General features: G+C 64.0%; 55 protein-coding genes (1 of these 55 only partly in view). 18 read left to right on the top strand and 37 right to left on the bottom strand.

Annotation, left to right across the window (positions count from 1 at the left end; genetic code table 11):
- The 3 genes in view from L3X40_RS08040 to L3X40_RS08030 are tightly spaced (at most 41 nt apart) and all read left to right on the top strand, a layout consistent with a single transcriptional unit that may run on beyond the window.
- A protein-coding gene (locus tag L3X40_RS08040; protein ID WP_066556645.1) for a DUF1971 domain-containing protein crosses the window boundary here: on the top strand, window positions 1-195 show its 3' portion. The gene continues 90 nt to the left of window position 1, outside the view; only the last 195 of its 285 coding nucleotides appear in the window; its start codon lies off the left edge, out of view; it ends in the stop codon at window positions 193-195.
- 41 nt (window positions 196-236) lie between these two features.
- The gene (gene hmpA, locus L3X40_RS08035) at window positions 237-1448 is read left to right on the top strand and encodes an NO-inducible flavohemoprotein (protein WP_066556647.1); all 1212 of its coding nucleotides are present in this window, start codon (window positions 237-239) and stop codon (window positions 1446-1448) included.
- A gap of 13 nt (window positions 1449-1461) precedes the next feature.
- On the top strand, window positions 1462-1926 hold the full coding sequence (locus tag L3X40_RS08030) for a hypothetical protein (protein ID WP_066556649.1): 465 nt from the start codon (window positions 1462-1464) through the stop codon (window positions 1924-1926).
- Here L3X40_RS08030 and rnk read toward each other — a convergent pair.
- From rnk to L3X40_RS07985, 9 genes are all read right to left on the bottom strand, one after another.
- Complete coding sequence (rnk, locus tag L3X40_RS08025; RefSeq protein ID WP_066556652.1) at window positions 1911-2327, bottom strand: nucleoside diphosphate kinase regulator; 417 nt, start codon at window positions 2325-2327, stop codon at window positions 1911-1913. The genes L3X40_RS08030 and rnk overlap by 16 nt on opposite strands.
- Before the next feature lie 237 nt (window positions 2328-2564).
- A complete protein-coding gene (locus L3X40_RS08020; protein WP_066556659.1) occupies window positions 2565-4193 on the bottom strand; it encodes a Na+/H+ antiporter in 1629 nt (542 codons plus the stop codon).
- Between the two features lie 86 nt (window positions 4194-4279).
- Window positions 4280-4528 carry a hypothetical protein gene (locus L3X40_RS08015; RefSeq protein ID WP_066556661.1) on the bottom strand — a complete coding sequence of 83 codons (249 nt, stop codon included), beginning with the start codon at window positions 4526-4528 and terminating at the stop codon, window positions 4280-4282.
- Between the two features lie 12 nt (window positions 4529-4540).
- Window positions 4541-4708: a hypothetical protein gene (locus tag L3X40_RS08010; protein WP_236036189.1), complete on the bottom strand. Its 168-nt coding sequence runs from the start codon at window positions 4706-4708 to the stop codon at window positions 4541-4543.
- Between the two features lie 65 nt (window positions 4709-4773).
- The gene (locus tag L3X40_RS08005; RefSeq protein WP_145907266.1) at window positions 4774-5172 is read right to left on the bottom strand and encodes a hypothetical protein; all 399 of its coding nucleotides are present in this window, start codon (window positions 5170-5172) and stop codon (window positions 4774-4776) included.
- Between the two features lie 2 nt (window positions 5173-5174).
- Entirely contained in the window at window positions 5175-5855 is a 681-nt protein-coding gene (locus tag L3X40_RS08000) for a carbonic anhydrase (RefSeq protein WP_066556665.1), read from the bottom strand.
- Window positions 5852-6493 (bottom strand): peroxiredoxin, encoded by a 642-nt coding sequence (locus L3X40_RS07995; RefSeq protein ID WP_066556666.1) that lies wholly within the window; start codon window positions 6491-6493, stop codon window positions 5852-5854. The genes L3X40_RS08000 and L3X40_RS07995 overlap by 4 nt, the downstream gene beginning before the upstream one ends.
- 62 nt (window positions 6494-6555) lie before the next feature.
- Complete coding sequence (locus tag L3X40_RS07990; RefSeq protein WP_066556668.1) at window positions 6556-6822, bottom strand: hypothetical protein; 267 nt, start codon at window positions 6820-6822, stop codon at window positions 6556-6558.
- Window positions 6819-7196, bottom strand: coding sequence for a hypothetical protein (locus L3X40_RS07985; protein WP_066556669.1), 378 nt, complete (start codon window positions 7194-7196; stop codon window positions 6819-6821). Before L3X40_RS07985 ends, L3X40_RS07990 begins: the two co-directional genes overlap by 4 nt.
- 152 nt (window positions 7197-7348) lie before the next feature.
- Between L3X40_RS07985 and L3X40_RS07980 the strand changes: the two genes are divergently transcribed.
- Together L3X40_RS07980 and L3X40_RS07975 are read left to right on the top strand one after the other, a co-directional pair.
- Window positions 7349-8197 carry a LysR family transcriptional regulator gene (locus L3X40_RS07980; RefSeq protein ID WP_066556670.1) on the top strand — a complete coding sequence of 283 codons (849 nt, stop codon included), beginning with the start codon at window positions 7349-7351 and terminating at the stop codon, window positions 8195-8197.
- Complete coding sequence (locus L3X40_RS07975; protein WP_066556672.1) at window positions 8194-8697, top strand: DUF6306 domain-containing protein; 504 nt, start codon at window positions 8194-8196, stop codon at window positions 8695-8697. The genes L3X40_RS07980 and L3X40_RS07975 overlap by 4 nt, the downstream gene beginning before the upstream one ends.
- Window positions 8698-9505: 808 nt before the next feature.
- Here L3X40_RS07975 and L3X40_RS07970 read toward each other — a convergent pair.
- Window positions 9506-9745: a hypothetical protein gene (locus L3X40_RS07970; protein WP_066556674.1), complete on the bottom strand. Its 240-nt coding sequence runs from the start codon at window positions 9743-9745 to the stop codon at window positions 9506-9508.
- A gap of 395 nt (window positions 9746-10140) precedes the next feature.
- Between L3X40_RS07970 and L3X40_RS07965 the strand changes: the two genes are divergently transcribed.
- From L3X40_RS07965 to L3X40_RS07940, 6 genes are all read left to right on the top strand, one after another.
- A complete protein-coding gene (locus L3X40_RS07965) occupies window positions 10141-11937 on the top strand; it encodes an assimilatory sulfite reductase (NADPH) flavoprotein subunit (protein ID WP_066561649.1) in 1797 nt (598 codons plus the stop codon).
- A gap of 9 nt (window positions 11938-11946) precedes the next feature.
- Entirely contained in the window at window positions 11947-13656 is a 1710-nt protein-coding gene (locus L3X40_RS07960) for an NADPH-dependent assimilatory sulfite reductase hemoprotein subunit (protein WP_237230024.1), read from the top strand.
- Window positions 13649-14821 carry a cystathionine gamma-synthase gene (metB, locus tag L3X40_RS07955; RefSeq protein WP_066556677.1) on the top strand — a complete coding sequence of 391 codons (1173 nt, stop codon included), beginning with the start codon at window positions 13649-13651 and terminating at the stop codon, window positions 14819-14821. The genes L3X40_RS07960 and metB overlap by 8 nt, the downstream gene beginning before the upstream one ends.
- Before the next feature lie 37 nt (window positions 14822-14858).
- On the top strand, window positions 14859-15104 hold the full coding sequence (locus L3X40_RS07950) for a hypothetical protein (protein ID WP_066556684.1): 246 nt from the start codon (window positions 14859-14861) through the stop codon (window positions 15102-15104).
- A 348-nt stretch (window positions 15105-15452) separates the two neighbouring features.
- Complete coding sequence (locus L3X40_RS07945; protein ID WP_158511735.1) at window positions 15453-15620, top strand: hypothetical protein; 168 nt, start codon at window positions 15453-15455, stop codon at window positions 15618-15620.
- On the top strand, window positions 15610-15933 hold the full coding sequence (locus tag L3X40_RS07940) for a hypothetical protein (RefSeq protein WP_066556685.1): 324 nt from the start codon (window positions 15610-15612) through the stop codon (window positions 15931-15933). The genes L3X40_RS07945 and L3X40_RS07940 overlap by 11 nt, the downstream gene beginning before the upstream one ends.
- A gap of 108 nt (window positions 15934-16041) precedes the next feature.
- Here the strand turns inward: L3X40_RS07940 and L3X40_RS07935 are convergent, their stop codons facing one another.
- From L3X40_RS07935 to L3X40_RS07925, 3 genes are all read right to left on the bottom strand, one after another.
- Window positions 16042-16518 carry a hypothetical protein gene (locus L3X40_RS07935; RefSeq protein WP_066556686.1) on the bottom strand — a complete coding sequence of 159 codons (477 nt, stop codon included), beginning with the start codon at window positions 16516-16518 and terminating at the stop codon, window positions 16042-16044.
- A gap of 86 nt (window positions 16519-16604) precedes the next feature.
- On the bottom strand, window positions 16605-17063 hold the full coding sequence (locus tag L3X40_RS07930; protein ID WP_237365140.1) for a hypothetical protein: 459 nt from the start codon (window positions 17061-17063) through the stop codon (window positions 16605-16607).
- Window positions 17064-17074: 11 nt separating this feature from the next.
- Window positions 17075-19324, bottom strand: a complete 2250-nt coding sequence (locus L3X40_RS07925) for a TonB-dependent receptor family protein (protein ID WP_197672783.1) — start codon at window positions 19322-19324, stop codon at window positions 17075-17077.
- Window positions 19325-19459: 135 nt separating this feature from the next.
- Here L3X40_RS07925 and L3X40_RS07920 point away from each other — a divergent pair, with 135 nt between their 5' ends.
- The gene (locus L3X40_RS07920; protein ID WP_237365139.1) at window positions 19460-20179 is read left to right on the top strand and encodes a Crp/Fnr family transcriptional regulator; all 720 of its coding nucleotides are present in this window, start codon (window positions 19460-19462) and stop codon (window positions 20177-20179) included.
- A gap of 79 nt (window positions 20180-20258) precedes the next feature.
- On the opposite strand, the gene L3X40_RS07915 is transcribed toward L3X40_RS07920, so the two are convergent.
- A complete protein-coding gene (locus tag L3X40_RS07915; protein ID WP_237365138.1) occupies window positions 20259-20726 on the bottom strand; it encodes a hypothetical protein in 468 nt (155 codons plus the stop codon).
- Between the two features lie 335 nt (window positions 20727-21061).
- Between L3X40_RS07915 and L3X40_RS07910 the strand changes: the two genes are divergently transcribed.
- Together L3X40_RS07910 and L3X40_RS07905 are read left to right on the top strand one after the other, a co-directional pair.
- Window positions 21062-22585 carry a catalase gene (locus L3X40_RS07910; RefSeq protein WP_237365137.1) on the top strand — a complete coding sequence of 508 codons (1524 nt, stop codon included), beginning with the start codon at window positions 21062-21064 and terminating at the stop codon, window positions 22583-22585.
- A gap of 388 nt (window positions 22586-22973) precedes the next feature.
- A complete protein-coding gene (locus L3X40_RS07905; RefSeq protein ID WP_237365136.1) occupies window positions 22974-24818 on the top strand; it encodes a putative bifunctional diguanylate cyclase/phosphodiesterase in 1845 nt (614 codons plus the stop codon).
- Window positions 24819-25376: 558 nt separating this feature from the next.
- Here L3X40_RS07905 and L3X40_RS07900 read toward each other — a convergent pair.
- The 5 genes from L3X40_RS07900 to L3X40_RS07880 all read right to left on the bottom strand — a co-directional run bounded on the left by L3X40_RS07900 (window position 25377) and on the right by L3X40_RS07880 (window position 32050).
- A complete protein-coding gene (locus tag L3X40_RS07900; protein ID WP_237365135.1) occupies window positions 25377-26048 on the bottom strand; it encodes an NAD(P)H-dependent oxidoreductase in 672 nt (223 codons plus the stop codon).
- Between the two features lie 180 nt (window positions 26049-26228).
- Window positions 26229-26570, bottom strand: a complete 342-nt coding sequence (locus tag L3X40_RS07895; RefSeq protein WP_066556698.1) for a chaperone modulator CbpM — start codon at window positions 26568-26570, stop codon at window positions 26229-26231.
- On the bottom strand, window positions 26567-27466 hold the full coding sequence (locus L3X40_RS07890; protein WP_066556703.1) for a DnaJ C-terminal domain-containing protein: 900 nt from the start codon (window positions 27464-27466) through the stop codon (window positions 26567-26569). Before L3X40_RS07890 ends, L3X40_RS07895 begins: the two co-directional genes overlap by 4 nt.
- Before the next feature lie 163 nt (window positions 27467-27629).
- Complete coding sequence (clpB, locus tag L3X40_RS07885; RefSeq protein ID WP_066556704.1) at window positions 27630-30209, bottom strand: ATP-dependent chaperone ClpB; 2580 nt, start codon at window positions 30207-30209, stop codon at window positions 27630-27632.
- 554 nt (window positions 30210-30763) lie between these two features.
- On the bottom strand, window positions 30764-32050 hold the full coding sequence (locus tag L3X40_RS07880) for an NAD(P)/FAD-dependent oxidoreductase (RefSeq protein ID WP_237365134.1): 1287 nt from the start codon (window positions 32048-32050) through the stop codon (window positions 30764-30766).
- A 225-nt stretch (window positions 32051-32275) separates the two neighbouring features.
- Here L3X40_RS07880 and L3X40_RS07875 point away from each other — a divergent pair, with 225 nt between their 5' ends.
- Window positions 32276-33367, top strand: a complete 1092-nt coding sequence (locus tag L3X40_RS07875) for a Gfo/Idh/MocA family protein (RefSeq protein WP_066556712.1) — start codon at window positions 32276-32278, stop codon at window positions 33365-33367.
- Between the two features lie 388 nt (window positions 33368-33755).
- On the opposite strand, the gene L3X40_RS07870 is transcribed toward L3X40_RS07875, so the two are convergent.
- Both L3X40_RS07870 and L3X40_RS07865 read right to left on the bottom strand, forming a co-directional pair.
- Window positions 33756-34760 (bottom strand): hypothetical protein, encoded by a 1005-nt coding sequence (locus L3X40_RS07870; protein ID WP_066556713.1) that lies wholly within the window; start codon window positions 34758-34760, stop codon window positions 33756-33758.
- A 48-nt stretch (window positions 34761-34808) separates the two neighbouring features.
- The gene (locus L3X40_RS07865; RefSeq protein ID WP_066556714.1) at window positions 34809-35996 is read right to left on the bottom strand and encodes a Fic family protein; all 1188 of its coding nucleotides are present in this window, start codon (window positions 35994-35996) and stop codon (window positions 34809-34811) included.
- A gap of 107 nt (window positions 35997-36103) precedes the next feature.
- Here L3X40_RS07865 and L3X40_RS07860 point away from each other — a divergent pair, with 107 nt between their 5' ends.
- Window positions 36104-36559 (top strand): hypothetical protein, encoded by a 456-nt coding sequence (locus L3X40_RS07860; RefSeq protein ID WP_237229757.1) that lies wholly within the window; start codon window positions 36104-36106, stop codon window positions 36557-36559.
- On the opposite strand, the gene L3X40_RS07855 is transcribed toward L3X40_RS07860, so the two are convergent.
- The 3 genes from L3X40_RS07855 to L3X40_RS07845 form a co-directional block, all read right to left on the bottom strand.
- The gene (locus tag L3X40_RS07855; RefSeq protein WP_066556716.1) at window positions 36556-40308 is read right to left on the bottom strand and encodes a conjugal transfer protein TraG N-terminal domain-containing protein; all 3753 of its coding nucleotides are present in this window, start codon (window positions 40306-40308) and stop codon (window positions 36556-36558) included. The genes L3X40_RS07860 and L3X40_RS07855 overlap by 4 nt on opposite strands.
- Before the next feature lie 17 nt (window positions 40309-40325).
- Window positions 40326-41738, bottom strand: a complete 1413-nt coding sequence (locus tag L3X40_RS07850) for a conjugal transfer protein TraH (RefSeq protein ID WP_145907501.1) — start codon at window positions 41736-41738, stop codon at window positions 40326-40328.
- Window positions 41739-41934: 196 nt separating this feature from the next.
- Entirely contained in the window at window positions 41935-42477 is a 543-nt protein-coding gene (locus L3X40_RS07845) for a hypothetical protein (RefSeq protein WP_237365143.1), read from the bottom strand.
- Between the two features lie 103 nt (window positions 42478-42580).
- On the opposite strand from L3X40_RS07845, the gene L3X40_RS07840 reads away from it, so the two are divergent.
- A complete protein-coding gene (locus L3X40_RS07840; RefSeq protein ID WP_066556720.1) occupies window positions 42581-42832 on the top strand; it encodes an AbrB/MazE/SpoVT family DNA-binding domain-containing protein in 252 nt (83 codons plus the stop codon).
- Window positions 42829-43227, top strand: coding sequence for a type II toxin-antitoxin system VapC family toxin (locus tag L3X40_RS07835; protein WP_066556724.1), 399 nt, complete (start codon window positions 42829-42831; stop codon window positions 43225-43227). Before L3X40_RS07840 ends, L3X40_RS07835 begins: the two co-directional genes overlap by 4 nt.
- Window positions 43228-43274: 47 nt before the next feature.
- On the opposite strand, the gene L3X40_RS07830 is transcribed toward L3X40_RS07835, so the two are convergent.
- The 13 genes from L3X40_RS07830 to L3X40_RS07770 form a co-directional block, all read right to left on the bottom strand.
- Window positions 43275-44150, bottom strand: a complete 876-nt coding sequence (locus L3X40_RS07830) for a conjugal transfer protein TraF (RefSeq protein WP_082748832.1) — start codon at window positions 44148-44150, stop codon at window positions 43275-43277.
- Between the two features lie 44 nt (window positions 44151-44194).
- On the bottom strand, window positions 44195-44791 hold the full coding sequence (locus L3X40_RS07825) for a S26 family signal peptidase (RefSeq protein ID WP_066556727.1): 597 nt from the start codon (window positions 44789-44791) through the stop codon (window positions 44195-44197).
- On the bottom strand, window positions 44763-45623 hold the full coding sequence (locus tag L3X40_RS07820) for a type-F conjugative transfer system pilin assembly protein TrbC (protein WP_248845108.1): 861 nt from the start codon (window positions 45621-45623) through the stop codon (window positions 44763-44765). The genes L3X40_RS07825 and L3X40_RS07820 overlap by 29 nt, the downstream gene beginning before the upstream one ends.
- 4 nt (window positions 45624-45627) lie before the next feature.
- Complete coding sequence (gene traN, locus L3X40_RS07815; RefSeq protein ID WP_066556731.1) at window positions 45628-46731, bottom strand: conjugal transfer protein TraN; 1104 nt, start codon at window positions 46729-46731, stop codon at window positions 45628-45630.
- Entirely contained in the window at window positions 46731-48653 is a 1923-nt protein-coding gene (locus L3X40_RS07810) for a hypothetical protein (protein ID WP_066556733.1), read from the bottom strand. The genes traN and L3X40_RS07810 overlap by 1 nt, the downstream gene beginning before the upstream one ends.
- A gap of 331 nt (window positions 48654-48984) precedes the next feature.
- Window positions 48985-49980: a TraU family protein gene (locus tag L3X40_RS07805; protein ID WP_145907504.1), complete on the bottom strand. Its 996-nt coding sequence runs from the start codon at window positions 49978-49980 to the stop codon at window positions 48985-48987.
- A 29-nt stretch (window positions 49981-50009) separates the two neighbouring features.
- Window positions 50010-50621: a conjugal transfer protein TraW gene (locus L3X40_RS07800; protein WP_082748834.1), complete on the bottom strand. Its 612-nt coding sequence runs from the start codon at window positions 50619-50621 to the stop codon at window positions 50010-50012.
- Window positions 50622-50683: 62 nt separating this feature from the next.
- Window positions 50684-50947 (bottom strand): hypothetical protein, encoded by a 264-nt coding sequence (locus tag L3X40_RS07795; RefSeq protein WP_145907268.1) that lies wholly within the window; start codon window positions 50945-50947, stop codon window positions 50684-50686.
- On the bottom strand, window positions 50944-51363 hold the full coding sequence (locus tag L3X40_RS07790) for a hypothetical protein (RefSeq protein WP_066556741.1): 420 nt from the start codon (window positions 51361-51363) through the stop codon (window positions 50944-50946). Before L3X40_RS07790 ends, L3X40_RS07795 begins: the two co-directional genes overlap by 4 nt.
- Entirely contained in the window at window positions 51360-51686 is a 327-nt protein-coding gene (locus L3X40_RS07785) for a hypothetical protein (RefSeq protein WP_066556742.1), read from the bottom strand. Before L3X40_RS07785 ends, L3X40_RS07790 begins: the two co-directional genes overlap by 4 nt.
- Window positions 51673-54201 (bottom strand): TraC family protein, encoded by a 2529-nt coding sequence (locus L3X40_RS07780; protein ID WP_066556745.1) that lies wholly within the window; start codon window positions 54199-54201, stop codon window positions 51673-51675. Before L3X40_RS07780 ends, L3X40_RS07785 begins: the two co-directional genes overlap by 14 nt.
- A complete protein-coding gene (locus L3X40_RS07775; RefSeq protein ID WP_066561657.1) occupies window positions 54198-54839 on the bottom strand; it encodes a TraV family lipoprotein in 642 nt (213 codons plus the stop codon). Before L3X40_RS07775 ends, L3X40_RS07780 begins: the two co-directional genes overlap by 4 nt.
- 29 nt (window positions 54840-54868) lie before the next feature.
- Window positions 54869-55593: TraB/VirB10 family protein (locus tag L3X40_RS07770; protein WP_237365133.1), on the bottom strand; the 725-nt coding region annotated here is incomplete at its 5' end.

Below are 55593 nucleotides of genomic sequence, written 5' to 3'. Positions count from 1 at the left end.
ACCAAGGCCGGCGTATGGGGGATCGTCCGCGTGATCGAGGGGCGGGTCCGGCTCAGCTATCTCGATCCTCCTTCCGAAATGCTGCTCGATCCGGAGACCTCGGGCCTGCTGCTTCCTGAGCAACCGCACTTCGTGGAGCCGCTTGGCCCGATGAAGATGCGCGTCGATTTCTACGATCAGCCGCCCGACGGCTGACCTTTCGCTTCACCTTCACTACCGGCCCTAAGGAGACGTTGATGTCACAGACACTCAGCGAGCGCACCATCGCGCTCGTCAAAGCCACCATGCCCGCGCTCGAAGCGCACGGCCTCGACATTGTACGCGAGATGTACCGGCGGATGTTCGAGAACCCGGAGATCCGCGACCTGTTCAACCAGTCGCACCATGGCGATGCCGGTTCGCAACCGCGCGCGCTGGCCGCCGCCATCCTCGCTTATGGCGCCAATATCGACAATCTCGGCGCGCTGGCCCCCGCCGTCGAGCGGATCGCGCAGAAGCATGTCGGCCTGCAGATCCTCCCCGAACATTATCCTCACGTCGGCGAAGCGCTGCTCGGCGCGATCAAGGCGGTGCTGGGCGATGCCGCTACCGACGAGATCCTCGCCGCATGGGGCGAAGCCTACTGGTTCCTGGCGCATATCCTGATCGCTCGCGAGGAGCGCCTCTACAAGGAGCATGAGACCGCGGAAGGCGGCTGGACGGGTTGGCGCACCTTCGTGATCGACGAAGTCCGCCCCGAAAGCAGCGTCATCACCTCGTTCATCCTGCGCCCGACCGACGGGCGCCCGGTCATTCGCCACAAACCCGGCCAGTATCTGACCTTCTGGCTGGAGATCCCCGGTCACCCGCCGGTCAAGCGCAACTACAGCATCTCGCAGGCGGCCAATGGCGAGACCTATCGCATTTCGGTCAAGCGCGAGCCCATGGGCCTCGCCTCCGGCTGGCTGCATGACCAGGCGAAGCCGGGCACGGTGCTCAAGGTGGCGGCGCCCGCGGGCGAGTTCTTCCTGTCCGAGAATCCCGAGCGCCCCGTGGTGCTGATGTCCGGCGGTGTCGGCCTGACGCCGATGGTCGCAATGCTCGAGGCGATCGCGCAACATCATCCCGATCTCCCCGTCCAGTATCTTCACGGCACGCTGGATGGTTCGACGCACGCGCTGGCCGATCATGTCCGCGCCATCGCGGCTGCTCATCCGAGCATCCGCGTCACCGATTTCTATCAATGCCCTCGCCCCGAGGATGTGGCGGGTCGCGATTACGACCATGATGGCTTGATCGACGAGGCCTGGTTGACGGAGCACACGCCGATCGAAGATGCGGATTATTATCTATGTGGTCCGCGCCCGTTCCTGCGCACCTTCGTCGCGACGCTGTCGCTTGCCGGCGTGGCGTCCGATCGCATCCACTACGAGTTCTTCGGTCCGGCCGACGAACTGCTCGCAGCTTGAGGCAGGCGCCGCGATGGACGATTTCATCATTGGTCGTGCGCTGCACGTCGTCGCCGTCCTGATGTGGATCGGTGGCGTTGCGTTCGTGACGACCGTCGTGATGCCGTCCATCCGGCGCCACCATGCACCCGACGAGAGGCTCGCCGCCTTTCATCAACTGGAGGAGCGGTTTGCGCCGAAGGCGCGCCTGTGGGTGCTGCTGGCCGGAGCAAGCGGGCTCTGGATGGTCTACAGGGCCGATATGTGGGGCCGGTTCGCCGATCCCCGTTTCTGGTGGATGGACGCCATGGTCTGCCTCTGGGCCATATTCATGGCGATGCTGTTCCTGATCGAACCGCTCTTTCTCCACGCGCGCATGGAGAAATCACCCGCTCCATCGGCGGACTTCGAGAGGATGGTAGGAATGCACCAACTCCTCCTGATGCTGGCCGTCATAACGGTGCTTGGCGCGGTAGCCGGAAGTCATGGGTTGCTCTGAGCGGACTGGCTCACCTTGACGATGGCGAGCTTGCGTTCATGCCCCTCCCGGTCTGGCCACAGAATCGACTCTCCCTCGCGCAAGCCGATGAGGCCGGCTCCGACTGGCGTCAGGATCGAGATGCGTCCCGCCGAGATGTCGGCGTCCTTTGGGTAGACGAGCTGTACCGAACGCGTCGCTCCGCTCGCGTCGTCGGTGAACTCGACGGTCGAACGCATCGTCACGACGTCGGACGGGATTTGGGTCGCGCTGTGAATCGTGGCGCGTCCGATTTCCTCGAGGAGCAATTCGCTGACCTGCGGTAACCGCTCTTCGGCGCCAAGCGCCAGGTTGGTGAGGGCGTCGGCCTCGGTGTCGATCAAATGGATGGGCGGTCGACATGCCGCCTTGCTGTTCGTCATGGTGCTGGCTTTCCGGATAAGGAGGCGCGCGCAGGCTCATGGCCTGGCGCAGCGGTCTGTCGAGAGTTGCCCCGAGTTCGGGGCGTGCCGCACCGGAACCCGGGGCCAGATGCCCGCGAGAAGCTGCCCCCCATGATGGCGGAATCGGAAATGACGGCGCCTAGTCTGCATGATGCGATGATGTCCCCAGCACAGGCGCAAGTCAAATCATCTGCATAGGGGCTGGGTGCCGGTCAGCTAGCCAGCGTAGCGGGCCTCGGCGAGATCGAGTTCGCGCACGAGCTTGCGCGCGGCTTCGCTGCCAAGTTCGCGCCGACGCACGCGTCTGAAGATCTCTCCCCGTTCGGCTCTGAGCGCAGCCAGCCGCAGCTCGCGCTCGATGGCGTCGTCACGCCGGATCAGGCTCCCCTGTTCCGGCCCGCGGGCGTGGCGGTCGATCCGCTCGCGATAGACATCCATGAGACGCGACGCGACGGTAACATAGGTGTCGGCATCCTTACGGCCGTCCGCAAGGCGATGCTGGGTGCGCTCGATCTCGGCGATCGCCGCTTCCGCAGCGGCTATGCGCGCAGCTTCGACCGCGGCAGTCTGGCTTGGCTCCGGAGGCATCTCAAGGTTGCGCAGCAGCAAGGGCAGCCCGATGCTTGCCGAAGCCAGCGATACGATGATCACGCCCATGGCCAGGAAGATGGCGAGATCACGGGCAGGAAAGGCCGAACCGTCGGCCATGGTCAGAGGGAGGGTGAGCACGCCGGCCAGCGTGATCGCACCACGCACGCCGGCGAAAGACATGGCCCCGATAATCCGCCAGCCCGGAGCGCCACGTTCGTCGCTCTGGCGAAACAGGGTCAGGTGGAGCGACAGCCATACCCACCCGAAGCGCAGACCCGCAAGCCCGGCATTGATCGCGACGACATAGATGGCCAGCCACCAGGGCTCATAGTGGCCGGTCAGCCGGACGGTTTCGGCAGCACCCGACAGGATCGACGGCAACTGCTCGCCCAACAGGACAAAGATGATCCCGTTGGCGGTGAACTGGATCATGTCCCAGAAGGCGGTGCGGCGGATGCGTGTGACGGCGAGTGCCTGTCCCCGGGATTCGACGAAGCCCATGGCAAGCCCCGCCGCGACGGCGGCGAGAATGCCGGAACAATGCAGCCGTTCAGCGATGAGATAGGCGCCAAACGGAATCAGCAGGCTGATCAGGACCTGCGATCCGCTTTCCTCGCCGAAACGGCGAGCAATGATGGCCTTGAGCCAACCGACCAACCAGGTCAGACCGGCCCCGATGATGATCCCGCCAGTCGCGACCCAGAGAAAGCTGAGCGCGGCCTGGCCGAGAGAAAAGGCACCGGTGAGAGCGGCAGCGACCGCAAAGCGGAGGCAGACCAGGCCTGACGCGTCATTAAGGAGTGATTCGCCCTCCAGGATATGCATCATTCGCTTGGGGATGGGAGAGCGTTGAGCGATTGCGGATACCGCGATGGGATCCGTCGGTGATACCACCGCGGCCAGCGCGAACGCGACGGCAAGCGGCATCGCCGGGATCATCCAGTGGATGAACAAACCCATGCCCAGCACCGTGAAGACCACGAGGCCGAGCGCCAGCTCGAGAATGGTCTTGCCGTCCTTGAAAAGGTCTTCGCGCGGAATGCGCCAGCCGTCGAGGAAGAGAAGCGGCGGGAGGAAGAGAAGGAAGAATATCTCGGGATCGAGCGTCACGCGCCAGTTCGCCGCAAGCCCGATGAAAGCGCCCAGCGTGATCTGAACAAGCGGGCGCGGTAGGGGGAAGGGCAGAAGCCGCGCAACAATGCCGCTCACGACGACGGCGAAGAGCAGGGCAAGCACGATCGTGATCGTTTCCAAAACATACTCCGAACAAGAAGCTGGTCCGTGTCTCCTTTCCTATAAACGGCTTGAGGGCCAGTCCCCTCCCTTGAACCTTGACGCTCTCAGATCACGGCGCCGGCGTCCTCATGGCACTGCATCGCTGGTTCGCCGCCGATGGTCGCATCTCCGACGAGGATCGCGAATTTGGCGCCGGCATAGTGAGTGGCGGGCGTATGCCAGGCATTGGCCACAGTCAGGATTTCACCCGCGATTTCCACCTGCTCGCCAGGCGCGGGCGATCGGACGAAATGATAGCAGCCCCGTGGGGCGGCCGTACGACGGTCGGGTCCGGCAAACACATCGATAAGCATGGTTATCTCCCTTCACTGAACAAGAGCGCGTACCGGCGCGGGAAAGCGCCATGGCTCGCCATGACCCAGCGCGGCACCATATTGCTGTTCGGCGATATGCCAGTTCGCGAGTCTGTCCCACCAGACAAAGGCGGTCACGTTCAGGTTCTCGGCAAGCCGGTCTGCCGGATAGCGCGGCAATCTCCAACGCGCTAGAAGGCCGCCGTTCCGAAACCGGATGTTTTGCGGCTGTCGCTTGTCGAGTGCTAGTTGACATCGCGGCTCTCGTGCAGGCGCGCGCGCAGGGCCGCGAGACAGAGTGCGATTTCCTCGACCGGGTGATCTTCCATCCACTCCCCACGGGCGCATGCCACCGCGATGCCGCGCGCGCGGGAGTCGATCCAGTATCCCGGCGGTACGAGCGTCGCCGCCGCCGTGTGCGAACCGGTGTAGCGCAGGGCGCGGACGCGGGAGCCGTCTGGATGCAGCCAGACGCCTACCTCGATCTGCGGCAGTTCCGCCAGGCCGGGGAACACCCCAACGGCGATCAGAGCGTCGAGCGGGCGGCTCGGCGATAAGGCGTTCTCACAGGCAGCGATCGCACCCATCAGCACATCGCACGAAGTCGCCGTGCTCGGAACAGGCGGTCGGACGATGGCTTCCATGATCAGCCGGTCCCATCGATCACAGGCTCGACCGCTAAACCCCCGCCGTGGACTCGCCGGCACAGGCTCTTCAACAGTCCATCGCCGATCCTATAGACCCAGCCGTGCAGGCTCAGCGGGGCCTCACGCGCCCAGGCCGCTCGCACGAGAGGATTGACGGACAGCGCGTCGACTTGCGCCACGACATTGCGCTCGCACAGGGCCTCGGCTGCCGCCCCATCGGTGTTGACCTTGCAGGGATGACGACGGTGAAGCTGACGCACGGGCGCCAGCCAGTGGCCGATGGCGTCGTCGGTCTCGTTCTCCATCGCGGCATGAATGCCGCCGCAGCCATAATGGCCCACGACGATGATATGGTGGACATTCAGGACATCGACCGCGAACTGCAGCGCGGCGGAAAAATTGGGATCGGCGGCGATTGCGAGATTGGCGACGTTGCGATGGACGAACATCTCGCCCGGATCGAGATCGACGATCTCCGTCGCCGGCACGCGGCTGTCCGAGCAGCCGATCCAGAAATAACGGGGCCGCTGCTGACCGACGAGGCGGCGAAAGAAGCCCGGATCGTTGCGCGTCTTGGCATCGGCCCAGGCCCGGTTGCGGTCGAACAGCGTGGACAGCCAGCCGTCGCCTTCAGGAATGGCGGCGGCCTTATCCTGCCCGTTCGTCCGCGTCCGGCTCATTGACCGGTCGATTGCAGATCGACGATCCGCAGATAGGGCTTCAACGTCTTGAAGCCTTGCGGGAACTGCCGGTTGGCTTCCTCGTCCGATAGCTTGGGCGAGATCACGACGGGTTCGCCCGGCTCCCAGTTGACCGGAGTGGCGACGCTGCGCGCGTCGGTCAGCTGGAGGCTGTCGATCGCGCGCAGGATCTCGGCGAAGTTGCGGCCCGTGCTCGGCGGATAGGTGAGGATCAGCCGGACCTTTTTCGCCGGATCGATCACGAATACCGAGCGGACCGTGACGGTCGGATCACTCTTCGGGTGGATCATGCCATAGAGGCTCGAGACCTGGCCGTTGGGATCGGCGATCATGGGGAAATCGAGCGTCGCGCCTTGCGTCTCCTCGATGTCGGACTCCCATTTATGGTGGGCCTCGACCGGATCGACCGACAGCCCGATCGGCTTCACGCTGCGCCTATCCCATTCGGGGCGCAGCCGCGCGACCTCGCCCAGTTCGGTCGTGCAGACCGGCGTGAAGTTCTTGGGGTGGCTGAAAAGGACGCCCCAGCTCGCTCCGAGCCAGTCGTGGAACTGGATGCGGCCGTGGGTGCTGTCCTGTTCGAAATCGGGGGCGATCTGCCCAAGCTGGATAGTCATGGAGGCTCCTTCGTGCATGCGGAGCCAGTGTGAGGCCGCACTAGCCAACAAACAAACGAATGTTATTTCAGGTTGAAAGCAATATCATTGCCTTTACTGAGGTTCACGGGGGGCAGCCATCCAATGGTCAACAGCGCTATGGGCAGGGCGATCAGCAGGACGAACTCGCCATCCGCATCGCTGATTACGCCACTCTTGCCCAGAACCCAGATGAACAGCCGCAGCGATGCGATCGCAATTGCCGCGGCGACCATCCAGTAGAGGCCGACGCGCAGATGCGGCCGGCGATTGCGGCACTCGCCGCCGCTTCCGTTTCGCTGGCCGCTCACGGCTCATCGCCAGGTTCGACCCCGGGATGACGGGTCGCATTGCGCTTCCTGGTTCTTGGCGATTGGGCGGCGTCCGATCTGCCATGGTCCAGCGGCCACAGAGCGGTGAAGTCGGCGGGGGGCGGCACTTCGCGGAAGGCCTTCGGCGCGCTGGTGGATGTCGCCGCCCATTCGAAGCCCATGATGACGAATGTCGCGACAGGCGCCGCGACAATGATGACGATGGGCAAGGCCTGTTCGGAGATGATATCGGCTTTGACGAGGCCATAAAGGCCAAGCCAGGTCACCGCCATCAGGATCGTGGCGAGAATCCCGAAGGCCTTCCCGTCCTCGCGTCGCGGTGGCTCGGGACGAACCGGATCGAACGGTTTCACTGCAGCACCGCGCCCAAGGAGAGCGGGTCGGCTTCGGCGAACACTCCTTCATGCTGGACCATCCTGGTCCTCCTTGTCGGCACATCATCCGCCCGCTATTATCCATCAAGCAAATGAATATAATTGATGATTGAGCGGAAAGATCTTGCGGCATGGATATCGGCGTCGCCCGCACCTTCCTGGAAGTGGTGAAGACGGGCAGCTTCGTCGCTGCTGCCGCGAATCTCAATCTTACCCAGACCGCGGTGAGCGCGCGCATTCGCGTCCTTGAGGACCAGCTCGACCGGCCTGTGTTCATCCGCAACAAGTTGGGTGCGAAGCTGACGCCGGCGGGCGAGCAATTTCTGCGCTTTGCGACCACGCTGGTGCAGGTGTGGGAACGCGCCCGCCGCGCGGTGGCGCTGCCGCCTGGCCGCGAGACGGTGGTGACGATCGGCGCCGAGCTCAGCCTGTGGAGTCCGCTGCTGCGGCACTGGCTGCTCTGGATGCGGCGCGAATGCCCCGAGTTCGCGGTCAGCACGCAGATCGACGCTTCCGAGCGGCTGATGGAGCAGGTCCAGGACGGCTCGCTCGACGTCGCGGTGCTCTATGCCGCGCCGCGCCGTCCCGGCGTGATCGCCGAGCTGCTGTTCGAGGAGAAGCTCGTCCTCGTCCGCACCACGCCGACCGATCGGCCGCTGGCGCCCGAAGACCATGTCCAGATCGACTGGGGCGAGGAGTTCGCCGCGAGCTATCAGGCCGCCTATCCGGACCAGCCGAACGCGGTCGTCGCGATCAGCTACGGACCGCTCGCGCTCGACTATCTCCTGGCGACGGGCGGCAGCGGCTATTTCCGCAAGGGGTTCATCCGATCCTATCTGGAGGAGGGCAGGCTCGCGCTCGTGCCCGACAGTCCCGAATTCTCCTATTCCGCCTATGTCGTCCATTCGACCAAGGCGGACCCCGGCGTGATGGCCCGCATCCGCAGCGGGCTCCGCGCTGCGGCGGCGATCGCGGCATGAGCGACGAGCCCGCGTCCCCGGTCTGCTATGCGGCCCAAGCTGACGACGTCTATATGGGCTATGCCGGGCGCGATGAGCTGCTGGCCGCGCTCAACGAGCTTCTCGAAGCCGAGCGTGCCGGCGCTCGGGTAGCGTTGGCGAGCGCCAAGGCGGCGGCGAGTCCGCCACATGCGGCGCTGATGAGGACAGTGCGCGCCGACGAGGCGCGCTGGTGCGCGATGCTGGCGCGGCAGATCAAACGACTCGGCGGTATGCCCTCCCGCAGGACCGGCGGCTTTCATGGCAAGGCGATGGCGATCGCCGATCTGGCAGAGCGTCTGGCCTTTCTCAACCGCGGCCAGTCCTGGGTCGTGCGCAAGCTCGAAGCGCTGACGCCTCGCGTGCGCGACGAGGGTCTCCACGCGGACCTGCGCGCCATGCTGGACAGCCACAAGGTCAACATCGCGCTGGCCGAAGCCTTCCTCAAGACCATCGCGCCGAGCGGCGACCAAACAAAATAATTGCTCAAGTGGAGTGAGATGATCTTTGTCGCTGTTTGCTTGAGTGTCAGGCGATTCAAGAAGACGTTTCCGGCAATACGCAGGATGACGGTCCGACCAGCGCGCTGATCGGGCGCATGGCGTTTTGCCTGCATCCCGCCCCGCACCAATTCTTTTTCGCGAGTTTCATCTGGTCGCTGAGGGCCAGTGGCTTGCGCCGATCGGTAAGGAAAGGCGCGACCACGCTCGGGTGGACTCTCTCGAGTCCATCACCCTGCCATCAATTCGAGACGCGACCCCGGATCGCGTGAGTTTTTGTCGCGCGAGCATCGCCTGGAGGCCGGGTGTCATGCGGCGCGTGGAGGTTCCGGCGGTTCTGGAGGTCGGGATCGCGGGGATTGTCGCGGCAGCTTGGCAAAGGGCAGCACATTTGCCCGTTCCTCGCCGCTACGATCGGCGATGTCATCGTCCAAATCTTCAGGGGATCGGTTGTGGTCGTGGCCGCTCATGGTTCCGCTCCAGGCGCAGTTCTTGGCGCATTCATCGGTTGAAGAAGGGGATCCCCGGATCCGCACGGCGCGGTCCGGGGCCACTAGCCTTCGAGAAGCCGATCCGCGTGGCGCGCAGAGCGCCTTTGGAAGATGGAGTCGCACATGGTGCGTCAGTCAACGTCGCCGCGCGCGAAAAGTCAACGCAGGCGGTATTTGGAAGCGTAATCGCCTAGACGGCCCGCTTTTCTCCCCGTACCCGCAACAAAAACCTGTCAGCCGCTTCACCATCGGCACATCCATCAGCTGCGGAAAGGTGAGCGGCCACGACGAAACAATGCCTAGCGGATTTCGGCTTCTTCGACGACCGGGCGGCTCTCTCTCGTGCCGCGCATGTGGCTGTCGGGATCGTTGGGATCAGCGCTGATGATTACATATTCGTCATGCACCTCGAGCAATGTCCCCATGAAGGGAAAGTCGCTCAAGCTACCGGTCACCCGGTAACTGACGAGATCTCCCACCTTGAACGTCGCCGCATCGAAATTGAACTCGAAGGGACAGTTTTCGCCCATGCCTTGCATCGCGAGTCTCCTCACAATCAATAATCGCATTTCTCGACGCTTGCGGCCCCGGACGCAAGCCTGTCGCGTGAACGACCGATACGTTCCAAGCCGCCGTCGCACGGATGTACCGATTGGCGCGCGTCGTTGCATGAAGTGCTCGCCGGCAAAAGGTAGCGGAGGGATCGGTGTCGCGTAGCAATCAATCCCGGTGGCCATCTCGCGGCCCACAGGCCGGCTCATATCAAAATCATTGCGTTAAACCCTCAATAAAAGTCGCTTGTCTTATTCTATCGACATCCTCAATCTGTCGGAAGCTGAACTGAGCTTCGCTAGAAAATGCGCCCGGAGAGGATCCCGTGCCGGTGGCATGGGCCGGAGCGCTGAAGGGAGCTGAACGCCAAGGACGAACGCGCATGACAGCATCGGATCCGCCAGGGCGCGCGCTGACCCTGGAGCAATGGCGACTTGTGGAACTGCTTTCCCGGTCCCTGGATCCCACGCAGGCGCGATGGCTTAGCGGCTATTTCGCGGGACTTGACGCCGGCCTGTTGCTTCGCGCGCAGTCGCCGGCGTCCGCTTCGGCCTCGGCGCGCAAGCTCACGATTCTGTATGGCACAGAGACCGGCAATGCAGCGGAACTGGCGCGTAGCCTCCTCGACGTCTTGTCCGCACAGGGCCTCAAACCAGCGCTTTCGGATATGGCCGACTACAAGGTCCGGCAGCTCTCCCAGGAGCAGGATCTGCTGATCATCGTCAGCACCTATGGCGAAGGCGATCCGCCGCAACCGGCGACAGGCTTCTTCGAGTTCGTGGAAGGGCGCAAGGCCCCGAAACTGGGCGACGTGCGCTTCGCGGTATTGGCGCTCGGGGATTCCACCTATGAATATTATTGCCAGGCCGGCAAGCGGATTGACGGACGGTTGGAGGAGTTGGGCGCGACCCGGCTGGTGCCGCGCGTCGATTGCGACGTCGACTATGAAGAGTCGGCCGGCGCCTGGACGCAGGCGCTCGTTGAGCAGTTTGCCGCCGAAAAAGAGGCCGCCCCGCGCGTGGCTCCCGCCGTTGCTGCGTCGGCGGTTTCTGCGTCATCAGCTTATGCCAAGCGGAACCCGTTCCCGGCATCGGTAACCGAGAATATAGTGATCGTCGGACGAGGATCGACCAAAGAGACGCGTCATATCGAACTCGCGCTCGCCGGATCGGGGCTGACCTACGAGCCCGGCGATGCGCTGGGGATCGCCGCCTCCAACGACCCGGCAGTGGTCGCGGCGCTGCTCGATGCGCTCTCGTTGCCTGCCGAGGCCGAGCTGGACCTCAAGGGGCAGACGATGACGATCGCGGAGGCGCTGACGCAGCGCTTCGAGATCACCGCCGCGACCCCGCGCTTCCTCGACTATTGGGCGCTTCTCAGTGATGCCGCCGCGCTCACGCAATTGCTACAGGAGGACCGCTCGGGCGAGCGCTCGGTGTTCCTGCGCACGCATCATATCATCGACATCGTCCGGAGGTTCCCTGTGGGTGAGGTGATGCTCCAGGGCTTCGTCAGCGCGCTGCGGCCGTTGCAGCCCCGCCTCTATTCGCTGGCCTCGAGCCTGGCCGCCGCGCCAGACGAAGCCCACCTCACCGTCGCGCCCGTCCGCTATGCGTTGCATGGCGAGGCCCGCAGCGGCGTCGCCTCGGGCCTGCTTGCCGACCGTGCCGGACCGGACACCGAACTGCCGGTCTACATCCAGACCAACCCGCATTTCCGGCTGCCGGGCGATGATGTTCCGATCATCATGATCGGCGCCGGCACCGGCGTCGCCCCCTATCGCGCCTTTCTTCAGGAACGCGAGGCGCGGGGCGCGGGAGGAAAGAACTGGCTGTTCTTCGGCGAGCGCAATTTCCGCTCCGATTTCCTCTATCAGACCGAATGGCAGGGCTGGTTGAAGGACGGCGCGCTCGGCCGCATGGACGTCGCCTTCTCGCGCGACGGCGCGGAGAAAATCTACGTCCAGCACCGCATGAAGGAATGCGCGCGCGACTTATTCGCCTGCCTTGAGGACGGCGCGCATGTCTATGTCTGCGGCGATGCCGCGACCCTCGCGCCGGATGTCCACGAGGCACTGATCGATATCGTCGCGGCGGAGGCGCGCACCGGGCGGGAGGCGGCCGAGGACTATGTCCGTTCGCTGCAGGCTGACCACCGCTACCAGCGCGACGTCTACTGAGCCATGACCATGACGACGATCGACCGCAGTCGGGATCTCTCGCAGCCACTCGACCGGCTCAGCGCCGACGAGCGCATGAAGGACAGGAGCGACTATCTGCGCGGCACCATCGCGAAGGGGCTGCTCGACCGGATCACCGGCGCGGTGCCGTCGGTCGACGACGTGAAGCTGATGAAGTTCCACGGCATCTATCAGCAGGACGATCGCGACGTGCGAGACGAGCGCCGTCGCCAGAAGCTCGAGCCGGCCTTTCAGTTCATGATCCGGGTTCGCCTGCCGGGCGGCGTCTCCACGCCGGCGCAATGGCTGAAGCTCGACGAGCTCGCCCGCGCGCATGGCGGCGAAACCCTGCGCATCACGACGCGCCAGACCTTCCAGTTCCACTGGGTCCTGAAAGACAGCCTGCGTCCGATCATCCAGGGCCTGCACGAGACGCTGCTCGACACGGTCGCGGCCTGCGGCGATGACAGCCGGGGCGTGATGTGCACGGTCGATCCGCAAAGCTCGCGCTTCCATGCCGAGGTCGCGGCGATGGCGAAGCGGGTCAGCGATCACGTCATCCCCAAAACGCGCGCCTATCACGAGATCTGGTATGGCGACGCGCGGGTCGCCTCGTCAGTGCCGGAGGAACCCTTTTACGGACGCACCTACATGCCGCGGAAGTTCAAGATCGGCTTCGCGCTGCCGCCGTCCAACGACATCGACGTCTACGCGCAGGATCTTGGCTTCATCGCCATCGGCGGGCCGGAAGGGCTGGCAGGGTTCAACGTCGCCATCGGCGGCGGCATGGGCCGCACCGACCAGGCGCCGGAGACCTATCCGCGCCTCGCCAGCGTGATCGGCTTCGTGGCCGCCGACAAGATCATCGCCTGCGCAGATGCGGTGATGGCGGTGCAGCGCGACTACGGCGACCGCAACGACCGCCAGCATGCCCGCTTCAAATATACGATCGACGACAAGGGACTCGACTGGGTCAAGGCGGAGGTCGAAAACCGCATGGGCGCCGCGCTCGAGGCCGCGCGCCCCTTCGCTTTCACCTCGAACGGCGACAGCTATGGCTGGAACACGACGGCCGACGGGCGTCACCATCGCACGCTCTATATCCAGAGCGGGCGGCTGGATCTGAAGCTGCTCGACGCGCTGCGCGATGTGGCGCGCATCCATCGCGGCAGCTTCCGCATGACGCCGAACCAGAACGTCATCATTGGCGGGGTGGAAACCGGCGATCGTGCCGCGATCGAGGCGGTGCTGGCGGAACATGGGCTGGAAGTCGACCACGTCTCGATCCTGCGGCGCAATGCGATCGCCTGCGTCGCCTTGCCGACCTGCGGCCTCGCCATGGCCGAAAGCGAGCGCTACCTGCCGACGCTGATCGACAGGATCGAAGCAATCCTCGCAGAAAATGGTCTCTCGGACGAACCGATCACGGTCCGGATGAGCGGCTGTCCCAATGGCTGCTCGCGTCCCTACAATGCCGAAATCGGGCTTACCGGACGCGCGCCGGGCAAATATAATCTCTATCTGGGCGGGGGCTTTCATGGGCAGCGGCTCAACCGCATGGTGCGCGAGAATGTCGGCGAGCCCGTGATCCTGGAGGTGCTGGCGGACGCGCTCGGCCGTTACGCCCAAGAGCGGGAACCGGATGAGCATTTCGGTGACTTCGCCGTGCGCGCCGGCATCGTCCGCGAGGTGACGGAAGGACGGTTCTTCAATGACTGACGGCCACGACGATGTCCCAAAGCCCGAGACGATCGCCGCGTCGCATGGCGTGGCGAGCGATACCGCCTTCGGTGCGGTGGCGCCGCCGCTTTACCTCTCGAGCACCTATGAGTTCGCGGGATTCGAGTGCCCGCGCCCCTATGATTACGGCCGATCGGGCAATCCGACCCGCGACCTGCTGGCCGATGCGCTCGCCAGACTTGAGGGCGGGGCAGGGGCGATCGTCACTTCGAGCGGCATGGCGGCGATCGATCTGCTGATCAGTCGCCTGCGCCCGGACGAGCTCGTGATCGCGCCGCACGATTGCTACGGCGGCACCATGCGCCTTCTCAAGGCGCGGGCCGAGCGCGGACAGATCGCGCTTCGACTGGTCGATCAGGGCGACGACGCGGCGTTCGCCGCCGCGCTCGAGGACGTGCCGTCGCTGGTGCTGATCGAGACGCCCAGCAATCCGCTGATGCGCGTCGTCGACATCGCGGCTTTGTCGGCCCAGGCGAAAGCTGCCGGCGCCGAGGTCGCGGTCGACAACACGTTTCTGTCGCCGGCGCTTCAGCGGCCGATAGCGCTCGGCGCCGATTATGCGCTCCATTCCACCACCAAATATCTGAACGGTCATTCCGATGTCATCGGCGGCGCGGTGATTGCCGCCGATCCGGCGCAGGTGGAGCAATTGCGGCACTGGGCCAATGTCGTCGGGAGCGCAGGCGCGCCATTTGATTCCTGGCTGACCCTGCGCGGCCTGCGCACGCTCTTTCCCCGCATGGCGCAGCAGCAGATCAATGCGATGGCGGTGGCCAACTATCTCGAACGCCATTCGGCGGTCGCCCACGTCTATTATCCGGGTCTCGCCTCCGACCCGGGACATGCCATCGCCTCAAGGCAGCAGCGGGGCTTCGGCGCTATGTTGAGCTTCGATCTCGCGGGAGGGGTGGAGGCCGTGCGCCGCTTCATCGCTGCCGTTCGCACCTTCACGCTCGCGGAATCGCTCGGTGGCGTCGAAAGCCTCGTCGCCCATCCCGCAACCATGACCCATCTGGACATGGGCGCGGATGCGCGCGCGGTGGCGGGGATTGGTGACGGGCTGCTCCGCCTGTCGGTAGGTCTGGAAGCCGGGGCGGACCTGATCGCGGGCCTGGATGCAGGGCTGATGGCGTGCGCCGCGTGAGGATATCCTGCGCGGCCGGCACGAGAGGTAACCTATCATGCCCGCCTTCGTGCTGATCGTCGATCTGGGCGGGACCATCCTCGCCGTCGTGGGCTTCAATATGGCATTTCGGCAAGCCTTCGTCCGCCGCGTCCTGGGCCGAAATGGCATTTTGGAGGCGAAGCGGGCGCGACCGGATAATGGTCAGGATCCGCTGACCTACGCCCTGCGAATCGCAGGAGTCATGATCATGGTCTTTGGCATAGCGATCGCCGGAATGGTGACGCTGTTCCACGGCCGATAACGGAGGATTGAGCGGGGCGGGAGATTTGGGAGCCGTGCCATTGCTTCGGTCCGCGCCTGAACGACAATGCAGACGATGGTTCGACACAAAACGGCCGATTCCCCTGGCCTCCCACGACCGCATGATCGCTCCATGCCTCCCTTGCCGCTGGGACCTGGCTGCAGCCGGCACGGGTCTTTTCGCAGGCGCTGCGCACACCGGCCACTTCGATCTATCCGCTGTCGCCGCGATCGGCCTGCGCACCTCTTCGAACGTCACGCCCATGGCCCGCGAGCGCTTGCGCCATTCATCCATGGGTATAGGCTGCCTCTTCCGGTCGGTGTCGATGAGGCCGCCGAGGCCGGACCGATGCCCAGGAAAATGGCGGCCTGTGCGATGCAAGGCACGCCGGCGCTCATTCCGTCCGACCGCGCGGGAGGGCTGCGCCAGCAGTGCTCCGGCTTCGAGGATGAAGTGCGTGTTGGCGCCGGCATCGCATCTGAGATCGCCGACAGGAGACTGACCGATGACGCATGAATATGACGATCCCATCAAACTGGAGGCGCTGGCCGAGGCGGCGCGGCACGTCGAGAGGCGATATCGCACCGGAGCAACCGACCTAGACGACCTCGTGCGCCGGACCGTTCATGAACGCTTTTGTTCATGCGTCGCTTCGTCCGACCGAACGGACAATGCCACGATCCTCAACGCGCTCATTGCCGATGTTGCCGCGCGCGTCGAGATCCTGCTTGCCGCCGACAGGCCGATCGACCCGATCGACGAGGCGTCGATCGAATCCTTTCCGGCGAGCGATCCGCCGGCCTGGATTGGCAGGAACGAGCGGGACTGATCACCACCCATATCGGCGCAGCAGGCCATACCTGCGGAAATGAGGCAGGTGGCAAAAACGCGGTCCCGTGCGCCTGCCGCGATCGGCTATGCGCCGGCGTGGAACTCGCTATGCCGGCAGCCATCCGTGGCTGCCGGCAACGGCGCCAAAGATCGTCAGAAGACTGAGCACGAGCAGCAGCTTGTGAACACGATGAAGGGCCGCGAAAGCCCGCTCGGGATCTCGTTGCGCCCATGCCGGAAAAGCGCGCTGGAGGACAAACGGTTCGCCGACGAATAGGACGAAGGCGAACAGTCCCCACACGCCGACCATGGCGTGCATCCACCAGAAGCCCACATCGGCGAAGCGATCCCAAAGCTCCATCCGCGCGATCATAAACAAGCCGGTCAGGCCTGCGACGACCACCGCCGCCCGCGCCTGCCAGACGAACCGCCGCTCAAACGCGTGAAAGGCCTTGAGGCGATCTTCTCCGAGATCGCCACGCCGCACGGCGGGCAACGCGACCGTCGTCGCCATCGACACGCCGCCGATCCAGACCACGACGGCGAGCACGTGCAGCGCACGGGCCAAGGCGAGTTCATCCATGGATCGCATTCCCTTCGATCGATCTGCCATAGACGGCCGGTGCCGGACGGCGATTGCGCTGGCGCAAGCTGCCCGCGCCTGAAGATCTATCGCGCCAGTTGCGCGGCGGCCTCCGGTGTCAGCGCGCCGTCCCGAACGAACACGCCCTGGAGCAGCACATCGCCGTCACGAGCAGCCGCCCAATGCTGCCCGCCGACAGCCGGCACGACGATCACGCTGCCCGGACCAAATCGGCGCTCGGCGGCCTGGTCTACCTTGTCGCCGTCGCCCCAGGACAGCGTGCCCGAAACGACCGTCAGGATTCGTAGCCCGCCCTGTGCGCCGTGCGGCGGCAGGAATTGGCCTCTGCCGATGCGCAGGACGAAGGTCAACGGCCGTCCTTCCTTGTCGACGGCCAGGATCGCGCGCCGGGCGACCTCATGCACGGTCTCGTTGCGAAGCCGGTCGATGTCGAGCTGTGTGGACCGCGCCGACGCGCCGGCCGGCAGTGCTACGGCTGCGATTATCGCGAGCAGGACAGGACGATAGCTCATCATTACCTCCAATGTTGGTGGATCTAAAAACGGACGGTCACGCCGCCGCCGAAGCTGCGGCCGTCACCGGGAAGAAAGACGGCCTGGTCGGGCCGCGCATGATCGACGATCAGCGACGAGGAGGCGTAGGTCTTGTCGAAGAGATTGGTGATCTCGGCGAACAGCGAGAGCCTGTCGCTGATCCGATACGTGCCGCGCAGGTCGGCGATCGCATATGGGTCATTGTAAAGCGTGCCCAGATTGTCGACCGGCGTCTTTTCCGGCACCCAACGCAGAGCTGCCTCCAGGGCCAGACCTTCGAGCGGCCGATAGGCGAGCGTCGCGTGGACCCAATGCCGCGGCGCGCCTGCGAGCCGATTGTCGCCGCGCAGCGCATCGTCGCGGAACCGGAAGTCCTGAAAGGTGTAGACGATTCTGCCCGTGAGCGCCGGGGCGATTCGCGCGGTGACGCCGAGTTCAACACCGAAATGGCGCGTGCGCGGCGCATTGACCGCGCCCAACGACGTGCCTGACGCATCGCGCAGGCTGAGGAGCTCGTTTCTGACCCAGCTATAGTAGAGGACGCCATCCCAGGACAGGACGCCGGCATCACCGCGCCAGCCCGCCTCCAGCGTCGTTGCGCGCTGCGCCTTGAGGTCCGGCGTGACGAACACGGCCGCAGGCATTGCCGGATTGGCCGGGTTGGGTCGGCCCGCGCTGCTGTTCGGCGTGCCGTTTACGGTCGCGAACAGATCGTCATGAGTCGGCGGCTCGAAGCTGCGGCTGATTGCCGCGAACAGCGTCTGGTGTTCCGCCGCACGCCAGCTGATACCGAGCGCCGGGCTCCAGCCTTCATAATCGCGCGCATAGCTTGAGCTGACCGTGGGCACGGCACCTCCCGGCAGCGCCATCGTTGGATTGGCCGGGGCGTAGGCGGCGGTTGGGCGCGCAGGGAGAGCATAACGGTCGACATTGTCGCGGGTCGCACGCGACCATGCGAGCGAGGGCGACAGCGTGATCCGGTCGCCCAGCGGGATGTTGAAAGCCGCATTGAGCGCAAGCGTATCGGCCTTCAGCCGGTTGTTGCCGAATTGTGCGCCACGGCGTCCCGACAGATTGAGATATTGATCCCGGTCGGCGGAGCCATTCACATACTGGCCCGTGGCCTCGAACAGGGGCAGGGGCCGCGACCCATCCGGCTTATAGGCGTAGCGCAGCACCGCTGTGGCGTCGTGCCCGTCGGTTACGCGCACGCCGGCGGAGATCGGAAAGCGGAAGCTGTCGTCGGTCTGCGTGTAGCCGACCGCAAGATCGACGATATGCGAACCAAATGAACCGGTAGCGCGGGCACCGATCAGGAGCTGGCTGGGTTCGCGGCGCGGCCGGTCCCGCACCACATTGGGACCCGGATTGATCGGACCGCCAGGCGTCACCGTCGGCCCGGCGAACACCGAGCGCGGATTGCTTTCGAGCAGATCGCGGGTCAGCGGCCCTGCGACATCGAACCCAAGATCCGTGTAGCGTGCAAAGGCGCGGAGCGTGAATGCGTCGGAGAGGCGGAAACCGAGATTGCCGCCAACGCTTGTCCGCTCCGACTTGTTGTAGACGCGAAAGCCGTCCCGATGGCTGACGTCGCCGTGGAGCAGCATATCGAAGCCATCGCGGGACAGACCGTATTCCGCGAGTCCGCCAATCTGGTCAAAGCTGCCGCCGCTGAGATTGAGCTTTACGCCGGGCGAACTCCGTCCTGTCGGCGACATGAGGTTGAGCGCTCCGCCCAACACGGTCGCTCCGAGCCGGTTGGCCGTGTAGCCGCGATAGATCTCAATTGCGTCCGCGCTCCCCGGATTGGCGAAGCCGACGACATAGGATCCGTCGGCCCGGTTGAGCGGCAGTCCATCCTGCAACACCAGCACACCGCGCTCGACGGGATTCTGTTGTAGTCCCGAGCCCCGGATCTGGATACGCGGCTGATCGTTGCCCCCGAAGAAGTCCTGAACCACCACACCCGGAACGTCGGCCAGCGCACGCGAAATCGTCAGGTTGGCGGTAGCAGGCATGCTCTCGGCGGTGACGACCGCCGTGCCACCCGCGGTCGCACCTAGCCGAGGTGCGATGACATCCCGCGGCGCCGTCACGACGATCTCGGCGCCAGTGCTGCCAGGCGTCGCGGATTGCGCCAGCGCAGCCTGGGGCACGGCACCGGCGACGAGCATGGCGAGCCCCGCCGAGGGCATTCTGGAGTGACCGCCTTCGGTGCGCCGCGGCACCGATCGGACAAGGCCGATAGGCATGTTGCTTGCCCCCTGGATATGCTATTGCGAGGCGTTTGCGAATAACATGCCCGATCAATGCCGGATTTGCGCTGGCGCAACGGATGGCCAGAATATCTTCATGGGTGAGGACTATCGTTGACGGAGCGACAACGAATGCAGGCTTTTACTTCGATGAACGGCAAGGCGGCGCTTCTGCGGCTCGAGGAGCTTGAGCTTTTCCGTTCGCTACCCGATGCGGCTCTTACAACGGTTCGCGCGGCGATGCAGGTTGATCGGGTCGCGAGCGGCAGCGTTGTCTTCGAGCAGGGGGAGCGTGCAAGCCGCGCCTTCGCGCTCGGCTCCGGCAGCATCCGCATTTCGCAGACCGGTCAGGAAGGTGGCCAGGCGATCGTTCGCTTCATCGCGCCGGGTGAGATGTTCGGTACCGTTCCGCTGTTCACCGACCATCTCTTCCCTGCGAATGCGATCACGGCGGAGAGCTCGGTCATCCTCAGCTGGAGCGAGCAGGGCCTTGTGGACCTGATGACGTCATATCCGGCCATCGCTCTCAATGTCATTCATGTGCTCGGAACCCGGCTCGGAGAGGCTCAGGAGCGCATGCGCGAGCTCGCGACGTTGCGCGCCGAGCAGCGTCTGGCGCAGGCTATTCTCAGACTTGCCGCACAAGCGGGATCAAACTGTCCCGAGGGTACGGCGATCACCATTCCGTTGCGGCGCAAGGATATCGCGGAATATGCGGGCACGACATTATACACGGCCAGTCGGACGCTCGCGACATGGGAGAAGGCAGGCGTCCTCACCAGCAGAGGGCAGTATATCACTGTTCGAGATTTGGGCGCCATGCGGGGAATCGGAGACACCGGTACCGACTGACCTGCGCGAGGTGTTCAGTTTCCATTTCCACGCAACGGGTTGTCGCCTGATTGAGCTGGTGTCCATCGACTACGACCACCTAACGAGCATCTCGGAGGTGCTCGGAGCGCCGCTCGCCCGAGGACCGGATGCCGGTCGGAGCAATGCGAAGCCCCACCAGACGCGAAGCGACGCGGGCGAGCCGAACCATTGCCCGCTCGATCGCCGGTTCGACGAGCAGCAGGTGCAGCACGCCCCGGACGCGCTCGCCGCGATCGGCCATCGCATCGGACCAGAGCGCGAGGAGCACGGCCTCCATTCCGGTGATCCAGGCCTGCCCAGATTTGCCGAACGACGATGCCAGCCGACCTTCGCGGTCGAGCTCGAGCATCAGTCCATGGAAATCCTCACGCACCGGACGCATCGCCAGGCGCGGAAAGGGGGAGTCTTGCGTCTCGGCCGGATCAGCCGCGCGCGGCAAAGTCGCAAGCCAGTCGCGCATCCTCTCGAGAATGAAACGGCTGCCCGCTGCAAGCTGATCCACGGGCTGGTCGACAAAGCTGTACATGGCAAGTCTCCGGCAATACATGCCATTGATACGCTATTGCGAAGCATGTGCAACGTACCAGAAGCGATAAAATCCTCCGGGAAGGCTTGGCTGGGATCCCTCGGCACGTCTTGCCGCCTGTCTGTCGGCGGATCCATAGGTGCGGGTGCAACGCCGATTGAGCCGACGGCGTGCGCCCTCGCCAGGCGGGGAGTCTCGGACATTTCGTGAATGCTGATCAAGCGCGCGGGGGCCGACATAGGCATATTACGTATTGGCGAGATCAGGCCCCGATATAGGGTTCGAAAAGGAATGTCCGGTGCCCGATGTTCAACGCGACTCTGCGGGAGATGACCATGTCGGATTTCAAGGCTGCGATCGGCTCAACAACGAGCACGGGCGCACCGGCGTCCAGCGACCGCAATTCGCTCACGATCGGTCCCGACGGCCCGATCGTTCTGCACGACGTGCATTTCCTCGAGCAGATGGCACATTTCAACAGGGAGAAAGTCCCCGAGCGTCAGCCGCACGCGAAAGGCTCAGGCGCGTTCGGCGTCTTCGACACGACAGAGGACGTCTCGGCCTACACGAGGGCGGCCCTCTTCCAGAAGGGGGCTTCGACCGAGATGCTCGCCCGCTTTTCGACTGTCGCCGGCGAGGCGGGCAGTCCCGACACATGGCGAGACGTGCGTGGCTTTTCGCTGAAGTTCTACACGAGCGACGGGAACTACGACCTGGTTGGCAACAACACCCCGGTTTTCTTCATCCGGGACACGATAAAGTTCCCCCATTTCATTCGCAGCCAGAAGCGGCTGCCGGACTCGGGCTTGCGCGACAACCACATGCAGTGGGATTTCTGGACGCTCAATCCCGAATCTGCACATCAGGTGACCTATCTGATGGGCGACCGCGGCCTGCCGCGTACTTGGCGTAATATGAACGGTTACGGCTCACATACTTATATGTGGATCAATGCCCAGGGCGACAGATTCTGGGTGAAGTATCACTTCCACAGCAACCAGGGCTTGGAGAGTTTCACGAACGCCGAGGCCGCCGCCATGGCTGGCGCGGACGCCGATTTTCATCGTCGCGACCTGTTCGAAGCGATCGTCCGCGGCGAGCATCCGAGCTGGACGCTGTCCGTGCAGATCATGCCTTATGCGGAAGCAAGAACCTACAGGATCAACCCGTTCGACCTGACCAAGACCTGGTCCCACGACGATTATCCGCTGATCCGGGTCGGCACGATGACGCTCAATCGCAATCCGGAAAATTTCTTCGCGCAGATCGAGCAGGCGGCCTTTTCACCCGGCAACACCGTGCCCGGGATTGGGCTCTCGCCCGACAAGATGCTGCTCGGCCGGGCGTTTGCCTATAATGACGCGCAACGAAGCCGCATCGGCGTGAACTTTCATCAACTCCCGGTCAACCAGGCGCGCGTGCCGGTCAACAGCTATATGTTCGACGGACATATGGCCTATCATCACAGCGGCAACGCGCCGGTCTATGCGCCCAACAGCGGGGGTCGTTCCTGGGCGGACGAGACGGGTCCCGTAGCTGACGGTTGGGAAGCTGACGGAGAGATGGTCCGCAGCGCCTATACCCTGCGTCCCGACGACGACGACTTCACACAGGCGGGCGTTCTCGTGCGGCAGGTTTTCGATGATGCGCAGCGCGGCAGGCTCATCGAGACGGTCGCCGGCAGCCTGCTCGGCGGCGTGCGCTCTCCGGTGCTCGAACGGGCAATCGATTACTGGAAGAGCATCGACGCTGACGTCGGCCGCACAATCGAGGAGCGTGTTCGCGCGGGCAACGCACCGGCGCCTGCTCAGGGAATGGGGGAGGGTTCGGAACGGCATCCAGAACTCGAGGCCTCCTGAAACCTCGGGGAACCGTCGCAGCAATCCGCCCGCTCAGCGAGCGGATTGCTGCGAGCGTGACCAGATCTGTCAGCTGATTCGGGCCCACTCGACAGGTCGCTCCAGCAAGAGGACGGCTATGGTTCCAAGCGGTTGCTTATGGCGCTCTCAACTCGTCTTCCAGTATCAGGACATTATCAACAGCGTGTTTGCGCCAGCGCAAACAATACGTTCGAGCCGAAGAGCCATGAAGCGCATGCTACGGCTCGGTATCCGGCTTGATGTGGTTAATAAGACCAACTTGGTCTAAATTTTCTATCCTGTCTCTGCCCCGCTTAGGATTCGATTAAGCTCGCTCGCGCTAAAGGATGTCTTTACTGACGAACCGGATTTCCTGGGGCCGCGATTGATGCTTAGTAAATTGTTGGTCCTGGAAAACACTATACTTGAAGCGATCGCGACAGGCGCCGACCTCTCGACGACGTTTGCTTGCCTCTCCGAGAAAATAGAGATGGTGCTGCCGATGAGTCGCTGTTCAGTGCTGCTTGTCGATCCGAACGGCTCGGTCGACGGCACCCGGATGTCACATCTCGCCGAGGATTACCGAGAAGCTCATTGCCGGGAGGTCATCGCTCCTATCTTGAGATCATGGGTCGCCACGGGGCGTCGCGGTTCTTCGATCGTTCCGGGCGATATCCCACGCTTGCCGGAGTCGTGCGGTGCCGACGCTGGTGCGCTGCACGAACTGCAGAGCTACTGGCTCGCGCCAATCTGTGCGGCGAGCGGCGGTCTTCTTGGTGCCGTGGCTCTCCTGCGTCTCGACCGCCGGGGTCCGACCGATACAGAACAACGCGTCCTTGAAGCCTGTGCCCGCCTCTGCGCAATCGCGCTCGAACGGCACGAACGGGCGGTCGAACGAGAACGGCGGGCAAATGTCGATGCGTTGACACTGCTCGACAATCGATTTGCATTCAATCAGATGCTCTCCCTACTTCCATGCGACGCCCCTGGCACATGGGGTCTGCTGATCGTCGACCTGGACAATCTGAAGGTAGTGAACGACACGTTCGGCCATCATGCGGGCGACTGTCTGCTACAGGCCGTCGCAGCGCGCACGTCGGCCGCTTCATCGCCCGAGAAAGTGTTTCGCATAGGCGGGGACGAATTTGCGATCATCGTCCAGTCCAGCGATTCCCTTCGGGATCTGGACGCTTTTGCCGGCGAAATACTCAGTGCCCTCAGCGATGGCGTTCCCTGCCGCGGTCACATGCTCGTTCCGGAGGCTACGATCGGTGGTGCCGTGCTCAGCCCAGGGGATCAGGCCGCCGAAACCGTGCGGAGAAATGCCGACTTTGCACTCTATCATGCCAAGGAGACCGGGCGCGGCGGCTTTGTACGGTATTGGCCGGGACTTGAAACCCGCATCACGCACCGTCTTTCGGCCATCCGGGATCTGAGTGCCGCCCTCGAGGAAAATCGGATCGAACCACATTACCAGCCCATCGTGCGCCTCGGCACGGATCAGATCGTCGCACTGGAGGCACTCGCCCGGCTGCGCACCACGGCCGGACGGATAGTGGCAGCGAGTCAGTTCCGCGAAGCCCTGTCCGACGGACAACTCGCGTCGGCACTCACCGAGCGTATGCTGAGCCTGATCGCGGAAGACATCCGAACATGGCAGGATCTCGAAATTCCGATCGATCATGTCAGCATCAATATCGCTGCGGCCGACCTTTACGGTGGCCGCCTCGAGGAGCAGCTCCTGGATTCCTTCGAGCGGCGCGGCGTCGCTCTGGGAAAGCTGGTCCTGGAGATTTCCGAGACCATTGCCCCCGTCCGGCACCATCGGCTGGTACCCAAGCGTATCGCCGCGTTGCGGCAATTTGGCCTGCGGATCGCACTCGACGATTTCGGAGGGGGTAGCGCCTCTTTGACGCAGCTGCTCACGGAGCCGATCGACGGGCTCAAGTTGGACAGGGGTTTGATCGAGCGGTTCTGTGCCGAGCCGGAAACCGGCGCTGTGCTCGAGGCGCTGCTGCTGGTTGCAGGCAGGCTTGGCATCGCTGTGGTGGCGCAGGGTATTGAAACCGAAGAGCAGGCTTCGGCGCTCAGCCGGCTGGGCTTTGAGCATGGCCAGGGATACCTCTTCTCCCAACCCCTGGACCGCGGGGCTGCCACATCGTTGCTGCGGAACCGCGCGGACGCGGTCGCCGGAACCCTGGCTTCAGCCGGGGCCCGCCGAGTCTCGCGCTGATCGCGCATTGCTCTCAGCACACAGCATCGTCTCCCACGGATGCCGGTGCCGATCTGCCCGGTTCGGGCGCGCGTTAGGCCCCTGGCAAGGCTGGCCATCGAACCGACCGTCCTCGATGGGTAATCGCCAAGAGAGCGCGAACATCGGCGAGAGTGTCGCACACGAGAATCCCACCATCCTCATGCCTTCTTGTCGGACTCAGGGTATGAACGGGAATTCCATGGCGGGATCGGTTGTCTCGTCACAAGTCACAGAAGCGGCCCCTTTTTGCAAGGCGCAGAGGAGGGGCAACAGATTCTCGGCGCTTCCGCCTGCGAGGAATCCCGTCCGTGGTCCCTCCCTTGTGTACCTAAAAAAGGGTCCGAGGCGCGATCCGCCGTGTCTCTCTATGTCGCCCTTCATTGAGGCAGAAGCGGCGGTCGTGCGAACGGGCTAAATGCTTCTCCTTGCGCGAGCCCATGTCTCCTCGGCGCGGTCCGCAGCGGGTCTGCCACGTATCCGCCTAAGCGAAGCTTTTCCGGAACCAATGGAAAGCTCGCTCGACGTTCCGGGAGCGCCTCAGCTTCCATCGTAGATTGTCGGCTTCGGCAGCGCACCGTAACGCTCGACGGCGATCCTCTCGCAAATCGCACCAGCCTTTGCGCGGACGTCCGAGAGATGACCTTCGATGATGTCTTTCGGCAGATCTTCGACGATGCCTCCGATGTGCAGATAATCCGCCGAATGCATCGAAAAGGCGCGGAAAAGATATAGGGTGGCGAGTTCGCGCAGCGATTGGATTTGGCCCTGCTCGTGAAGCCATTCCTCTGGAGCGCCCGACGTCGTTATCGACACCATGTGGCCAGCGGTGAGTGGACCCTCCGCCGCCCTATGCTGGACCTGCTGAGGGGTCACGCCGGCACCGACCACTCGGTCGATATAGCCCTTGAGGATCGCCGGCGGCATGCCAAACCAAATAGGATAGACGAGGGCGATCACGTCGCTGCCGGACAGCGCGTCGAGCTCAGCGCGAACGTCCGTCGCAAGCTTCGTGCCTCGCTTATCGGGTCGCTCCGAATTCTTGAGACGTGGATCAAAGCCCATCGCATAGAGATCCCGCACCGAAGCCTCCTGCCCGAAGGCGATCACGGCGTCGCAATAGGCGCGGGCGATCGTCGCGTTGAAGCTGTCTGGATCGGGGTGAGCAAGGACAACCACATGGCGCGCCCTTCGCTTGTCAGTGCCATCCATCGGAAACGCTCCTCTGGCCAGGTCCCTAGGGGATCCGAACACGGCGCGCGCCTCGGGAATCTACGCAGTCTCGCCGGAATATACATTGGGAAGCGATGCGCCGCGCAGACTTTCCAAAGGCCGCTGACCGGGGAGGATCATTGCTTTGCGATAATGGCCATGATCAGGCGTCATCCTGAGCTATGACTTCTTTCGAGGCGGGCGTGGTGGGGCCGATCTAGGCCCTCGCGAGCGTCGGACGCCGCGACGCGGCTGCGCTTCGGCCTGCGCTCGAGCCTCGGCGACGACCTGCCGAAGACCATGCAATTGATCCACGAGGTGAAGCACGATGTCGATGCCCTCGTCGTTTACGCCGAAATCATGCTTGAGATCGCGAATGAGACGTGCGCGGGCCGCGTCCATATCGGACAGAATGATCGTCGCGGACCGCTGCTCGGCGATAATCCATTCGCGTTCGATCCACAGTTCCAGCGAACGGAGGTCGATGCCCGAGCGCGCCAGGAATTCGTCCAGATCGATCATCGCCCTGCCTCACGAGGATTGAAGCTCTTTCCGGCTTCCCAGTTCGAGACGAACTGTTCGAGGTCGGGATCCGCCGGCTTGGGAAGCATGATTCTGAGCTTGACGAACTCATCCCCGCGGCCGCCGCCGGGCAGGGGCGCGCCCTTGCCCCTCAGGCGCAGCGTGCTGCCGCTGTTTGAGCCTGCGGGGACCGTCATCGTCACATCCCCGGTGGGCGTCGGCACGCGGATTTTGCCGCCGAGGACCGCTTCGCTCAACGAGATGGGCACCTCGATCGTGATGTCGTCGCCATCGCGGATGAACCGGGGATCCGATCGGACCTCGATCTCAATGAACGCGTCTCCAGGGCCGCCCTTGCCGGTGCCCGGCGCGCCTTTGCCTTTTAGCCGCAGGGACTGGCCATCGACGATACCGGCCGGGATCGTCACGTCGAGCGTGCCGCCGGAAGGGAGGGTGACGCGTTGCGGACCGCCGGTAATGGACTCCACGAAGCTGATCGAAAGACGGTAGTGCAGGTCCTGACCGCGGCGATTGGCGCGTGCCTGCGTGCTCCGCCGGAACAGATCTGCAAATGGATCATCGCCCGCTGCAAAATCCTCGAAGCCCGCGCTGCTCGCATAACGGCCGAAGTCCGATCCGGCATAATCACGATAATATTGCTGCTGAGGCCGCTCGGTACCGGTCTCGTCGATTTCGCCCGCGTCATAGCGCTTGCGTTTCTCGGCGTTGCTCAGCAGATCGTATGCGCCCGCGACCTTCTTGAACTTCTCCTCGGCCGACGCATCGCCTGGGTTAAGGTCTGGATGGAGTTTCTTCGCGAGCTTGCGATAGGCTTTCTGGATGTCATCCGCAGTGGCGGACGTCGCGACGCCGAGAACTTCGTATGGATCGCTCACCTGTCACCCCTCCCGGCCGCGCCCGTGACGGACCTGGAAGCTTCGCCAAATTTGGTCGCCATTTTTCTGTCCGGACCGCCGGTTCTATCGGCGCAAGAAACTGTGCGGATGCCGGCGCCGATTGCAAGTCCGGCGTTACGGGTACGGCCGTCCACCGCGATATTCAACTAACCTTCAGCGCAAGTGCGCCGTCGCTCTCATCGATATGGACCGTCGCTCCATCGCGGATTTCGCCTTGAAGAATCAGGTCCGCGAGCGGATCCTGCAAGAAACGCTGGACCGCGCGCTTCAATGGCCGCGCGCCATAGACCGGATCATAGCCGACCCGACCAAGCCACGCGCGCGCCGCGTCGGTAAGATCGAGCGTAATTTTGCGGTCCTGGAGCAGCTTGCCCACCCGGGCGACCTGGATGTCGACGATGGGCGCCATATGGTCGGCCGCGAGCCGATGGAACAGGATGATCTCGTCGAGGCGGTTGAGGAATTCCGGGCGAAAATGGCCGCGGACGATTTCCATCACCTGCTCCTCGACCTTCTCGACCGGCTCATTGTCGGCGAGGGCCGCGATATACTGGCTGCCCAGGTTGCTGGTGAGCACGATAATCGTGTTGGTGAAGTCGACGGTGCGGCCCTGACCATCGGTCAGCCTCCCGTCGTCGAGCACCTGGAGAAGTATGTTGAACACGTCGCCATGCGCTTTCTCCACCTCGTCGAACAGGACGACCTGGTACGGCCGGCGGCGGACCGCCTCGGTCAGCACGCCGCCTTCTTCATAGCCGACATAGCCCGGAGGCGCGCCGATCAGGCGGGCGACCGAGTGCTTCTCCATGAACTCGCTCATGTCGATGCGGACCATCGCGTTGTCGTCGTCGAACAGGAAACCCGCGAGCGCCTTGGTAAGCTCGGTCTTGCCCACGCCGGTTGGACCCAGAAACAGGAATGAGCCCAAGGGCCGGTTAGGATCCTGCAGACCGGCGCGCGCGCGGCGCACGGCGGTCGACACGGCCCGGACCGCATCGGCCTGGCCGATGACGCGCTTGCCGATCGTCTCTTCCATGGCGAGCAGCTTCTCGCGCTCGCCGGTCATCATACGCTCGACCGGAATGCCGGTCCAGCGCGCGACGACACCGGCAATATCCTCGCTGGTCACTTCCTCGCGAAGCATTGCGCCCTCGGTCGCGCCCTCTGCATCAGCCAGCTCCTTTTCGAGGGTCGGGATAGTGCCATATTGCAGCTCGCCCGCCTTCGCGAGGTCGCCCGAGCGCTGCGCCTGCTCGAGTTCGATCCGTGCGGCGTCGAGTTTTTCCTTGATCCGGCTCTCGCCCGCGATCTTCTCCTTCTCGGCTTGCCAGCGCGACGTCAGCTCGGCCGATTGCTGTTCGAGATTGGCGAGATCCTGCTCGAGCGCCGCCAGTCGGTCCTTGGACGCCTTGTCGGTCTCCTTCTTCAGCGCCTCCCGCTCGATCTTGAGCTGGATGATGCGCCGGTCGAGATTCTCGATCTCCTCGGGCTTGGACTCGACTTCCATGCGCAATCGCGAGGCAGCCTCATCCATGAGGTCGATCGCCTTGTCCGGCAGGAAGCGGTCGCTGATATACCGGTGGGAGAGCGTCGCCGCCGAGACCAGCGCGCTGTCGGTGATGCGCACGCCATGGTGCAGCTCATATTTCTCCTTGAGCCCGCGCAGGATCGAGATCGTGTCCTCGACGGTCGGCTCGCCGACGAAGACGGGCTGGAAGCGCCGCTGCAGCGCCGGGTCCTTTTCGACATGCTTGCGATACTCGTCGAGCGTGGTCGCGCCGATGCAATGCAGCTCGCCGCGGGCGAGGGCGGGCTTGAGCAGGTTGGAGGCGTCCATAGCACCTTCCGACTTTCCCGCGCCGATCAGCGTGTGCATCTCGTCGATGAAGAGGACGATATGACCCTCCGCAGCCTTTACCTCATCGAGCACGCCCTTCAGCCGCTCCTCGAATTCGCCGCGATATTTGGCTCCCGCGATCAGGCTGCCCATGTCGAGCGCCATGAGCGCTCGGTCCTTGAGCGTGTCGGGCACGTCGCCATTGGCGATGCGCAGCGCAAGGCCTTCGGCGATCGCCGTCTTGCCGACGCCGGGCTCGCCGATAAGCACCGGATTATTCTTGGTGCGCCGCGCAAGGATCTGGATAGTGCGGCGAATCTCTTCGTCGCGGCCGATGACCGGGTCGAGCTTTCCGTCGCGCGCCGCTTCGGTGAGGTCGCGCGCGAATTTCTTCAGCGCGTCGTAGCGGTCCTCGGCCGAGGCGGTGTCGGCGGTCTTGCCCTTGCGCAGCGCGTTGATCGCTGCATTCAGAGCCTCGGGCTTCACGCCCGCCGCCGCCAGCGCCTTGCCCGCCGCCGTGCCTGAGACCAGCGCCAGTGCGAGCAACAGCCGCTCGACCGTAACATAGCTGTCGCCCCCTTTCTGCGCGATTTGCTCCGCCTGGTCGAGCATACGCACAGCGTCATTGTCGAGGCTCGGCGCGGCCTGGGCGCCGCTACCCGAAACAGACGGCACTTTTGCGAGCGCAATATCGGTCTCGCGCGTCGCGACTGCGGGGTCGCCCCCCGCCGCTTTGATCAGGCCGGACGCCATACCCTGCTCATCATCGAGCAGTGCCTTCAACAGATGTTCCGGGCTGATCCGCTGATGGCTCATCCGTATCGCGACGGTTTGCGCGCTCTGGAGAAAACCCTTGGCGCGATCGGTGAATTTTTCGAGATTCATTGGTTCCTCATATTTCCGTTTGGCAGGCGTACCGATTACCGCTCAGCGCGTTGCCTGGTCTCCGCCCGACCGAATGTTGGCAGAACACCAGCCAGCACGGCTCAAACGCGGTCGGCACAGGCGCGATTCGCTTGATCGGGAAGCCCGGAATTTCGTGGCATAGCTCGTTTCCCCCATGATCGCGGACCAGGTCCTCGGCGCTTATCCTTCGATCCCACGGATCGGAATATACGGGATTATCCGGTGCGCGCGGGAAGCGACTGCGGGCCAGCTGACGACGATATCTCCACGCCCAAGATGGGAGAATGCGATCGCAATCGGCATCGTCCTCTTTCACACCGCCGCGACGTAGGGCCCTTCCGCGATGAGCGATCGGTGGCTGGGCGATCGAGAGCAAGCGTGACGATTTCGCTATCTACCCGAGTTCGCGATGCGCCGGGAGGGCAACATGACGACCATCCGCCCGCCTCGCAAGCAACGGGGAGACAAATGGCGAAACCTATCCCTGCGACGATCACCTGCTCATGCAGCGGCTTTAGCCGCCTTGGCGGCGATCAAGACTTTAGATCCCCGTTTGGCTTGCCCTCTCGCTGCATCCTTCCGGTCAGCAGTCGCGCGCCGCGCCCGTAGGTGAACCACGCCCAGGACCAGTTCACGTAGACGAGCAAGCGGCTGCGAAAGTCGACCAGCAGCATCAGGTGCACCAGCGACCAAGCTAGCCAGGCGAGAAATCCTTTCAGCCTCAACCCACCCAGTACAGCCACTGCGCGGGAACGGCCGATCACCGCCATGGTGCCGTAATCGCGATAGCGGAACGCTTCAGGTTCGCGACGCCGCGCTATACGTGCGGCCAGCAATCGACCGACAAAAGCGCCCTGCTGCTTGGCGACGGGAGCGAGACCTGGCAACGGACGGCCGCCGCCGTGATCAAAGCTGGCAACGTCCCCAATTGCGAAGATCTCCGGGTGCCCCGGCACGGAGCAATCGGCGGCGACCTTCACCGCTCCGTTGGGAGCCGCAGCCGCAGCGAGCCATCGGGCGACGGGCCGTGCCTCTGTTCCGGCGCACCAGAGCACGGCGCCGGTGTTGATCCGTTCGTCTCCCAGCATGAGTCCCGTGGCGTCGATCGCCTGAACGGCCTTGCCGGTCCGCACCTCTACTCCGAGCGTGGCCAGGGCCTCGGCCGCATAGGCAGAAAGCGACGGGTCAAAGGCAGCCAGCAGTCGCGGGCCCGCCTCGCACAGCACCACACGGGTCTTGCGCGGGTCGATGCAAGTGAAATCGCGCGCAAGTGTGGTGCGGGCGAGCTCGGCGATCGTGCCCGCCAGCTCAACACCCGTCGGCCCGCCGCCCACTATCGCAAATGTCAGCAGACGCCGTACCTCGGCCGGATCGCCGGACTGCTCAGCCCGTTCGAACGCCGCAAGGAGTCGCGCGCGAATGGTGAGCGCATCGTCCAGCGATTTGAGAACAAGGCTATACGGGCGCCATGCCTCGTTCCCGAAGAAGCTGTAGGCGGCGCCGGTCGCGAGAACGAGATAGTCGTAGGACAAGCGCCTTTCGTCATCCAGGAGCACCTCGCGCGCGGCGACGTCGACACCCAGCACCTCCGCCATTTGCACATGGATGTTGGGATTGCCCCGCAGCAGCACGCGGTTGGCCGTCGCGATATCGGCCGGCGACAGCGCGGCCGTGGCAACCTGATAGAGTAGTGGCTGGAACAGGTGATGGTTGGTACGATCGACCAGTGTCACCTGTGCAGGGCTGCGCCGCAGCGCTTTCGCGGCCGCCATCCCGCCGAAACCGGCACCAACGATGACAATTCTGACTTTATCCGGCATTATGCCTCCAGGCTATCGTTGCCAATCATTTGACGAGTAGCGCGAGGGCCGGGATCATTGTTCCCTGCAATGCGAAGCGCCACTGGCGCACGCTCTTCGATCTGCTGCTGGACGGCGTGCTCCATTGGCCACGGCGCGCAGAACGTCGTAGGCCTGATCCCATGTCTTGCCGGGGCCGTTGAGGCGTGAGGTGCAAGGCGGGCCCGTACTGAGAGGAAGGTGCTCATGGCAGGAAAGCGTTTCGGGGTCGGCATCGTCGGACTCCAGCCGGGCCGAAGTTGGGCGGCCATCGCGCATGTTCCGGCGCTTCGCGCGTTGCCTAACGATTATGAGATCGTCGGCATCGCCAACACTAGCCGCGAAAGCGCCGAGAAAGCAGCCGCCGCGATGGAGATCGACCGCGCATTCGCGGACGTTCCCGAGCTGGTCACCGCGCCGGAGGTCGACGTCGTCACCGTTACGGTGAAGGTGCCCCATCATTTCGAGATCGTGAAGGCGGCGATCGACGCCGGCAAACATGTCTACTGCGAATGGCCGCTCGGCAATGGACTGGCCGAGGCTGAAGAACTTGCCCGGCTGGCGCGGGCGAAGGGTGTTCTCGGCGTGGTCGGAACGCAGGCGCGGGTCGCACCGGAGATCGTCCATCTGCGCCGGCTGATCGAGGAAGGTTTCGTCGGCGAGGTGCTGTCGACGACGCTGGTCGCATGGGGCGGCGGCTGGGGCGGATCGATTCCGGTCAAACAAACCGGCGCGTATCTGCTCGACCGCGCCAACGGCGCCACCCTGCTAACAATCCCGCTGGGCCATACGTTGGCAGCGCTCCGCGATGCGCTGGGTGAGATTTCGGAGCTCTCCTCCGTCCTCGCGACGCGGCGGACAACGGCGATCGCGCTCGACACCGGCGAAACGCTGCCAGTTACTGCGCCGGATCAAGTGCTTGTGAGCGGCATCCTGGAAAGCGGCGCACCTGTTTCGATTCATTATCGCGGCGGCTCTGCGCGGGATGGCCGCGGCCTGCTCTGGGAGATCAATGGCACTGAGGGCGATATCCGCGTGACGGGCTCGTCAGGCCATGCGCAGATGGTCCAGCTCTCCCTCGCGGGCGGACGTGGCGACGAAAAGGAACTGAAACCGATCGAGGTGCCGGCTGATCTGCGCACAGGTTGGCCGGACGATGTCGTGCCCGGCAATGTGGCCCGGGTTTATGCCCGTATGGCGAAGGACCTGCGCGATGGCACCCGCACCGCGCCCCCATTTGACGATGCGGTCGCCGTACATCGGATCATCGCTGCGATCGAGGACGCCGCGCAATCTTAGCGGGCACATGATGCGAGGATCGGCCAACGGCGATGCCGAAACCATCATCTGTCCACCGCGTGAGAAATCGTGAGCCGGCCAGTAATTGGAGTGCGCGAGCCTTTTCGCTTTCAACATGTCGACCGGGAACGCGTTTTCTCGATCACATGTCAGGGCGTGACGGCGTAGAGCATCGAGCCGAATGGAACGGCGGCGCGGCACTCTAAGCTGGCCGATTGGCTCTGGCGTCCCTGGTATGGCAAGCTTCGGTGGACCTCGATCGCCGTTTGGTGGATTGGAATGGCGGTAGCCACGAGGTTTGAGCCGCCGGCTGCGTTCTATGACAGCGCTTTGGCCGGATTTCTCAACGTGCGCTCTGGAACTCCGGGCGCCGCTTTACGGGCTTCAGTCAGGACGACTTGACGCGATAGCTCTTCTCGATAATCCCGGCATCCTTGTCCGCGTTCACCAGCGCCGGACGGACCCATACGAGGCGTCCCGCTGCGAGGCGACGAATATGTCCTCGGCGTAAATGGGTTCGCCTCATCGCAGACTCGTAGCCGGGCTTGTCGGATTGCTCCCTGGATGCGACATCTCCCGAGACCGTTAGAACCTTATAGTCGTATAGAGGGAGTTTGCCCGACTTGGCGCGGGCCCGGGCGAGCTTTTCAGGCACGGGGACGTCCGCCTGCTCCACGTTCCCGCAATTGAGAACCGCGCAGAGCTGAGCGAGCATGATCTGTTCGTCCGAGATATTCCCTATCATCGCCGCCTTTATCCGATCGTCATCGAAACCAGCCTGGCGCATGGAATGAAGGAGCATCGGTTGCAGCGGCGCCAGGTAGCACCTCAGAGCCATCTTGGACATTGGCCTGCCTTCTTCCTGCACTTCGGCAAGATACTTGAGCGAGGCGGGTGTGTTGGGCTCCGAAAGCCGGTTATATGCCTCCTGCTCGTAAGGGAAATAGGACCCGCATCCGCTGATCTCCCATCGCTTTGCGGCATCGACATAGTATATCGCAATGACCAGCACCCCCTCCGAATGCGGCTCCGGCCTTTCAGCGCCAGGAAACTTCTTCAGCATTTCCGCCGCTGTCATCTCGACATAGAGCCCGATCCGCCTGGACGACGTTTCCTTGCCGCTCGCCAAACGATCCTCCGGTCGCGGTGGAAACGGAGCTTCGATGACCGTGATCGGATAAGGGAGCTTGATGAGATCAGCATGCTTCTGATCGAAGCTGGTGAGGTCCAGGAGTTCGCCATGGTCGGGCAAAATGAACTTCACCGCCGTGTCGAGGATATCCAGCACCCAATAGACGTTGGGCTCGGGCGGAATACCCTTATTGGACAGCTCGCGCTGCTGCCGGCGAATATTCTCGATCGCATGGGTGGTATAGTTGAGACGGTCGATCATGCTGTCTGTCCTGATAGGGCGCGGCCGAGAGTCTGGGGTTCGGGACCGCTATACTCGGCCGGGCGGCAGTGGTTCGGTGCCTTCGCTTAGGATAGCGAGATAGCGCCGATAGCCGAACACCCGACCGCGGCGGCGGCCTGTGACCTCTTCCACGATCCCCAGGCGCTCGAGATCGGCAAGGGCAGCATTCACCGTAGGCGCCGTTAGCCCGGTGCGCCCTACAAGAAGATTTGCCGTGAGAAACGGATTCTGCTGGAAATGGTCGTGAACCCGAAGCGCGGAGCCCGCACGCTCACTCTCAGCGGCGATGCGATCGCGATCCTGCTTGAAGAGATCGACGATTCTGGCCGCGGCGTCGAAGGCCTGGTTGGCGGTTTCGGCAACGCCGTCCAGAAAAAATTCGAGCCACGCCTCCCACGCGCCCAGTTCTCTCACCTCCTGCAACAAGCGGTAATAATCCGGCCGGTGTGTCTTGAGATAGAGGCTGAGATAGAGAAGCGGCGAATGCAGAACGCCGTTGACACAAAGAAATAGCGTCACAAGCAGGCGACCAACCCGGCCATTGCCATCCAGAAACGGATGAATGGTTTCGAATTGCACATGCAGGAGGCCGGCTTTGATCAGTGCCGGCAACCGGGATCGGTCCTCGTGCAGAAAGGCCTCGAAAGAACCAAGGCATGCCTCCAACTCAGGCACAGGTGGTGGAACAAACTGGGCGTTGCCCGGCCGCGTTCCTCCGATCCAATTCTGTGAACGGCGAAATTCACCGGGGTCCTTCGTGCCGCCTCGACCACTGTCGAGCAATCGGGCGTGCATTTCCCGGATAAGTCGCAGCGACAGGGGGAACGTCTGCACGCGGTCCAGCCCGTACATAAGCGCATCGACATAGTTGGAGACCTCGCGGACGTCATCGATGGGCTGGCCAGCTTGCGCTTCTGCTTCAAAACGAAGTAGGTCTGTTAGCGTCGATTGCGTACCCTCGATCTGGGACGAGAGCACTGCTTCCTTTCGTACGTACATGTACAGGAAGAGCTCCTGCTTCGGCAGCAGCATCGTGATTCCATCTAGGCGACCAAGGGCTCGTTCTGCGAAACTCAAACGATCGAGCAACGCGAGTATGTCGATCGGTGGCTCGGGAGGCAGCGGCGGCGGAACGAACGCCCGCACGGTTTCGCCTCCGGCAATTGTCTCGACGAAGCGACCAAGGCGCTTGCTCAGATGGTCGGAGGAGGGCATCTAAACGTCATGCACGATCGGCTTTATTTAAGCAATGTGGCATTGACTTAATTAGCGCGTTAGCTTATGTAAGGGGTCTTAAACAAGGAAGTCCGGAGGACCCGGTCATGTCGCCATCGACACCCGATGATGAGGCTGTGCATCACGCCGCCCCGGTTCGACCGGGCGTTCGCGATTGGCTATGGCGTCCTTGGTACGCGAAGCTCTGGTGGGCGGCGATCTCCGTCTGGTGGACGGGTATGGCCGCATCGATCAAAGTCGCGCTGCTTACCACGTTCTATGCCAGCGCACTTGCGGGCTACCTCAATCTCCTGTTCTTCCCAATGACGGCGTTCATTGTGCTCGGCTTCGGCTACGCCCGAGCGTGGTTGGCCGCCTTCGCTGAGCAGGGGAGCGACGCAAATAGGGCGCCGTTCTATTCGATCGTCCCCGACCCATTTGGCGATGAGTTTACCCGTCGGCGGTATGGGCAGCCGCACCCATCGGTCGATATCTATGATCCACGATCCGGCGGTCTCTACATTGGCAATCCGTTTAGTCCTCAGCACCCTGGTCATCACTAGCGCTTCTTGAACGTGCTATCACCGTCACCTTTGCTTCCATCTATGTCGGTCGAAAACGACCCGCTGTCCAACACTGATCTCTGCTCAATCGATGTGAGCGGTCCAGTGATATCGAACGTCGCACGATCTGAATCAGCCTGACCAAGGTAGCGATTGCGCAGCCCTTCGCTGCCGAGGATTCTTTCTGATAGCTCGCGGGAGAAGGTTGCTTCCGGTGTCGTTGACCGCGCGGATGCGCGCTCTGCGGCAGCTATCGCCTCGCGGACGTCGTAGTTGACGATGTCGAGATTTGATTGGGCACTTTCGGTAGTGACGCCAACATCTGAACTCGTGAAACCCACGCGGCCACCCAGCTGACCAGAGGTCGATCCGGCTTTTTGGGGACGCGAGCGCTCGTGCGCTGCCTCGCCGGAAGTACGACCGAAGTGCGTTTCCGAAGCGCTCACAGCCCCACCGATTTCTGCTCCGACATTGGTTCCCATCGTGGTCTGATCTTGAGCTAGGCGATTGATGGACCGCTGCCATCCGGTCTGCGCGATTAGCGCCTGCACATCCCTTGTCAGCGTGTCGGCGACCTGAGGTTTCAAGCGCCAATTGCCGTGGCGATCCATTTCAAAGCCACCTCGCAGCCAATTCCGCATCATGGCCTGACCTTGCTCGCCGCCACCCAGGAAATGTTCGATTGTATCCGGCCCCGCCTGCTTTCCCGCCTCGAATCGCGTGCTGGTATCGCTGCGCGCCGACTGCTGGAATCCGACGGAGCTCGAAACCAGCACGTCATTATGAGCGAAGCTGAATCGGGCTCGTCCGCCTCCTGCCACCGCGCCGAGCTGGCTGTCGTTGATGAGACCGCCCCGCCACATTTGGGTCGCAGCCTCGGGTGTGAGATTGAGGCTCATATCGCCGTTCTGGTCCATCGCGATCTGACGCTTGGAGAGGCGAACGCCATGTTCCCTCAACAGGCCCTGCATGCGCGTAAGCCGCTCGTTTTCGACGATACGGCCGAGACGTTCGTTCCGGGCGCGATCGGCGATGCGCGCGGCGCCGCCCTCGGCCATGTCGAGCTGATTGCCGGCGCCCTGGGAGAGAGTTCGGATAAAGCTGTCCAGCCTCGCCGCCTCGCGGACCGACATGCCGGCGGCCTCGGCCCCTTCCGCAAAGCCCGCATTGTCAGCCTGGCGCCGCTGTTCGCCGATCCGGGCTGCTGAGCGGGTGCCGTCTTGTCCGACCTCGCGCTGTGCGTCGAGCTTGCCCGAGCGTTCCGCAAAGTCGTAGCCACCTGCCTCGCGCGTGCGGCCGTAGACGCTGGTGCCTTCGCGCGCGGCTTCGGCGCTAGCTCCATCGGCCGTGCCCACCTGCGTGGCGGCATTGTAGGTTTCGAGCGCATGGAGGACCTGAGCCTCGTTGCGGCCGGTGGCGCGCGAAAGCTGGGTGATCGCGCTTGATCTCGCTTCGCCGGACAGCGCATTGATGAAGCCAATACGGCGGCTCGTCTCCTGGACGGAGAGCCCGAGCATCGAAGCGGCGTTGCGCTGACCTTCGTTGCCACCGGTCCGATGGGCCTGTTCGGTCGCAACATTGCGCCGCTCGATCGACGCGACGTTGTCGCCCGCGAAGTCGCGGCGTCCCTCCATCGCTCCGACCTGCACCTGCGCGCCGGTCAGATCGTTACGCAGCATCTGCTCCTGCTCGAAGGCATTCGCGATGAGCTTTGCAAAGGTCGGATCCGCCGAAGCCTGGCCGATCACGGTCGAGGCCTTCAGTGCTGCATCCTTTTCATCGTAGCCGCCCCGCTCGAAATGCCGCTGGGCGCCCTGGCGCATCATGTCATAGGCGCGCTGGTCGCCGAAGGCGCGCCACTGCACCATATTCTGTGCGAACGAGGCGAATGCCCGTTCCCCCGCCTGACCCTGTCCGAAATAGGTCGTGCCAATCGAACGCAAGGCGTCCTTTTCGGCAAAGTCGCGGATCGCGGAGGTGGTGGCATTGGCGCGGACGGCGCGCGCGGTGGCGGGATCGCCAAGATTGCGTCCGGCGAGAGCAGGGGAGAGCCCCCCGAGCTCGCGCGACGCGTCGATGCCCCCGAGCGCGAACGCCGCATTGCCCAGTGGGCCTCCGCCATGTTCGCCCAACACGCTTCCGGCGGCGCCAAAGGCGCGATTGGTACCGAAGGATGACCTCTCCCCGTAGTCGCCGAAGCTCGAAGCCGCGCTTCTGCGCGCCATTGTTCCGGCAGCCGATGCCTGGGCCTCCAGCGCGGACGCATATCCTTCGCGCGTCGAGAGCGGCGCGGCGGCAGCCGAGCCTTGGCCCTGCGTCTGCAGCGCGCCGCTGGTAAAGGCCGTGAAGACATTGCCAGAGAAGCGGAACACCGTGAACACGAACGCGCCGGCAAGCCCCGCAGCGGCAGTGCGGAAGCTCCCGAATATCGCCAGTGCTTTCATCGCGGCCGAAGGTGCGAGCATCCACGCATTGGCGGCAACATGGTTGGAACGCATCTCGGCAAGGACATCCATCGCCCGTCCAAAAGTGAGCTGGTAGATGCCGGCATCGATCACCCCCCAGAGCGCGACAAACACGAACAGCCCCAACGCGAAGCTGGCTACCCTCAAGTTGATCGGCGTCAGGATGAACAGCAAGGCGATCGGCATCATCATCAGCATGATCCCGAACACCGTGGCGCGGATGGTGGGCATCCATTCGTTGGCGACCGACATGGTGGAAAGACCGCTGGAAATGACCGCGCGGTTAGCCATCACCCGTGCCGCGGTCGCCGGACTGTCCTCGAACAGCACATCTCCGACCGTGCTTCCCAGCAGGACGTCCGTCATAAATGCCTGGAGCGAAAGGGGCGTGCCCATCATCATGTCGCCCATCTCGTCCAACCGCGAACGGCAGCGCGAAAGCTGAGCGGAATCGTCGACATTATAACCGGTGCGCTGGCAGACCTGCTTGGCGTAATCGTCGAAAAGGGTCGGATCGCTCAGACGGGACTGGATATGATCCCAGGACTCGGTGCAGCTTACCGTTGTCCCGCCCTTGTCGGAGGCAGTGTACACCGTGCTGAAGGTTGCTGGGCCCGCCATGGCGGCGAACGACGCGGGCAGATCGGTCGACGTGCGGAACAGCTGGTCATCGTCGACCCCGTAGGCCGAGGACACGCGCGCCACCGGATAGCATTGCCGCACATAATCCTTGATGGTCGCATCGAGGAAGGTGTCCGTCATCGGGCCTCGCGGGCTGACCGCATTCAGGAAGAGGTCGAACGAATGTCCACCCGCGCCGAATTCGAGCTTGGCATTGGGGTCGGTCGTGTTGTCGTCGATCGTCTCGGCAAGCGCGCGCTCCATGAGGTTTGTGACCCCGGCCACAACGACGATGAGGTTCGGGACATCGCCCACCGGCTGATAGGCGTTGCGCACCCGATCATAGACATGGACGGTCCCGGTCGTGGAGACCAGACCCACGAACAGGCCGACGCCGACGAGCGTCTGGAAGCCGAAGGTGACCAGCCCCATTCCCTGGCCCCGGACGCTGGCGAGCAGCGCTCCCAACGCGATCCCGACCACCCCGCAGATCAGCACCAGCGTCTCGTAGCGCGCGTCGCCGAAGATCATCGAGACGAGACGGAACGCATCGACCGTCTCGGCAAAGCCATCATAGGTGTGAAAGCTTGTGTCGATCGCCAAGGCGGGTGTGGCAGTGAGCGCAAAGGGTAGCGCGAGCAGGGAGCGGAGCGACGGGCGCATGGAAGTGCCTTTCCGGATCAGCGGTTGGGATTGGCGGCGGTGCCGGCGGCGTCGCGCGCGTCGCGGTCGCGGGTGTGAAGCAGGCCGGCATAGCTTGCCGAGAGGTTTGCCTGGGACAGTGCCGCCATATAGCTCTGGCGCATCTGCGCCCGCTGCCGCAGAACCTCCTCGCGAAGGTCGCGCAACTGCTCGATCCCCTTGCTCAGAATGCGCGTCTGACAGATATTGGCCTGACCGGCGTCGGCGGCGCCGGCGACTGTTGTGCCGCGTTCGGCATTGCCGATCGCGAAGTCGATCGAGCGGGTGAGGTCGTTGAGCATCTGATAGGCGAGGGTCAGCGCGACAAGCTCGTCGGTATCGGCCACGACCGAATCCGGAACGCCCTGGCGGACGCCCCATTCGAGCAGCCGATAGACCGGCAGCGTCCGCACGTTCGCGACGAACTGGCGCTCGTCCGTCGTCAACGCTGCTCGTGTCCGGATCTTCGTCGCGATCGACTGCATACGCTCGCGTGCCAGCTCGAGTGCGCCCTTGCCGGTGTCGGTCGAGCAGTCTGCGGCGCTTGGCGGGATATTCAGGGCCCGTCGCTGGACCTTGCCTGACAGAAAATCGTCGGGAGACTCGGTATCCTGATGCGGACATGCGGGAATGGCGGAGAAGATCGGCACCTTGTCGGTCGCGTCCCAGCGCATGTAGACGTCCCCGACGCGCGCCCGCATGACGTTTGTCCAGTCGCCTGCTCCCACACGGGTGGCGGCGTGCGCGAGCAGCGATCCCGTCTTGAAGATGTCGGTAACCTCGGCTGGACAGTTGGCCAGCGCATCCTTCAGGTCCTCGGTCGGATTGTTCTGGTTCGCCTGAATCTTCTCGCGCGAGTTCTGATAGCTTTTTGCGAAACCCTCTTTGACAGACTTGTAGCCAGTCATTTCCTCGATGATCCCCGACATATTGTCGTCGCCCTTGGCGATCTGGACCATACGGTTGGCGAGACGGCAGTCGTTGACCTGGATAGAATTCAGGAAGTTGGTCGCCGCCTCCATCTTGGAGATGATGTTCCCCATTTTTTCATCGAGCGTCTCGAGCAGATACTGGAACGCAACCGCAGGCGCGGCCTGAAGAATGCTCTCGAGTTTTTGCACCAGGTAGTCGGGATCGAGGAACGACATGCCGCCCAGGAACATGTCGATGCCGCCACAACCCGCTTTCACCTTGGGAAGGGTGAGGCTCATCAGATAATCGTCGTGCACATCGACCCGGCCGGACATGCCTCCAGCAGTCAGATAGCCGCGGGTCTGATCCTCGAAGGATCCTGGGCTCGTGTAGGTGACGTTATCGAACCAGCTCTCAGCCCAACTCTGGGCGTAGGCAGGCGCCGAGATTCCGCAGGCTGCAAGGGCGGCAAGGAGGGGCAGGCTCAGGCAGTGGCGCATCTTGGGCATGGCGGGCTTCCTCGGACATGAGCTGGACGAAGGCGCCGGCCCGCCATGCGCGGCGCCTTCGGAAGGATGAGTGGGACGGCCTTTTGAATCCGGCTTCGAGTTCCGGTCCTGCAGGACAAAGGACGCTTCGGCCCTCTGTAGGGTTGAGACGCAGCCGATGGCGCGCCCATCCGCTTTTCGGGGCCGGTCATCGCGCTCTCCCTTGAGTGGAAACGACGCCGACGATGCCGGTATATTTCGACATGGCGCGCAGACCGACGTCCGCTCGGACGCCGGTCAGCATCTTGGCCGCGAGATAGGCGTTGCGGGCGATATTGATCTCGTGATCCGTACCAATGGCGATCGGAATCGTCCGGTCCGGATCGGCCACTGGGCGCACCCATGCGACAGGATGTCCGACCCAGGGCAGGCCGAGCCTGCCTGATCTCAGCAGGGCCTCCTGGCCGCTGATCGTTCGCACCTGCCACCCATAGGCGCGATGAAAGACCCCGAGCGCGGCCCAGAGATCGGCGCACGGTACGCAGCCGGGGGCGGTCGTCATCTCGACCAGATAGAGCGAGCCCTGCCCTCGCAGCGTTGCGGTAAAATCCGGGGGGAAGGCACGCGTTTTCGGCACGCGCCGAAGCCAGTCGCGCAGCGCGGCTTCGTTTGCGACCGGATGGATCGCCGCGCGCGCGGCCTGCTCGCGCGTGATCGTTTGCGCGGCGACCGGCGAGCCGGCGGTGGCCATAATTCCGGGAATGCCAAGCAGAATGGCGAGCGTTCGGATCACGAAACGCTTGTTGATTGTAATGAGTTTTTTTCTTACATTCGGGGCAGGAAGGACTCGTCCGATGAATGCCGTCACCGTCACTGCCAAAGGGCAGATCACATTGCGGAAGGAATTGCTGCAGCATCTCGGCATCCATCCCGGCGACAAGATAAGCTTCGACAAGCTGCCCGGCGGAGAAATCAGGATTCGGGCCGTGAAGCCGTCTGGACGGATCGAGGATTTCTTCGGCTCGCTCAAGCGGGAAGGCCAAAGACCGGTCTCGATCGAGGAGATGAACGAGGTCATCGAGAAGGGGTGGGGCGGCCAGCTGTGAAGGTCACCGCCGACACCAACATCCTCGTCAGGGCAGCCACCCTGGACGACCCGGTTCAAGGCCCGCTCGCCCAGAAGATCATGAAGGATGCCGAGCTTGTGGCTGTAGCGGTCGCAGCATTGTGCGAGTTCTGCTGGGTGCTCAAACGAGCCTATAATTTCGAGCCTGCGAGGATCGGCGCCTCCATTCGTCTGCTTCTCGAAGCCGCAAATATCCGGGTCGATCGACAGGCCGCTGAGGCTGGGCTGGTGCTGCTCGACCAGGGGGGAGATTTCGCCGACGGCGTCATCGCCTACGATGGGCAATGGCTGGGAGGTGAGACGTTCGTGAGCTTCGACAAGAAGGCCGTTGGTCTGCTGCAGAAGCGGGGAGGCGCCGCGCGCGTTCCCGCCTGATCGAGCGTCCTCCGCGAACGGCTGGCGCGAAAGCGCGATAATCCCCCTCATCGCTTCGGCTCCAGGCTTGTGTCGACGAGATCGCCGCCGAGCGCGCGCGGATCGGTGGCCGAGACCGGTCCATTGGCGAGCGCGTCGAAGAACCCGTCTTCCTCGCCTGCACCCGTCAGGAATTGCTCGGGGCGGATGTCGCCCGAAAGCAGCCGCACGGCCTGATAGGCGGTCTGCATCAAATTCGGATACGCCTCGACGCCCGTGGCGATGACCATGCGCTGCTGGCTGTTGCGGCGGATGACCATGGTCGTCGGCGTGACCTCGACGCCGAAGCGCTCGCCAATGCCGGGACGCCTGTCGATGTCCATCAGGGTGACCTGCCAGCCGATCTCGTCCTGGAAGCGTTGGACGATTGGCCACTGGACCCGGCAATATCCGCAGGTCGAGCGCGAGAACATGACGAGCGCGAATTCATTGGCGTGCGCGCGCAGATAGCTGCGGCGCGTCTCTTCCTTCGACGCCAGCAAGCGATCGCGGGCGTCGCCGACCATGGGATTTGCCGATTTCGAATTGAGCTCGGGATGCTGGAGCATCGCGATCTGGGTCACGCCGGCGAACGCGCGCGCCTTGCGCCGGGCAAAATCCTCAAGCCGCCAGAAATCGGCAACGGCATCGACGGTCAGGACGGTCGCGGCATAATCGCGCTGCTGCTCGATAAGCTTGCGGATCCTGGGCGGCGTCCAGGTCGCGAGCTCCGCCATGGGCGGAATCTCGGGCTTCACCACCGCATCCGATTCGGCTTTCTCCTCGGTCGGCTTCGGCGGGGGCGCCTGATACCACCAATAGCCTTGTTTGGGCGTTCCGCGGTGAGTGCTCGAGCCAATCGCAGGCCCCTCCTGCGCCCTGACATTGGTCGTGAACGTGAGCATGAAGGCGAGCGCGATGGCGGCGCAGCGGGCGGGCGAGCGGCGGGTCACAGCACGCGCTCCATGCGCTGGAGACGCGAAATCGCGATCGGCCCATAATAGCGGCTGTCGAACCCGCTCGGATGGGAAGAGCCGACATAAATCATGCCTGACGGGATCTGCGCCGCGGCAGGATTCCAATGGTCCAGCTTCTGGCCATTCCGACCGATCGCCTTGCTCACGCCCAGCAAGCGCCCGTTGCAATAATACCATCCATCCCAGGCCCGAGGGGTCATCGACGGCTTCTCGATCATGTCGATCCGGTCGCCCGGCATGCAAAGCGCATATTTGGTAACGCCGACAGGCTTTGGCCCGGCGAGCGGGTGCGACAGCTCGAACGACACGAGATCGCCGCGATGGATCGGCCCCGGAGCGGCTCGGACGGCCCAGGCCTTGATCGAAGGGCTCATCACCCATGTGACCTGCGGGATCGCCCACCAGGTGAGCACGCCGATCGGGAGCACGATACCGTAAGCCTTCCACAATTGCTGCGGGCGGGGCGGCTGCCCGAGGCCGGCGCTGCCGAGCGCCACCGCCGCGCGAAGCGGCAGCAGTCTGATCTCGGGCCAGAGCGCTTTACCGGCCTTCCAGGCGAGCCTGAGCATCGCGCACCTCCTCTTTGCTCCCGAGCCGGGCATATTCGTCGAGGAGCCCGGACAGCGCGGCGTCGCCGTAAACGAGTTGGGACGCGCGCGGGCTGTCATCCTCTCGTTCACAATAGGGTTGCGTCGGATCGCCCGGGACCATCGCCAGCGCCGGCACGCGCATGACGCCGTGCTGGCGGAAGACCAGGGGATCGACGATCAGCTGCACGTTGCGCATCGCACAGGCCGGACCCTCGCATCCGGGGTCGATCCGCAGGATTTCCGCCGAAAGCTTTGCCATCGGGGCGACCCTGCTCAACCCTCCCGGCATCCCGCGAAAGGCGAACACGCCTCCCGCGCGCTCAAGCTGGGCCGCATAGGTGCGCAGGATCGGCGCGGGGATCGAGGAAGAGACAAAGAGAACCGGAACCCATGCCTTGCCGGCGGGCGCGACGGTGCCGGCAATCGCCTTGAGGTCGGGAGGTGCGAGGCCGAGCGCCTGGGCGAGCTTCTCCGCGGCTGCTTCACGCTGCGCGGCAAGCGCGGCCTTGCCCTTCTCGAGCGTCGCGCGCGCACGCGTGTCGATCGCCGGCGATGTCACGCGCTCGGCGATCGCCTCGCGCAACCGCCGATGGTCTGCTTCCGAAGGCGCCGGGACCCTCACGCTCGGTTGTCGAACGCTATCCTGCTTGCGACCCGCGACCGCCGCCCGGAGCCGTTCCATCGCGTTGTCACCGGCCTTCTGCGCCTCGCTTTGCCCGAGCGGGGCAGGTCTATTCGCCTCGGTCTGTCCCGGCGCTGCGCCCGGCAATTCGAGCGCGCAGAGGAAGGCGGTTGCCACCACCAAGCCCATCCGCCTAGTTCTGGATGGTTTGCATATACGCATCGACGCGATCCTTCATGTCGATCTGGATGTCCGACTGGGCGCGCGCCTCGATATCCGAATAATATTCGGACAGATCGATCTTGCTGAAGTCGAGCGCCTGGAATTCATCCGGAGTGAACCCCCGGCAATAGGGGTGCTTGGCGGTACCCCAGCCCAGGCCGTTGAACGACTTGAGCTGCGGGCGTCCCTGCTCCTGGATGATCCGACCCAATTTGGTATTGAAGCAGCAATGGCCCTTCGACTTCTGGACGCAGATGCCGAGAATCTTCGAGCTGCAGTAGGTGCCGACCTCGTGACACATGCCCGAGCCCCGCAACATCCCCACTTCCATGTCCTGCTGGTCGCAACCGGACAGGAGGAAATCCATCATGAAGTTGATCGCCAGGCTGATCGCGATCGACGTCGGATCGATCCCGGCGATGATGGCATTGGCGCCGGCGCTTGCGGCCTGGCTCGCGGTCGCACCTGCCTTGAAGGCCGTGTAAGCCGCCTTCATGCCGGTGAAGACGCCCTTCGCGACGGCGAGCTTGGTCCCGATCGACGAGATCGACGAGCCCATTCCGTCCTTGATGATCTTGCCCCGGTCCTTGCAGCAGTTCGAGAAGGTGGTTTTCAGGCCCGCCGGACGGCAACGGAGAGCGCGGCCGGAGAATATCTCGATCGCGCCTGTACAATTGCCTTCGGCGTCGACCGGCCCGTCGGCCGGGGCGCCGGGATCGTCCACCACCGGCTCATCCTCGATCCCGCTGCCGCCCGTCGTGGTGCAGCTGTTCGGCGAGCAACTCGGCGTGCCGCCGCCGCTCGGGCTCAAGCATTGATATTGCGTGCCCAGCGGACAGCTATATTGCCCACCAGCATCGGCGACGCATGCGGTCTCCTGGATCGGACAGAGCCACGACCCACCCTGCATTTCGGTGCAGCTCGCGGTTTCTCCGGCATCGGCCGCATCCCCGTTTCCGTTGAGATCGGCGGCGCACAGCTGCTGTGCGATCGCCGGCGCCGGCAAGGCCGCGGTGAGCGTTGCGGCCGCGGCAAGCACGGCAATCCAGCGCGCAAGGAAAGGTTTGCGGAGCATCACCGCACCTCCGACGTGCAGACAAGATCCGCGCCGCCGAGACGAACGGTTTGCATCATCACCACCGCTTCGGGGAAATCGTCGAGACAGCCGCAGCCCGATACGATCTCCTCGCCCCGCCCGAGCGGACACACATTGGCGGCTGAGCAGCTGTGATAGAATGTGTCCCATCCGGTCGGATTGTTCTGGCTCGCCCCGATGACGCCCGCGATTGCGGCGTCATTGTTGGCTTTGGGCGCGCGCGTCTTGCAGATGGCCTCGCAGGCCGGAACCGATCCGCGATCGGGCAGGGCAAACGGGCGTGTGGATGTCGACACGCTTCCATCCGACGCAGTTGTCCGGTCGGCCAGCAGCGTCTCGGTCGAATGATCGATGATGTAGGCGCCGCGGCTGAGATCGGGCGGGGTGGGGGAACCGAGATCGACCGAACATCTGTACCGGCGATCCCGCTCGAAGAAGTCGCGGGTGAGCCGTATCGTGCATGTGGCTGTGCCGAACAGCCGCGTCTGCGGAAGTGGCGCCAGGCCGGTCGCCACGCCGTTGCGGAAAGTGTCGACCCCATCGACGCTCTCATTGTCGAGCCGGCATTTTGGGTCGCTGGCATAGCCGGCGCAGAGGTCGACGAGGCGTTCGGAATTATCGCAGGAGGTGTCGACCTTGATCTCGACCATGAGGTAGCCGCTCTTATGCGAGCCCGTCGCCCGAATCCGGGCGTCGATCGTCGCGCCAGCATCCTTGAGCGTGGTCGCGAAATCATAGTTGGGCGCGGCGCTGTAATTGTCGCCGACGCCGCAATCGCCGCTCGGCAGACTGTTGGTGAGCCAGGGGCGTTTGCCGGCGTAGGCAACTGGCGTGCCGTTGAGGCGAGCCTGCAGCCAGTCCGCGGTGAAGATGCTGACGATACGTGCCGACAGGACGCGATCGGGCCGGGTGGTGCTGAACCGCACGGAGTAGGTCGCGGGCGGGTCGTTGCAGTTGCCGGTCCCGCCGATCTGATAGAGCCGGCATCCTGTCCCGCAATCCGAGATGCTCTGGATCGGCCCGCTGGCGGAGATGATGTCGTCAAAGCCGCTCTGAGACAGCGTGACCTCGCGCTCGATGGTGCAGGATCGGGTCTCCTCGGCCTTGCCGGCTCCGGCAGGCGACGCGGCAAGCGCCTGGAATACGCTGTTCGACTGAGACGCGGCAAAGGCATCGCCCTGGATCGCGGTCGGGTTGCTCCGATAGGATGTCGCCGCAACTTCCGGGTTGGCGGTGCAGGCCGTCGTCTGGGCGCCGGTGTAGCGGATCACCGGGCCGTCGATCGAGGCCTGCGCGACACCTACGCGCGGATCCGCGGTCGTGAGCGCGCCGATCACACCGCCACCCAGATCCTTGAGGACCGAGGCGAGGTTGCCCCATGCGAGATTGCTGCCGCAGCTGTTGTTGACGCAGTAACAGCCGGCAAGCTCGGTCTGATCGACCTCGCTCAGCTTCAGGTCGCCGGCGGCCGCGGTGTCCCATTTGAAATCACGGCACTGGTTCCAGGTGCCGGGTTGGCACGAGATCACGCCATTTGCGCAGATGCCCGACACGGGAACGGGCAGGGTCAGTGTCTGATCAAAGCTTCCGTCAAGATCCTTGTCCCGCGAGATGCGCAGCGTCCCGATGTCGCCGGTCGACGAGGGCTGCGCGAGCAGCTCAAGCAGGGTCGCCGTCTTTTGGCAGGCGAGGTTCGGATTGAACGACTTGCTGTTGTCGATCGTGGCGACGGGCTGGCCGGCGAGGCCGGGCGTCACATAATTGTTCAGCAGATCGTCGCTGTCGCCAGTCTTTGCGCGCGAGGCGGTGGCCGCCGCGGTGGCACGATCGTCCATCGTCTGCCCCCATGCCGCAGCGGGCAGTGCGGCGATGGCGCAGCCGAGCAAGAACCCCGGTCTCATGGCCGCCACCGCCGCGGCGCGTACCCACGCGATCCGCGCCGAACGCGCAGCAAGGAACCGACGGGCACATCGGCGTCGAGCGAGGACGTGACCCGGAAGACCGCCTGTCCTTCAAATATGGTCAGCACGGCCACGACGGCATTGGACGCGAGACGCGATGCATCCAAGGCCGCAGGGGAGCCTGTGGCCGTGCTGACCGGGGGTGGAGCGGCGCCGCTTGGGGGGCGCGACGCCGCTCCCACCTCGCGTGACGCCGGACAGCCTCGAGGGCTGTGGCGGGCAGACCGGGCTGGGTCCTGCGGCGGCGCGAGGTGTGGGGAGGATGACCGCGTCACGGGGTGGAAATCCCCGCGCAGCAGATCACCTTTTCGAAAAGCATGAATTGGGCGTTGTCTTCTCCCGGGGCGTGCTTGGCTGAGGACCAGAGCGCGCCGGGGCGGCCGATGTTCACGCATTTGCCGCCCTTGACGGGCTCCATGATCTGGAGCTTGTAGCGCGACTTGGTCCAGATCGGCTGGGGCTTGAACGAGCAGCCGTCGGCCGACGAGACGGTAAGGGCGCCGAGCCGGCCCATCATGAATGTCCCGCGCGCGGCGAGGCCTGCCCAGGCTTCGACACTGTCATCGAAGTGAATGTCGCCGGCGATCGGGTAGGTGGCGCCCCATGATCCCATGCACCAGAAGAGCGGATCGATGACCTTGCCGGCGGCAGCGGCGGCGCTGTCCGCCATGCAGGCGAGCCCCGCGGCCGGGTTGCCGAAGAGAATGCCTTCAGGCTGGATGATCGCGCCCAGTGTTCCCGACTGCCAGGTCGGCAGCACCTCGGTGATCATGGCGACGTCGAAGCCGTCGTCCTCGATGCACGGCAGGTCCGTGAACATGTCGAGCATCTTCCAGACCGGCGAGATATAATAATGCATCTGCGCGAACATCTTGCGAGTGTTCGTTCCGTCCGAAATCGAGGATTGGCTGCCCTGAAGCTTGCCGCCCGTGGGCATGAGGTCGACACCGAGCGCCATCATGCAACCCGGTTCGGTGACCACGTCGACCATCCGGTTGGGCGACCAGAAACTCACCTTCACGCCGAACCAGAAGGTCACGCCCTTGCGGCAGGCGCAGAGCGGATTCGAGGCCGATTGCGCGTCGAGCGCCTTGTCGAGCTTGTCATAGCTGCCGACCCGCACGCCGCCGATCGTGATCGGAAAGATGCAGTTCCAGCGAACCTTCGTGATGGGATTGAAGATGGTGCCCGCCTCGCATTTCGACGCATGCGCGGGGGCCGAGGCGAGCAGCAACGCGAGAGGAACCGCGAGGAAGGCCGCAGCCATCGCCGCGCGAATCCGCGGAAGCCGGATATTCATCGCGTGCCTCCGTCGGACCGCCGATCGAGCCGAACCTCGGAGAGCTCGAGCTTCTGACCAACCTGCCGGACGATCACCGGCGCGACCGTCAGGCCAAGGCGCTGCTTGACCCGTTCCTCCAGGATGAACAGCGCGCGACGGTGCTGCTCGCCCAGGCTGATCGCGTCGGCGTCGCGCGGGCCGCCGGCCGCGAGGAGAATGAAGTCCGCGGGCGCTGCGACGCGCAGCGCCCAACCAAGATCACGCGGCTGCACGATCACGAGCTTCTGCGGCAGGGACACATAGCTGAGCGGATTGAAGGTGAAGCCCTTCGGATAGAGCAGCCGGCCGTCCGGCAGGCGAACCTCCTGATCGAGCGTGTAGAAGGGAACGACGAAGCGGGTCCGGGCGTGCGTTGCAGGCGCGAGATGCGCCGAGCGCATCGCGCTCCAGTTTGTACGTGGCCCAAACCTGGCCGCCAGAACGGGCGGTACCGTCGCGGCGCGCGCCTCGATCTCCGCCATCGCGTCGGGCTCGGCGATGGCCCAGGTTCTGCCGATCGTGCTGCTCGCCGCATGCGCCGCCCGGGCGTGGAGGAATGCGATGGCGAGGCCGATCAGGAAGCCGATCGCAAATATCGACCAGCGTCCGGAAAGGCGCCGACGAAGCCCGAGGAGCCGCCGGACGCCGCTCACTGCCGGCCTCCGCCGCTTGGGCCGAGCGCTCGCCTGTTCGGCTGCCAGATGCTGTCGCTATGGGCCGGTCCGCCGTGGATGGCGACCGCGAAGGCGAGGAGTCCAAGCGTGGCCGTGCCCCCGACGATGACCCGCAACATGCCGTCGAGCTCGACTCCCGAGCACAGGACGAGCCAGCACTGGACCAGCAGCAGCAGGTGCGTTCCGACGAGGAGCCGGACGGCGGTCTGGCCGGGCGTCGCGGAGCAGATTCCCTTCACCGGCGCCGCCTCCATGAAGCGAGTTTGGCGAGGAAGCCTTCGATCCGGGCGGCATGCGTCAGGAAGCCGATGCCGCCCGCGACTGATGCCAACGGCAGCAGCACGAGAACGGCGCATTGCGCGATCGCGGATGGCCTCCCGAATATCATCAAGCCGCCCGCGATGATCGATGCGGCAACCGTCTCGAGGTAGATCAACTGGCGGAACCGGCGCGCGATGACGCGGTTGGTATTGATGACGCCGTCTTCAAGAACGCCGATGGTGCGATTGAGCCGCTCGATCTCGCGTTCGTTCCCGCGGGCGATCCGCACCATATAATCATAGAGCGTCTCATCCGGCGCCCGCCGCGCTTCCGCCGGCCGATCGCGTCCACCGCGCAGCCGTTCCGCACGGGGGAAGGGGAGAATCTCGCTCATCGCGCCCTCCACTTCCTGACCTTGCTCAGAAGCATGCCCGTCACGCCGGAGAGTGCGATGAGGATCGCGCCGGTCACGAAGCAGGCGACAGCGACGATTGCAGCACCTCTGAGCACGATCGCGGTCGGCTGTCCCAGGGCCAGTCCCGCGGCCAGCACGAGGCCGGACATCAGGGTCGTCTCGATGAGGACGAGCCGGAACCGCCAATGGATGGCCTCGGCCTCGGCCCGAATGGCGACCCTTGCCTCGATGATGCGCTCGATTTCGGCATCCTTGCCGAACCCGAGCGCGAACTGGTCGGGATTGGAATTACGCTTGAGCATAGACGGTCTCCCTTTGGCTGCCGGGAAGGATTTCGGCTGGGTCGACCCGGGCGAGCTCGCACACCGCCTCGAGGGGACTGCGGCCCGCGCGGATCAGCGCTTCGAACGCCGCCACTTCTTGCGGCGCGCTGGTGTTGATCCAGTAGGAGAAGGGGTCGACGACGAGCCTGGCGATCCCGAGCCCGAGCGGGCTGTCGATGAAGACCTCGCTGTAATTCGGTTTGTTGTTGCGGACCGACTTCAAGAGGTCGAGCACAAAACCCGAATAATCGAGAATCCTGTTGTCGACGGCCTTGTCGTAGGTCGACCCCTGCAGAAGGAAGCGGGTCGCCGCATTTTCGAGGATTACCTGGCCGGTACCTTCGAAGAGGAGGAGGTCGTTCATCGATTGCAGGACGACGCCGAAACTGCCCTGATATTTCCGCGCGCGGCGATAGCCTTGGCCGAACGCCTCGGCGAGCCGCGACAGGTCCTGGCCCTCGGTGCGGGTCATGAATTGCGCGGCCTCATCGCACAGGACGAAGCGCGGACGATCGCGGGCCGAAAGATAGAGTTCCTGGGTGACGGCGTTAACGACGACCATCACGATGACGTTGAAGAGATCCGGCATCGCCTTCAGTCGCTCGAGCTCGAGCACCACGAATTCATCGGACGAGATGTCGAAGGTCGACGGGCCGTTGAAATAATGGCCGTAGGCGCCGTCGGAACCGAAATCGCGCAGGTTGAATGCAAGCTCGCGGGCAGTGGGCACGAGATGCTCGACCCGGTCGAGGTCGCTCGCGACATTGGTGGGATAGGCGCCCAGCCAGTCGCGCACCGCGTCGATGCCCTGCTCGGATCGCCCGGTCTCGATCGTCCATTGGACCGCCGATTTCAGGAGATTCCACTCCGAGGTGGACACGCCCTTGCGCGTTGCCGCATTGGACATCTCCGCGACGATCGCAACCGCCATGGAGATGGCCGACTGCTTATCGTCGCCGTCCAGGGCAAAACCCATGTCGAAGGGATTGAGGACGAGCCGTTCCTCGCCGATGTCGATGTAGCGGCCAGAGCAAAGCGTGCACAGCTTTCGGTAGCTGCCGCCGATATCGATGATGCGGATAAGCGCGTTCTGCGCATAATATTGCTGGCAGAGATTGTTGAGGAGAAAGCTCTTGCCGGCGCCGCTTTCTGCCGAGACGATGAAATTATAGTTGTTGATGCGCGGGTCGAACAGATCGAGCGTCACCAACTGGCCCTTGCGCCCGGTGTAGAGGAGGGCAGGGCGCCCGCCGCCCCGGAAGTCGGTCTGCGCGGGAGAGAGCAGGACCGCCGCCTTGACCGGCATGCGGAAGTCGCGCTCGAGCATCCGGATCGTGCGCTTTTCGGGATACAGGCCGAAGGGCAGGCTCATCGGCAGCAGGATGGAATTGAGGTAGCTCTCCTCCTGCATCATCCACGGAAGGGGCTCGCTCTCCCACAACCGCTTGGCGCGCGCTGCCATCTCGCGGGCCTGGGCGCGCGTGCGGCCGAACACCCAGACCAACGGGATCACCGAGACGAAGCGGCTGTTGCCCACTTCGTCCAGCACCCAGCCTATCTCCTCGATCTGCTTGCCGACCTCGACGGCGAAGCTGCCCGCCGCCTTTTGCGCCGAGAGGATCTGCGCGCGCTTGTGGATCTCGAACTGGCTATGATCGAACAGGATGTTGAGCGTGAAGAGGAACGGACCCCCGATCTGGTCGCTGTCCTCCGCCGATCCGCGCATGCCGCCGAGAAGCCGGTTGGCGCGTTCGGCCGTGATGCGGCGCGCCGGCGCTCTCGGCGTCAGACAACGCGCGACCTGGTTGCCGAGAAACACCTCGGCCCCTTCGAACAGAAGGTCGGGTCCGGCATCGATGATCTGCTTGCGGATCGGCCGCGCAGGCTCGCCGTCCGATCCATCCGCGAAGACGCCCGGGGCGTGCCGAAACACGCCGTTGAACACCCTGCGATAGAAGGAAACGAGCTCGTCGGGCGCGATCCGGCGTATGCCGAGCTTGGATAGCTGCTCCTCGACCTGGCGACGCAAATCCGCGCCCAGCTTCACGCGGGTCTTGATCGACAGAAACAGGCGGAAGTCCCGGATCGGAATGCCGTGCAGCGCGGCCAGGCCCTGCGTTCCGGCGCGCAAATAGTCGACCGTCCTGCGCGCGGAGGCCTGAATCAGCGGGTCGGGGCGGGTTTTGAGGTCGAGAAAGGTGTCGAGCGCATCGTCGATCAGCGGGTCCGCGAAGCTGTGCAGTTGAAGGACGGTGCCTTCCGGGAAATGAATGTTGAGGAGCCCAAGCAGGGCCTGATGGACATGGGCGAACATGTAGGCCGAGGGCACCAGCTCCCAGGCATGTCCCCAGCCATCGTCGATGCACAGGAAAGCCTCGTCTTCCTCGTTCCAGGACACGAGCGGGAGGAAATCGGAATAGGCGTCGCGCGACACGGCGCGCCGAAGCGTCGCGAAGGTGAGCCCACCACCATGATGACCACCGAGCGGCTTCATGGCCGGGGATCCGCCGGGGCCGCCGGGACGTCCGCCGGCTCGCCTTCGACTGCGCGGTCGACCGGGTTCTTGTCATGGACCTGTTCGAGCACCGGCACCCGCGCGGCAGGCTCGACAGGGTTTACCAGATAATCGCCGACGACCCATTGAGGGCGTTCGAGGATCGAGTAGACGTACCGCGGCATGTAGAGTCGGTCCGGCCGCTCGCGGTCGGCATAGGGGAGGATCAAGGTGCGGACAGTGCGGCCCTGCCGCAGCATGGGTGTGACCGGCGCGTCGATCAGTCCCTGCAGTTCGCGATAAACACTGTCGCGATAGCCGAGATAAGGCGGAGTTGCGCCGCGTTGTGGCCCGCCCGCTTCGGCGCGATTCGGTCGGACTGCCGCGCCCTGCTCGCGAAGAAGCTTCTTGTCGCGGGTCACCGCCGGATCCGACCGCGACGGGACCCCCGCGACCGCATCGGCATAGGCCCGATCGGGATGGATGCACTGGCCGTGATCGCTGTTTTTGCAGCTGAATTTCTCGCTGTAGGGCGACATCATCGAGCCGATCGTGGCGCAGCCCGAAAGGAGGAGCGCGGCGGTGCCGACGACGACCGTCAGCCACAGGCGAGGCCGCCTTGGATTGGATTGAAGCATCGGCTCTTCTCCTTGGATGGTCGGGCGCATCAGAACTTCGCTCCCGCGGTCGGCTTGATTTCGAGAGTCACGCCCTCCTGGATGACGACCACGACGTCCTTGGCGGCACCGACCTCGACGATCGGCCCGGCCTGGCGCGCGAGATCGAGATAGAAGTCGGTGAGCTTGTCGGAGGACTTGGAAAGGCCCCCGGCGATGCCGCTCTTCGCCGCATCGCCCGCGTCAAGCGTGCGGACGCTGCCGAGGGCGGAGGTCGAGACGTCCCCAAAGCTGTTGTCGACGGCATCGGCGAAGCCGCTGATCGTCCCGGCGATGAAGGCGCGGGCCAGCGCCGCGCCCGCGCGGGTGACGACTTTGCCCGACAGGCCCTTCTTGCCGTCGGTGTCGACGAAGAAGCCCTTGATCGACTGGTCGACCACCGAGCGTTCGTCGAAGTCGACGCAGGAGAGCGAGACCAGTTGGACCTCCACCCGTTCCTTGGCGAGGCTACCGGTGGCGTTCCCGATGACGAAGCAGCCGGCAAGGTTCGCCTTGACGTCATTGGGAAGAACCGCCGGTGCCTGGACGCGCGCGATCAGGGGCTCGGGATTGGAGGTCGCGTCCCGGCTGGCCAGCGCGTCGATCCCGGTCAGGAGACGAGCTCGCATGAAACCAGGCGGTAAATAGATCGTCCGATTCTTTATGGGATGGCCCGCCCCTTTTCCCCGGCATCGGTTATGATGTTGGTGCTTAAGAAGGAAAGGAGCGGACCGAT

Source organism: Rhizorhapis sp. SPR117 (assembly GCF_021742065.1).
This window is presented reverse-complemented; position numbering and strand designations above follow the sequence as displayed.

What these genes read in the sequence shown, in the direction of transcription:
- hmpA (WP_066556647.1), top strand. Translation starts at nt 237, where the DNA reads ATGTCACAGACACTCAGCGAGCGCACCATCGCGCTCGTCAAAGCCACC.
- L3X40_RS08030 (WP_066556649.1), top strand. Translation starts at nt 1,462, where the DNA reads ATGGACGATTTCATCATTGGTCGTGCGCTGCACGTCGTCGCCGTCCTG.
- rnk (WP_066556652.1), bottom strand. Translation starts at nt 2,327, where the DNA reads ATGACGAACAGCAAGGCGGCATGTCGACCGCCCATCCATTTGATCGAC.
- L3X40_RS08015 (WP_066556661.1), bottom strand. Translation starts at nt 4,528, where the DNA reads ATGCTTATCGATGTGTTTGCCGGACCCGACCGTCGTACGGCCGCCCCA.
- L3X40_RS08005 (WP_145907266.1), bottom strand. Translation starts at nt 5,172, where the DNA reads ATGGAAGCCATCGTCCGACCGCCTGTTCCGAGCACGGCGACTTCGTGC.
- L3X40_RS08000 (WP_066556665.1), bottom strand. Translation starts at nt 5,855, where the DNA reads ATGAGCCGGACGCGGACGAACGGGCAGGATAAGGCCGCCGCCATTCCT.
- L3X40_RS07995 (WP_066556666.1), bottom strand. Translation starts at nt 6,493, where the DNA reads ATGACTATCCAGCTTGGGCAGATCGCCCCCGATTTCGAACAGGACAGC.
- L3X40_RS07980 (WP_066556670.1), top strand. Translation starts at nt 7,349, where the DNA reads ATGGATATCGGCGTCGCCCGCACCTTCCTGGAAGTGGTGAAGACGGGC.
- L3X40_RS07975 (WP_066556672.1), top strand. Translation starts at nt 8,194, where the DNA reads ATGAGCGACGAGCCCGCGTCCCCGGTCTGCTATGCGGCCCAAGCTGAC.
- L3X40_RS07970 (WP_066556674.1), bottom strand. Translation starts at nt 9,745, where the DNA reads ATGCAAGGCATGGGCGAAAACTGTCCCTTCGAGTTCAATTTCGATGCG.
- L3X40_RS07965 (WP_066561649.1), top strand. Translation starts at nt 10,141, where the DNA reads ATGACAGCATCGGATCCGCCAGGGCGCGCGCTGACCCTGGAGCAATGG.
- L3X40_RS07960 (WP_237230024.1), top strand. Translation starts at nt 11,947, where the DNA reads ATGACGACGATCGACCGCAGTCGGGATCTCTCGCAGCCACTCGACCGG.
- metB (WP_066556677.1), top strand. Translation starts at nt 13,649, where the DNA reads ATGACTGACGGCCACGACGATGTCCCAAAGCCCGAGACGATCGCCGCG.
- L3X40_RS07950 (WP_066556684.1), top strand. Translation starts at nt 14,859, where the DNA reads ATGCCCGCCTTCGTGCTGATCGTCGATCTGGGCGGGACCATCCTCGCC.
- L3X40_RS07945 (WP_158511735.1), top strand. Translation starts at nt 15,453, where the DNA reads ATGCCCAGGAAAATGGCGGCCTGTGCGATGCAAGGCACGCCGGCGCTC.
- L3X40_RS07940 (WP_066556685.1), top strand. Translation starts at nt 15,610, where the DNA reads ATGACGCATGAATATGACGATCCCATCAAACTGGAGGCGCTGGCCGAG.
- L3X40_RS07935 (WP_066556686.1), bottom strand. Translation starts at nt 16,518, where the DNA reads ATGGATGAACTCGCCTTGGCCCGTGCGCTGCACGTGCTCGCCGTCGTG.
- L3X40_RS07925 (WP_197672783.1), bottom strand. Translation starts at nt 19,324, where the DNA reads ATGCCTATCGGCCTTGTCCGATCGGTGCCGCGGCGCACCGAAGGCGGT.
- L3X40_RS07920 (WP_237365139.1), top strand. Translation starts at nt 19,460, where the DNA reads ATGCAGGCTTTTACTTCGATGAACGGCAAGGCGGCGCTTCTGCGGCTC.
- L3X40_RS07915 (WP_237365138.1), bottom strand. Translation starts at nt 20,726, where the DNA reads ATGTACAGCTTTGTCGACCAGCCCGTGGATCAGCTTGCAGCGGGCAGC.
- L3X40_RS07910 (WP_237365137.1), top strand. Translation starts at nt 21,062, where the DNA reads ATGTCGGATTTCAAGGCTGCGATCGGCTCAACAACGAGCACGGGCGCA.
- L3X40_RS07905 (WP_237365136.1), top strand. Translation starts at nt 22,974, where the DNA reads ATGCTTAGTAAATTGTTGGTCCTGGAAAACACTATACTTGAAGCGATC.
- L3X40_RS07900 (WP_237365135.1), bottom strand. Translation starts at nt 26,048, where the DNA reads ATGGATGGCACTGACAAGCGAAGGGCGCGCCATGTGGTTGTCCTTGCT.
- L3X40_RS07895 (WP_066556698.1), bottom strand. Translation starts at nt 26,570, where the DNA reads ATGATCGATCTGGACGAATTCCTGGCGCGCTCGGGCATCGACCTCCGT.
- clpB (WP_066556704.1), bottom strand. Translation starts at nt 30,209, where the DNA reads ATGAATCTCGAAAAATTCACCGATCGCGCCAAGGGTTTTCTCCAGAGC.
- L3X40_RS07880 (WP_237365134.1), bottom strand. Translation starts at nt 32,050, where the DNA reads ATGCCGGATAAAGTCAGAATTGTCATCGTTGGTGCCGGTTTCGGCGGG.
- L3X40_RS07875 (WP_066556712.1), top strand. Translation starts at nt 32,276, where the DNA reads ATGGCAGGAAAGCGTTTCGGGGTCGGCATCGTCGGACTCCAGCCGGGC.
- L3X40_RS07870 (WP_066556713.1), bottom strand. Translation starts at nt 34,760, where the DNA reads ATGATCGACCGTCTCAACTATACCACCCATGCGATCGAGAATATTCGC.
- L3X40_RS07865 (WP_066556714.1), bottom strand. Translation starts at nt 35,996, where the DNA reads ATGCCCTCCTCCGACCATCTGAGCAAGCGCCTTGGTCGCTTCGTCGAG.
- L3X40_RS07860 (WP_237229757.1), top strand. Translation starts at nt 36,104, where the DNA reads ATGTCGCCATCGACACCCGATGATGAGGCTGTGCATCACGCCGCCCCG.
- L3X40_RS07855 (WP_066556716.1), bottom strand. Translation starts at nt 40,308, where the DNA reads ATGCGCCCGTCGCTCCGCTCCCTGCTCGCGCTACCCTTTGCGCTCACT.
- L3X40_RS07850 (WP_145907501.1), bottom strand. Translation starts at nt 41,738, where the DNA reads ATGCGCCACTGCCTGAGCCTGCCCCTCCTTGCCGCCCTTGCAGCCTGC.
- L3X40_RS07845 (WP_237365143.1), bottom strand. Translation starts at nt 42,477, where the DNA reads ATGGCCACCGCCGGCTCGCCGGTCGCCGCGCAAACGATCACGCGCGAG.
- L3X40_RS07840 (WP_066556720.1), top strand. Translation starts at nt 42,581, where the DNA reads ATGAATGCCGTCACCGTCACTGCCAAAGGGCAGATCACATTGCGGAAG.
- L3X40_RS07830 (WP_082748832.1), bottom strand. Translation starts at nt 44,150, where the DNA reads ATGCTCACGTTCACGACCAATGTCAGGGCGCAGGAGGGGCCTGCGATT.
- L3X40_RS07825 (WP_066556727.1), bottom strand. Translation starts at nt 44,791, where the DNA reads ATGCTCAGGCTCGCCTGGAAGGCCGGTAAAGCGCTCTGGCCCGAGATC.
- L3X40_RS07820 (WP_248845108.1), bottom strand. Translation starts at nt 45,623, where the DNA reads ATGGGCTTGGTGGTGGCAACCGCCTTCCTCTGCGCGCTCGAATTGCCG.
- traN (WP_066556731.1), bottom strand. Translation starts at nt 46,731, where the DNA reads ATGCTCCGCAAACCTTTCCTTGCGCGCTGGATTGCCGTGCTTGCCGCG.
- L3X40_RS07810 (WP_066556733.1), bottom strand. Translation starts at nt 48,653, where the DNA reads ATGAGACCGGGGTTCTTGCTCGGCTGCGCCATCGCCGCACTGCCCGCT.
- L3X40_RS07805 (WP_145907504.1), bottom strand. Translation starts at nt 49,980, where the DNA reads ATGGCTGCGGCCTTCCTCGCGGTTCCTCTCGCGTTGCTGCTCGCCTCG.
- L3X40_RS07790 (WP_066556741.1), bottom strand. Translation starts at nt 51,363, where the DNA reads ATGAGCGAGATTCTCCCCTTCCCCCGTGCGGAACGGCTGCGCGGTGGA.
- L3X40_RS07785 (WP_066556742.1), bottom strand. Translation starts at nt 51,686, where the DNA reads ATGCTCAAGCGTAATTCCAATCCCGACCAGTTCGCGCTCGGGTTCGGC.
- L3X40_RS07780 (WP_066556745.1), bottom strand. Translation starts at nt 54,201, where the DNA reads ATGAAGCCGCTCGGTGGTCATCATGGTGGTGGGCTCACCTTCGCGACG.
- L3X40_RS07775 (WP_066561657.1), bottom strand. Translation starts at nt 54,839, where the DNA reads ATGCTTCAATCCAATCCAAGGCGGCCTCGCCTGTGGCTGACGGTCGTC.